We start from the raw sequence: 41,814 nt of genomic DNA, 5'->3' as shown, positions 1-41,814 counted from the left end.
CAGTGAATCAGGATTCCTTTTATTAAACAAAACAATTCAAATTTCTACATTTATTGATATGCGGAAGATGGGATGCAACATTCCTATGATTCTACAAAATGATTCAGATTTAACGGATACCAATTCGGCAAAAACAAGTGCTATATAGGCTTATTTAAAATCTGTGAAAAGCCCCTGGCAAGTCCGGTCCCGGGGCTTTTCATTTCTTAGTTAGTTTCATAATTAAATGTGCAAGCAGTCCCTAAAGCAACTGCTTATTTTTCAATTCAACTTACCGATTTACTAAAATATTATGAAAGCAAGCCTGCCGAACGGAGCACGTGTTTAAATTCCTCTTCACTGGATTTATCCGGAAAAGACCGTTTCGGAACAATGTATGCACCCACTGAGTTGAAAAACAAAAAATAGTAATGTTCGTTTTCTTCCACCCGGTCGATCCCGGACCAGTTTACTTTTCTTTCTTCTGCCTGGTTCTTCTCGATAAAGCCTTCCTCTGAGGCATGAAACTCGTGGGGGCCGAGCATATTGCTGTTATCCCCCTCATTCAATGCCCTGTTGACATTTCTCATCGTATACCAATAGAAAAATTTGGGATAAAACACAACCCACGCAGCGGAAAGAAGAAGGAATCCAAGAAACAGTTCAATCGGAAATTCTCCCGTTGTTATCCAAAGAGCGAAAGGCACGGCCAAAAAAATTACCGGCATCGGAAAACGCTGCATAAACAGCATTTTTCGGACCGTTGCAGAGTGTTTTATATAGTGAAGATTAAATGCGAGATAATCTTCCTTCGTCAATTCGTATTTAAGGTTCATCCCCTGTTCCCCTCTCATCCGCCAAACACGGCATAAACTGCCCTGATGTTATTCTATCCCATCAAGCGCCTGCTTCAAATCAGCCCAAATGTCTTCCCAGGCCTCCAAACCGACTGACAACCTGATCAGTGTATCTGAAATTCCCATCTTTTCCCGTTCTTCCTTCGGAATAACGGAATGGGTCATCGTTGCGGGATGCTGAATAAGCGTTTCTGTATCGCCCAGGCTTACAGCAAGCTTGATAAGCTGAACGCGGTTTAAAATCTCCTGTGCATCTTTTTTCGCACCTTTTACTTCAAAGCTGATCATGCCGCCTGGACGTCTCATCTGCTTTTTGGCCAATGCATGTTGTGGAAATTCTTCATCACCGGGATAAAACATTTTTCCGACTTTAGGGTGTGATTTTAATTTTTCGGCAATTTTTTCGGCATTGTCACAGTGGCGGTCCAATCTTACAGCCAGTGTTTTTAAACCGCGCAAGAGAAGCCACGCGTCAAATGGAGAAATAACCCCTCCGATATCTTTTCTGACAGACGCGGCCATTTCCGCCATCTCTGCCTTGTCAGCCCCGACAACCATTCCGGCGATGACATCCCCATGGCCGCCAATATATTTGGTGGCGCTGTGCACTACATAGTCACACCCCAGGGCCAGCGGTTGCTGCAAATACGGGGAGCAGAACGTATTGTCCACCACTACACGAATATCATGTTCCTTCGCTACTTTTGCAACCATCTCCAGATCAACCAGCTTCATGGTCGGATTAATCGGCGTTTCAACATAAATGACGGCCGTTTCATCACGAATGGCACTGCGCAGCGTTTCTTCATCATCCATATTGATTAAATCGTGGTCAATGCCATATTTTTGCTTTAAAAGCTGCAAAAGGCCGAACGTGCAGCCGTAAATACCGTCCGAGCATAATATGTGGTCATTGGATTTCGTTAAATGAAATAACACGGCGCTCACTGCAGCCATTCCTGAAGTAAAAGCGAGTGCGGCCCCCCCATTTTCCAACGCCGCCATTCTTTCTTCCAGTACCGTAATTGTCGGATTGCCAAGCCTTGAGTAAATATGGCCCTCCGATTCGCCGGCAAAACGGCTTTCCCCCTCTTCCGCCGACGGGAAAGAGAATGTCGACGTTTGGAATAAAGGCGGGGTCAGGCTGCCTGCATGATCTGACGGATGATACCCTGCGTGTATTACTTTTGTTTCAATACGGTTGTTTTTTTTCACTGTGAAAACCTCCTAACACTTCTCTATCTCATTTTATGATATAAACGCCTGTATGGAAAGAAGTTCATTTTGCCGTCTTGAAGGCAACGATAGGACGAAACCTTATGCAAATCCAAAACAAAGTTAGCTCCCCGGCATAGCCTTCCAACAAACTTCCCCGGATCATGAATGTAAGGCCGAAGTACTTTAAGTTCCATGCACTTTTGAAGGTTCAGATTTTTGCCTGTCAGGTTGAAGGTTTAGACATCGCCAAATCGTGTTAAACAGTAGGAAAGAAGAACAACGGTTATCATTTCGTTATGATAGGTCCTTCTTTCTTTTTTTCGGGAATTTTGCTCTGCGAAATATTTTATACTAACGATTTTTGACAAGCTCATTACAATAAAAAAGGGGATCCAACGCAAGTACTGCCTAATAGTAGGAAGTATCTATTAAACAACACTTCGCCACCGGTTTTCGTCCTGTTTGGTAATCCGTTTTTCCCATCATTTATTCAGAAAATACATATTCTCGTCTTCTTTCCAAATCAGGATAGTAAAAATGGTTTATCCACATTCATTTTTTACTGTAAAAAAATGGGTTCTGTATTAAATTCTTGTAACAAATAGTAGATTTTTCATGCATGATAGACTACTTATGATAAACTTGATGTTAATTAGTAGATCTTTAGGAGGGCTATTTAATGAGTAAAAAGTCTATTTTTACCTTATTTTGTAAAATTTCGACGGACTTTGGAGGGACTTTTGTATGAATAAAAGACTGGTAGGCGCTGCGACAGTAGCTATTATGGCGACTACTTTTGCCGGAAAAGCCTCTGCAGCAAGTTACGAGGTCAAAGCTGGGGACAGTCTTTGGAAAATAGCCAATCAATTTAAGGTGAGTGTACCCCGCCTGAAGGAAATGAATAATTTACATTCTGATATTATTTATCCAAAACAAGTATTAAATGTTGACGCATCCCCTAGCTCCGCCGCAGCAAAGAACGATACAAATACAGCTTCTTCAAACACGGGCCATTCAGCGCCAGGTTCAAACAGTACATATACAGTCAAGTCTGGAGATTACTTAATTAAAATAGCGAATATGTATAATATGTCCGTTGCACAATTGAAATCCTTAAACGGGCTCACTTCCGATCTGATCAGGGTCGGGCAGGTTTTAAAAGTTTCAGGAACAACGAATGGTTCATCTGGACAAGCTGCGCCGGCAACATCACCTGCACCCGCTTCCGGATCCGGCGGCAGCAACGGAAACAAAACGCCGGCAACATATAAAGTTGCAGCGGGAGATACACTAAGCAAGATCGCGGCACGTTATGGAACAACCGTGAATAACATCAAACAGTTGAACGGGCTCAGTTCTGACCTGATATTTGCGGGACAAACCCTGAAAGTAAGCGGTACCGCATCGGGAAACCGTTCGACAAACCAAGTCAGCCCGGTCTCATCCCAACCGGTCAAGTCTACCGGATCAAGCGTCATAAATACTGCAAAGAAATTAATCGGAACGAAATATGCCTGGGGCGGATCTTCACCTTCCGGTTTTGACTGCAGCGGATTCATATACTATGTATTTAAGCAAGCAGGCCATGGCATAATCCGGACAAGCGCAGAGGGGTATTATAATCGCTCTTATTATACAAACAAACCGCAGCCGGGAGATTTGGTCTTTTTCAAAAATACTTATAAAAAAGGAATATCCCATCTCGGCGTCTACCTTGGCGGCGGACAATTTATTCACGCTGGCAATAACGGTGTTGAAGTTTCCAGCTTGAGCAATTCTTATTGGAAGAGCAAGTTTGACAGCTATAAAAAATTATATTAATCATTTTCCGCAGCGCAAATTTGCGTTGCGGTTTTTGTTTTTGATTATTGCTGTTCCCTCCGCATAAAATGATGCACTGACCCGAATAATAAGACCTAAAACCCTATTGGGGAGTGAGCGGTAAATGGCAAAAAAAATACTTGCCCTCTTTCTGTTATTCGGGACACCTTTTTTGGCCCCTTGGAAAGGGGAAGAAAATCATTCCAACAGCCTGAAGAAAAATGTCATTTTTATGGTCATGGACGGTACAAACGCCGATGTGATCACATTGGCCAGGCATTACAAAGGAGCGCCGCTCGCACTTGATTCCATTTTAACAGGCGGCGTAAAGACATATTCCTCCCAATCTGCCATTACGGATTCGGCTGCAGCAGCGTCTGCGATGGCGACCGGCCATAAAACATTAAAGGATTACATCGGCATGGTGCCATATCAAGCTGCGGACGGAAAGAATAGAGGACGTCCAGTGGCTAACATAATGGAAGCGGCCAAGGCTAAAGGACTGGCAACCGGAATCGTGGCGACATCCCCTGTCCAGCACGCCACTCCCGCCGCTTTTTCATCCCACACGATGAGCCGCCATAACATGCATGAAATTGGCAAGCAGCAGGCACATCAAAATATTGACATCCTGCTGGGCGGCGGGAAACGGTATTCATCCGTCAATGAAGGCAGAGATGTCCAAATTGTCCGTACTAAATCCGAGTTGGATAAAGCAAAAGGAAAATCGCTCCATGGCTATTTCGCCGAAGAAGAAATGGCCTACGACATGGATCGGAAAAAATTGAAACCGGAACAACCATCCCTTGCAGATATGACAAAAAAGGCTTTAGGCATGCTATCCAGTCACCCAAAAGGCTTTTTTCTCTTTATCGAAGGCAGCAAAGTCGATTATGCCGGGCATAAAAACGATCCGGTCGGCATGATCAGCGAGGCGCTGGCTTTTGATGCAGCCGTAGAGGAGGCGCTGGCCTTTGCCAAAAAACATCCAAACACGCTTTTAATCGCCGTCGCCGACCATGGAAACAGCGGTTTGACGATGGGAAATAAGCAAACAGACCAAACATATGCTGAAACGCCTGCGGAAATGTTTGTAAACCCCCTCAAAAAAGCCTCATTAACGGTTACCGGGGCTGTTTCCCTGTTAAAAAAAGACCGATCCAATTTGGAAGAAGTTCTTCATCTTTACGGTTTGGATGGACTCGAACAAAGGAAAATCAGGAAAATCAGGGAAAGCAGGGATATTGAAAAAGAGCTTGTTAGCCTGATGGCGGAACGGGCCCACCTCGGATTCACTACCCGCGGTCACTCAGGGGAGGATGTATTTCTTTACTCGTTTGGTCCGAAGAAACCTGCAGGACTCATCAATAATACCGATCTTCCCACAAAAGTGGCGGCGCACCTGGAGCTTGACTCCCTTTCTGAATTAACGAACAAGCTCTTCATCCCTGCCAAAGATTATTACGAAAAAAGAGGATACGAAACGGAAAATAACATAAAAAGAGATAGCGACGCCGTATTTGTCGCCAAGAAAGGAAAAACCGTCATCGAATATCCTGCGAATGAAAATAAAAGAAAAGTAAATGGCCGTGAAGAAACATTGCCCGGTATCGTTGTTTTTAACGGGGACACGTTTTGGATTCCTAAATAAGAAAAGCGCAAGCTCCTGTTTATCGACGTACAGACTGGAGTGCCTCTGACGAGATAAAGGAAACACGGCGAGGAACGCAGGCGCAAGCGCGACGTTCCTGTCGCTTCGCCTGCACTAGCACGTCCTGTGCGGCGGCAGGCTCAGGCGGCGACGTCCTGTCGCTTCGCCTGCACTAGCACGTCCTGTGCGGCGAAGTTAGATACAGAAAAGTTTCTTTTGAAAAAAATTTTCTTAGCACGTTATGCTTTCTTGACTTGTAAAAAAAAAGACCAGCTCCATACTGGCCTGGCAAAATGGGGATATCCTGCGGGGAGTGATCTAGAAAGGATAAAATAATATTGTATTGTCATTCTTTCTTGAGGAAGATTTGTTGCTTGGAAAGAGAGGGGCGGCCGGGAAGATGTTCACCATGAAGAAGTTCAAGCTGGTATACCCGCTCGGTGAGAGAATGGATTTTTTCATTGGCTTTTCCCAGCATAAAAATGAGGTCACTAATGAGTTTTTCCAGCGATTGATATTTGGGGGTCTGTTTCAAGCATTCACCTCCCTGATCCCGAACGTTTCAGCAGGTGGCTTCGAGGGCTTCTCCTGTGGCGGCCTTCCGCCCATAAACTTGACGGAATCCGCAACTACTTCGGTAACATAAACTTTTTTTCCATCTTGGTTTTCATAATTTCTCGTTTGAATTTTACCGATTACACCGATGATGGACCCTTTACTGCAATATTTGGCGGTGTTTTCAGCAGTTTTGTTCCATAATGTGCAAAGGACAAAGTCTGCATCATATTCACCATTGGCATTTTTATAATGGCGGTTTAAAGCAAGCGTAATGTTGAGTACCGCCCTGCCCTCCATTGTATACCGCAGCTCGGGATCCTTGGTTAACCTGCCTACCAACGTTACCTGGTTTATCAATCCATCACTCCTTTCTGTATTTTCATACTTAGTATATAGGGACTAATGACCCATTGTAAAACGGGCAAAATTCACTTTTTTGCCAAAACGGCCCCCGAAAACTGAATGATCCTGAAATTACTGACGTTTTTCATAAAGCCTTGATTCCAAAAAATAAAAAGAGAACAAATTTGTTTTTTCATGAACAAAAAGGCCAAAATCGGCTCCAGCGATACAAAGACGCGACAAAATGTTATAATTTTATAAAAGAACGTATGGAGGAGACGCGGTTTGAAAACCTTTAAAATCGTTGCCCTGCAAATATTGGAAAAAAAGGAATCCAGGAATATTCCCCTTAAGGATGGTTTAATTGTCAATAAAGAAAACGACGATGGCAGCTGGGTCATTGAAGCGTTTGTCGATGCCCAATACAAACCGTATTTTGACTCATTGCGTGAAAATAACAGGCCGCTGGAGATACGGGTTATTATTACCCATGCAGCCAATGATCCGGCCCCTTTCACTGTAAAGATCCACAAAATTGTAGATATGAACGACCATATAAGCGTTTTGTTTACAGGGCGCCTGAGCAAAAGGCGAAACGAGTATTTGGAGCTGCTCCTCGACGATTTGATCAAGGAAGGCCTGGAGGGACAAGCACTGCTGGCCGAATTTAAAGCAAGAATGAGGATTGGCAAAAAGCCTTTGGGAACAACAAAATCAACATAAAAAAGCAGGGCATTGACCCCGCTTTTTTATTGATTGTCTTTATTGTTGTTCAGGTTCGGATCGTTATTCAGGTTATTATCTGCATCATTCATCCGGCCGTTGTCATCGAGGTTATTACCGTTGTTGTTCGTGCCGTTGTTACCGTTGTTGTTCGTGCCGTTATTGGTGTCATTCGTACCATTATTATCATCGACTACACCATTGTTGTTGTCGTTTGGAGGCGGCGGCTGCTGATCATTATTGTTTGCGCATCCGACCAGAAGCAAAGATGCCAAAGCAGCTCCTCCAATCAATTTTGTCACTTTCGGATTCATTTGGTAAGCTCCTTTTAGATTTATTAGTCCCGCTTTTTACGGGCAGATCGGCATTGCCGATTTTCCGTTTTCTGTTGGACCCTTTAGGCCTGACATTAGCTTTCCCAAATTCCCCAAAAATCTTCAAAAAAATTTACAAAAGGACTTTTTTGTAAAAGCATCCCTCCCACTCTCCATATAACCATTATTCTCCAAGAGCAAACATGATTTCCGTTTCACAAACGATTTCATTATTTACAGCAGCGACCCCTTTGCCTTTCCCGACCGTACCTTTGACGCGGATCATTTCCACTTCCAGCCTTAATTGGTCGCCCGGCTTTACTTGCCGTTTAAAGCGGCATTTGTCAATCCCGCCAAAAAAAGCAAGTTTTCCCCTGTTTTCCTCCTTTTTAAGCATCGCAACAGCACCCACCTGTGCCAGCGCTTCCACAATCAGTACTCCAGGCATAACAGGATAATGCGGGAAATGCCCATTAAAAAAGTCTTCATTTGCCGTTACATTTTTTATGCCAACAGCACGCTTCCCTTCTTCCACTTCAAGGATTTGGTCAACAAGCAAAAAAGGATAACGATGGGGAATAATTTCTTTAATTTGGTTGATATCAAGCATATTTTTGTTCCTCCTAAAAAATGTAATTGAAAAGGAAGGCTTCATGCCTTCCGTTAACGGTCTTTATTTACAAAATCAATAATATGGGTCCAAGTGGATTTTTTCAAGGCATCCTGGGGCTTACCATCACCAATGACGCTGTATCCGACGATAATGCCGGCAATTAAGCAGATAAAAAAGGAAAGGATGATGACGAGTGTCCGGAGCCAAATGGGAACAAGGCGGACCTTGATTTTTTTCGGGGAGCGTTCCTTTTCTTTTGCTTCATGCTGTTTTTCCTCTTTGCTGATCGTTTTGACTTCTTCTTCACTTACAAATTTGGCTGACATAGTAAAACCCCTTCTATCATCCGATAGCAAGTCACCGGATCCCATTTACAAGTCCTGTCATTTGATCGGCAATCGTCACAGATCTTGACTGAAATTGAATTGAGCGTTGGGCAGTCATTAAGTCGGTCATTTCTTTTCCAATATCAACATTGGATGACTCAAGGGCGGCCGGCTGGATTGAGATTTCATTGCTTCTTTCTCCATTTAATTCCGTATACAATGCTTCAGGATTTACATCCCCGGCCAATTCGTCCGGAATTCCAATCAGCGAACCGCCTTTTTGCTCCATAAACTGCGGGTTGGTTAACGAGATCACTCCCAACCGGAATCTCATTTGCTGTCCGTTTGCCAAACGGGCTTCAAACAAGCCCGGCTGGATCATGGACCATTGCTCAACTTTAGACGGAACAGTGATGGACTGATTGTTTTCCGTAAGAACGGGGTGCCCTTCTTTCGTAGTCAGGATGAATTCCCCGTTTTGAGCCAATTGAAAGCCAAGCTGGCCATTTCTTGTAAACTGGACGGAACCATTTTGGGCACGCACTTTTAAATATTGATTCTCTTTTGTAAAAGCCATATCAAACGGGCGCCCAGTTGTTTTTAGAGACCCCTGCGCAACAATCATCGCCGCTTGCGATAATCTGGCGCCGACTGATTGACGAATCCCGAAGGCAGATGTTCTTCCCGCTTCCTCTGCCGTGTTTGGCTGATTATTGATTTGCTGGGCGATTAGGTCGGCAAAAGACGCTTCTCTTTTTTTATAACCGTTCGTCTCTGAATTGGCGATGTTATGACTGATCAAATCAATTTGTTTTTGCAGTTGGTTTAATGTGTTTACTGCCGTGATCATTGTCCTGTTCACTGTTCGTTCACCCTCTTATTTATCCATTGAGCCTTCCGATTTCATTGACTGCCTTGTCCAGGCTCTTGTCATACGCTTGCAGCACTTTTTGGTTTGCTTCAAAAGCCCGATAGGAGGCAAGCATGTCTGTCATGGATCTTGCAAGGTCGACATTTGATCCTTCTATAAAGCCTTGTGAAATCTCATAGGTTCCGTTTTCTGCCATGGGCAGGAGCGCACCGTTTTCTGTCCTGTACAATCCGTCTCCCTCTTTAAGAAGAGTGTCCGGATTTTCTGAAACAGCAAGCCGCAGCCGGGCTCCCTGAACACCGTTTTCAATAATGCGGCCTTCACCGTCTACGTGAAATTGGCTGCTGTTGACGCGAATCCGGTTTGAGTTTTCATCCAGGACATAATAACCGCTTTCCGTCGTTAAAAAACCGGATGGGTCAACCGTAAAACGGCCATTTCTTGTATATTTCACCTGGCCATTTTGCTCGATTGAAAACAGCACAGCCCCATTCCCGCGGTCCGATACAGCCAAATCCGTTGGACGGTCTGTCTGCCGCAAATCCCCCTGTATAAACCGGGGAATGACTTCCTGAACATATACTCCCGTATGTAAAGAGCCTATCCGCCGGCTCTGAATCATTCCCGATGGATCCATCCGGTCCAACAGCATTTCCGGAAAAGCACGGGAGTACGCCTGATCTGCTTTATAGCCGGGTGTTTGCGCGTTTGCCATATTGTTTGACAACATTTCGGTCTTCCGCTGTGAAGCATACATGCCCGATACAGCAGTATAAAGGCCTCTTAACATAAATGCGCCTCCTTGTTAAACGAAATTTCTCCTGGCAATCCGGTCCATGTTTTCAAGCATGATTCCCGTACCTGTCGCAACAGCATCCATCGGCTGTTCTGCGATCAGAACCGGAACTCGAAGTTCTTCGGCAAGCAATTGGTCGATTCCGTGGAGAAGGGCACCGCCTCCAGTCAGGATGACGCCCCTGTCGATGATGTCTGCAGACAATTCGGGCGGCGTTTTTTCCAGCACATTTTTGGCTGCCTGAACAATGACATCCACCGACTCTTTTAATGCACATTCGATTTCGCCGGAACTTACCGTAATGGTCCTCGGCAGCCCGGTTACCATATCACGGCCGCGTATTTCCATTTTTTCATCCCTGGAACCCGAAAATACGGTTCCAATCTCCACTTTGATGTTTTCGGCGGTTCTTTCACCAATCAGGAGCTTGTACTCTTTTTTAATATAATTCAAAATATCGTTATCAAAATTGTCTCCGGCCATTTTGATCGAAGCGGATGTAACAATATCACCCATGGAAAGCACAGCCACATCCGTTGTTCCTCCGCCGATGTCAATGACCATATTGCCGCTTGGCTGGAAAATATCCATGCCGGCTCCGATCGCGGCCACCTTTGGTTCTTCTTCCAAATACACTTTTTTCCCGCCGCTTTTTTCAGCAGCTTCCCTGATGGCTTTTTGTTCGACACTTGTAATATTCGTCGGGCAGCAAATCAGAATACGCGGCTTGGATAAAAAGCCCTTGACGTTTAATTTATTGATAAAGTGCTTGAGCATGGTCTCCGTAACATCAAAATCGGCAATGACCCCATCCTTCAGGGGGCGGATCGCAACGATGTTTCCTGGAGTCCGGCCAACCATGCGCCTCGCTTCTTCCCCCACCGCGAGCACCCTGTTCGTATTGCGGTCTATGGCCACTACAGACGGTTCATTCAATACGATGCCTTGTCCTTTTACATGTATTAAAACGTTTGCCGTCCCCAAGTCAATGCCGATATCTTTTGCAAACATTCAAATCCCTACTTTCATTTAAATAAAAAATGATATATGTATTTCGTCCCATGTTAGATTTCCCTAATGCAATATTCTATCATACCTTTGCAATTAAAAGGAGATCGTTTATAAAAAAACTTGACAAAATTGCCGTTTTTTCCACATGAAATGACAAATGTAAAGAAGAAGGCCATTGCCTTCCTCGCCATTATTTTTGCAATTCAGCTTTTTTATATTTCTGCTTCGTCGCTTCTCCCCCTCGTAAATGCCTGATTGATTTATGATACTCCAATATACTTTTTACTTGACCGGCCAATTCCGGATTAATTTCCGGCAGCCGCTCGGTTAAATCTTTGTGGACAGTACTTTTGGATACGCCAAACTCCTTCGCAATCATGCGAACTGTTTTTCTCGTCTCCACGATATACCTTCCAATCTTGATTGTTCGCTCTTTGATGTAATCGTGCACACCACTCGCCCTCCCTGAATTGGATGTGAGGAGTGTGAAATGAGACTCGTTTTATAAAAGGTACTGGGTCTGCTTTTTCGAAAAACCGTCGTTTTCCAAAGCATACTGCTCGGCTGGAAAATTATTTTTTACAAGAAAATCACTTTTTACGGAGAATAAACAAATATTTAACTGAATGTGGGATCCATGTTAACGATTGCTCACCTCAAGCACTCTCTATTTTTTGTTGGTGTTTGTATCATCTTATTTGTCCTGTGAACGATATATGCCCGAAAAAGCCAATAAGGACAAGGGTAGGAATAAATCCATTGCAGAAACAAGCTGGCTGCAGGCACTCTTGGGCAAAATAAAAAAGACAAGCGAATCAGCTTGCCCAATATCTTGAGTTTATTATTCTTCAGTTTCTTTTTTTTCAGGTTGTAATTCTTTTCCGGTTTCCGTTTGTTCCTGTTCTGAATCGCCGGTGCCTTCTTCAACTTCATTATTTGTTTCACCGGACGTGTCAGCCGGTTTTTCGACTTTTTCAAAAGCGGTAAATGGCTGTCCAAAGAAATCAATCGGGTTCAGTGCTGTATTGTCTTTTCTAATTTCGAAGTGGACATGAGTTTTCGCCTCTTTGTTAAATTGGCTTGTTCCCGAAGTCGCGAGGACATCTCCTTGTTTAACATGTTCTCCCGTCTTCACTTTCATGTCTTTTACAGACTGGTAAATGGTTTTAATGCCATTTTCATGCTCAATTTCAATGACATTGCCAAGCAGGGGGTCTTGTCGCGCGGAGTCGACTTTCCCGCTGAGTGATGCAACTACTTCAAATTCCGACCCATCTTTCATGGCAATATCGACACCCATGTTGGGACGATATGTGCTTCCATCAACGATGAGGGCGGCTTCTTTCTCTTCCGTGGATGCTTTTGTATCGAAAAATTGCGTGACAATGTTGGCTTCATCTTCATTTTTGACAGGCATTGCGACATTTTCAAAAGCCTGATTCACCTCAACGACTGAATCCTCGCCTGACATCCCCGTTAAATTCTTGCTGTTTTTTGTCAAGTTTTGATCGTCCGCTGTATTTTTACCTGCGGATTGGTACCAAAACAGCATCGAAATGAGCAATGCAGCACTTGCAAGATAAATGGCCGGAAACACCCACCGCTTTTTAAAAAAGTTTTTTAGAGAAGATCGTTTCTTTTCTTCCTCTCTCATTTTCATCACCTCTGCCATCATTGTGAACAAAAAGGCAGAATTATATACTTAAAAACGAGAAATTAACATCTTATTTTTCCGAAACGCCAAAAATTTATTCATCCATTGAAGAAAGCTTTTTTTAAAGTTAGAAAAAAATGCCGGCCCCCTGATGAGGCCGGTTTTTTTTATTGGCTGCTTGCCATGATTTTATCATACTGCCGGACACTGGAAATCGAGATTCCCTGATAATAGTGCCGGACAATGTCCTCATAGTTTTTTCCTTCTTTTGCCATTCCATTGGCGCCGTATTGGCTCATCCCGACACCATGCCCATACCCTTTTGTTGATACAATAATGGTGTCCCCTTTCCTTTCCCAGCTGAAATCCGTTGATTGAAGACCGAGTTTTTCGCGAATTTCTCTGCCTGTGAAAGTTTTTCCGGCGATGGACACTTTCGCCACTTTTTTTCCCGAAGTACGTTTTGTAATTGTTCCAATGTCATTGCTGTTTTCAAGATTGATGTTCAGCTTTTGTTGAAACTCTTTAATACCAAATACTTTTCTGTCCTGAAATTTTGGGGAATGAGCGTCCCATGGACTTTCAACGCTTTTTAAATAAGGAACGGGACTGCTCCAATATTCTTCCGCATTTTCGGTGTAACCGTTGCTCGTTGAAAAAAAGGAGGCATTAATCGGTTTTCCGTTATACGTTAGTATTTCTCCTTTTGTCGCTTCAACTGCTTCTTTAATCTTTTTCATCTTCCAATCGTAATCCTTGCCCCAAAGCAGTTGCAGCTCTTGCTTGTTTTTAAATACCTGATGGTTTACGGTATCAGAAACATCGGCATCATGCGGTACATGATCATCTTTTGAATGTAGAAGATGATTGACAATGTATGTTCTTGCGGTCAAAGCTTGCGCTTTTAAGGCCTCTTCTTCAAACTCCGCCGGCATTTCCGATGCGACAACTCCTTCAACATACTCTTCGAGCTGGATTTTTTCCACTTTATTCGTTGCTGTGCGAAAAACGGCCACTTCGGCAGCCGGCTGGGCCTTATCGTGGCGCACCTCGGGGGAGCCTGCTTCTTCACCCAATTGGGCCCCCGCTCTTTCACTGGAAAAAGGCAAGACGAGTAAGGACGGAATAAGAAAAGAAACGGCAAATAAAAGAATGGAAATGGCTAAAACGGTTTTCAATGGTTTCATGCCTGATGCCTCCAATATGAAATTAGAGCGGTCCGGATTCCGACCGCCTTGATTCAATTTATTCAAGAGGACAAGCATTTATGCTCATTATGGCAAAAGGCAAACCATCGTCGAGGTTTGCCTTTTGCAAATTTATACCCACCCGGCTTCTGGCCCCTGACTTGGATTTGTCTAGGAGTTTAAGCTTATGTCTGTTTTGAAGCTTTGCTCTTCCAATCCAAACTCATCGGTTTCAACTTGTACCCGTTCAATATCCGCTCCAAGCATCTGGAGCTTTTTATGAAAATCCAAATAACCGCGGTCAAGATGTTTTAATTCTGTTACACGTGTATAGCCCTCGGCCCTGAGTCCGGCAATGATGAGTGCGGCAGCGGCCCGCAGGTCTGTTGCTGCCACTTCTGCCCCTTGCAGGTTGCTCGGCCCTTCAATGATGACCGAACGGCCTTCGATCTTAATGTTGCTGTTCATTCTCCGGAATTCTTCCACATGCATAAATCGGTTTTCAAAAACGGTTTCGGTAATGACACTTGTACCCTCTGCACAGAGTAAGAGTGCCATCATTTGGGATTGCATGTCTGTCGGAAAACCGGGATAAGGCATCGTTTTGACGTCAACGGCCTTTAGTTTTTCCGGGCCTATGACCCTCAGTCCGTCTTTTTCTTCAATAATTTCAACGTTCATTTCTTCGAGTTTTGAGACGAGCGAAGCAAGATGCTCGGGTACGGCACCGTGTACAAAGATATTGCCTCCGGTAATTGCCCCGGCCACCATGAAGGTCCCGGCCTCGATTCGATCCGGAATGATCGTATGGTCGGCTCCATAAAGCCTTTCGACCCCTTCGATTTTTATCGTGGCTGTACCTGCTCCTTTTACGACGCCTCCCATTTTGTTTAAGTAATTGGCGAGATCGACAATTTCAGGCTCCTTCGCACAATTTTCAATAATTGTTGTACCTTTGGCCAATACTGCAGCCATCATGATATTTTGTGTTGCGCCGACACTTGGAAAGTCCAAGTAAATCTTTGCGCCTTTTAGTTGCCTTGCCGATGCTTCAATGTAGCCATTTCCCACTTCAACAGAAGCCCCCATTGCTTCAAATCCTTTTAAATGGAGATTGATCGGGCGTGAACCAATTGCACAGCCGCCCGGAAGTGCAACCCGCGCTTTGCCTTGTCTTGCCAGGAGCGGACCCATAACAAGAACGGAAGCCCTCATTTTGCGAACATATTCAAAAGGCGCTTCATTTTTCAATTCATTCGAAGCATTAACATATACTGTTTTATTCTCAAAATATACGTTTGCATTTAAATGACGCAACACTTCACCAATTGTAAATACATCGGAGAGAGTTGGTACATTTCGTATAATGCTTTTTCCTTCGCTAGCCAATAGGGATGCAGCGATTACAGGCAATACAGCGTTTTTGGCACCTTCAACAACTACGGTGCCGCTGAGCCTTTTCCCGCCGCGGACGATGATTTTTTCCAAAAGTATTCCCCTCCGCGTCCATTTTCTTAATATTAATATTCATTTGTTAAGATGGGTGTGCCTATCACGAAGGATGTGCGTCCCGTCCTGTTCTTTCGCAATCCAAGCTGTAAATTCATTTTTTGTTCAGTTAAAGAAATCGATTGTGAAAAAAGAGAGGAGTAAGCAGAAATGGAGTAAAAGCCCTTTTCTTTAAGCGCCTCTTTTTCCTCCGCTTGGAAAAATCGCAATAAGTCATTTGTCAAATTTCCGTCATCTTCATTGAATACGCCTTTGATACAAGAGAAAACGAGCATATTGCCTTTAAACAATCGGTCTATTCTGGATTGGAGGATTTCCCCGCTTTTCCTGGATATGCGGGAATTCCACGTTTCCCCCGTCATTTCGTATGATAGATAAGCTGGACCTCCGTCTTTTTCCATGGTGACTACTTTGATCGTTTCAAGAAAGTGATCATGTTCCAAACGCGCCGTCACGTTGTCTTTATCGTTGCTTGAAGAAACAGTCCAAACCCATTCGGGAAACTGGCTTTTCAAGTTATGTATGAACTGATCCTTCTCTGAAAGATCAATCGTTTCTCTTGTATATAGAGACCATTCAATGATCGTCCCGGATTTATGGGAAATTCCGCGTACCAATTGATCCATGTCCGAGTCCCGGAGATTGGCCGCATTGGTGTTATTCCCAATTAAAGAGGCAATCAAACTGATCATAACCATTATTTGCAAAAAAATAAAGAGATGTTTTTTTCTCATCGTATTTTCCCCCTTGGTACAAGTGTTGCCGCCAAGAGAGATGTCATACTGAGAGAAAAACAACAAAATAAGACAAACGCAAATTCTATTATACCTTATTTCGACACCATTCTTCACCTGATTCAAATCATAACAACAAATTGTCAATAATAAATGGGTAATTAGAACTATATTTATAAAAGATATTGAAGTTGTCTGGACCAGTTGAGGTAATCAAGAAAAAAATTGCTCACGGAAGAACCGATGGCAATTGTTAATATAATATATAACAATCTTGCCTGAAAGACACGGTTTGCACTAAGCAATTTATCAAAATGGAGTGCTTGCAATGCCCAAAAAGTAATGCCAATAAATACAAGGTGAGAAATGATGCTTACGAGGGCCTGCTGTCCAATTTCCAGTCCGTCGATCATGAAACCCTCCTCCTTGTCATGTAACAGAATGTTCACCACAACACCTTCCGATCTCATGACCAGAAGGTGTTGGGGTGATGTAGTCTGTTTTTATCTATTCTGATACACTTCTATTCGATTCATGGCACGTCTAAGCGCAAGTTGTGCCCGCTTAAAGTCTATATCGTCCCGCTTTGCCTCTAAATATTGCTCCGCTCTGGCTTTGGCAGCCTGGGCACGTGCGATATCTATGTTTTCGGCTATTTCTGCGGATTGGGCAAGAATTGTCACTTTTTCCGGGCGAACTTCCAAAAAGCCGCCGCTGACTGCAACATATTCGGTTTTCCCTGCTTTTTTCAAACGGACTGCACCAATTTCAAGTGGTGCCACAAAAGGAATATGGCCTGGCAGAATTCCAAGCTCACCGGTTTCGGCTTTCGTACTGACCATTTCCACTTCGGATTCATAAACGGGGCCGTCCGGAGTGACAATGCTAACTTTTAAAACATTCATATGATCGCCTCCTCGTCCCTCGTTATACTTCGACGCCCATTTCCTCGGCTTTTTTCACCGCATCTTCGATCGGTCCGACGAGACGGAATGCATCTTCTGGAAGATGATCATATTTCCCTTCAAGGATTTCTTTAAAGCCCCGGACGGTTTCTTTTACAGGAACATAGGAGCCTGGCTGTCCTGTAAACTGTTCAGCCACATGGAAGTTTTGGGACAAGAAGAATTGAATCCGGCGGGCACGGCTAACGACCAATTTGTCCTCATCGGATAGTTCATCCATACCGAGGATCGCAATAATATCCTGTAATTCTCTATACCTTTGAAGTGTTTGCTGTACTTTACGCGCAACTTCGTAATGCTCCTCCCCTACAATTTCAGGAGATAGAGCCCTGGATGTAGATGCCAGCGGATCGACCGCAGGATAAATTCCCATCTCGGACAATTTACGCTCCAGGTTTGTCGTTGCATCCAAGTGGGCAAACGTTGTTGCCGGAGCAGGGTCAGTGTAGTCATCCGCAGGTACATAAATAGCCTGGATGGATGTTACGGATCCCACGTTTGTTGAAGTAATACGTTCTTGCAGCTGGCCCATTTCCGTGGCAAGTGTAGGCTGGTAGCCAACCGCTGAAGGCATCCGGCCAAGAAGGGCGGAAACTTCAGAACCTGCCTGTGTAAAGCGGAAAATATTGTCGATAAAGAACAGAACGTCCTGTCCTTGTTCATCACGGAAGTATTCAGCCATTGTAAGACCCGTCAGGGCAACGCGCATACGTGCTCCCGGAGGCTCATTCATTTGCCCGAATACCATTGCTGTTTTCTCGATAACGCCTGAATCTTTCATCTCAAAGTAAAGGTCGTTTCCTTCACGCGTACGCTCCCCAACGCCGGCGAAAACCGAGATCCCTCCGTGTTCTTGGGCGATGTTGTTAATCAATTCCTGGATCAAAACGGTTTTACCTACACCCGCTCCCCCAAAGAGGCCGATTTTTCCACCTTTAATATATGGGGCAAGCAAGTCGACAACTTTTATGCCCGTTTCCAAAATTTCTACCTCTGTGGAAAGCTGTTCGAATTTTGGAGCGCCGCGATGAATGGAATCGCGTCTTGCGCCGGGATCAATCTCTTCGTTCAGGTCAATGGGTTCACCCAAAACGTTGAAGACACGTCCGAGTGTAACGTCCCCTACGGGGACGGAAATGGGAGCACCTGTATCAATGACTTCCATGCCCCGTTGAACGCCGTCGGTAGATGCCATGGCGATTGTACGAACTGTATCGTCACCAAGATGAAGGGCGACTTCCAGCGTCAGGTCAATATTTACTTCTGTGTCTGATTTTGCATTGTATTTTACTTTTAACGCATTGTAAATTTCAGGGAGATGGCCGTCGGCAAATTTCACGTCGACAACCGGTCCCGTCACTTGCAGAACCTGTCCTTTGTTCATTACTTCCCCTCCTACCTGGGTTGTGATGTTATTTAAAAGCCGTTCCCATTATTCAAGTGCTGCCGCACCGCCGACAATTTCAGTAATTTCCTGGGTGATCGCAGCCTGGCGGGCACGGTTATAGGTTAAAGTAAGACTGTCTATCAATTCGGCCGCATTGTCCGTTGCACTCTTCATTGCAGTCATACGGGCTGCATGCTCACTTGCTTTTCCGTCAAGAAGTGCACCGTATATCAAACTTTCCGCATACTGTGGCAATAACACTTCCAATATCGCTTCTGCAGAAGGTTCATATTCATAGGACATTAACTTTGTTGCAGATCCCAAGTCCGTAAGAGGCAATACTTTTTTCTCGGTCACTTCGTGGTTCAGCGCACTGACAAAGTGATTGTAGTACATATATAATTCATCAAACGTACCGTCCGAGAACATGGCCACTGTACTTCTTGTAATCCCCATAATGTCCGCAAATGAAGGCTGATCAGGAAGCCCTGTAATTTCAGATACGACGTTCATTTTCCTTTTCAGGAAAAAGTCCCGCCCCATTCGGCCAACCGCGATGATGGCATATTCGTCATTGCTTTTATGTCTTTCCTGGATTTTGGAATGCACCGCCCGCAAAATGCTGCTGTTATAGGGACCGGCCAGGCCGCGGTCGGCTGTAATGACCAAATATCCGGTTTTTTTAACGGGCCGGGATTCGAGCATTGGGTGCCTGATGTCCTTGCTTCCGAGAGCGATACTGGCTGCGACCTCCTGGATTTTCTCCATGTAAGGAACAAACGATTTCGCATTGGTTTCGGCACGGTTCAACTTGGCCGCTGAGACCATTTCCATCGCCTTTGTTATTTGGCTCGTTTTTTTCGTTGAATTAATACGGGATTGGATATCACGTAATGATGCCACTTGTTTCACCACCCTGCCTGTTTAATTCTTGAAAGTGCGGACGCCGGCAGCTTTTAAGTATCCGGGAAGCCTGGCGTCCTTTTTCCGAAGATCAGAAAGCATAAATTGGCAGTTCGCCAATTTTACCAAGTCCGACCTCCCGCCTCTCACTGCTAAGAAAGAACGTGTTAGCGTTTTTTCTTACAGTGTTATATCCTTTATTCGCTTTTGGCGAATGTCTTTTTGAAAGTGTTTAATGCGTCAGCCATGTCTTCGTCGGCAGGAAGCTTCCCTGTGGAACGAATGGTTTCGAGCAATTCCGTACGATTCTGGTCAAGCCAAATATATAATTCTTCCTCGAATCTCCGGACATCCTGAACCGGAATATCGTCCAAAAATCCGCGGGTAAGGGCATATAAAATCATGACTTGTTTTTCCACTCTGATTGGTTTGTTTAAGTCTTGCTTAAGCACTTCAACTGTGCGCTGACCACGGGCAAGTTTCGCCTGAGTCGCTTTGTCCAAGTCTGAACCAAATTGGGCAAAAGATTCCAGCTCGCGGTATGCGGCAAGGTCCAGGCGAAGTGTGCCGGCCACTTTTTTCATGGCGCTGATTTGCGCTGATCCCCCGACGCGTGAAACGGAAAGACCCGCGTTGATCGCAGGACGAACCCCTGAGAAGAACAAGTCTGATTGCAGGAAGATTTGTCCATCCGTGATGGAAATCACGTTTGTCGGAATGTAAGCCGAAATATCTCCCGCCTGTGTTTCAACAAATGGAAGGGCAGTCAATGATCCGCTGCCTTTCGCATCGCTCAGCTTTGCAGCACGTTCCAAAAGGCGGGAGTGCAAGTAGAATACGTCCCCCGGGTACGCTTCACGGCCTGGAGGCCTGCGTAAAAGCAAGGAAAGTTCACGGTAAGCCGCGGCTTGTTTGGAAAGGTCATCGTATACAACAAGCACGTGCTTGCCGTTATACATGAATTCCTCACCCATTGTTACACCCGCATACGGAGCGAGGAACAAGAGCGGTGCAGGCTGTGATGCAGAAGCTGTTACAACGATCGTGTAATCCATTGCACCGTATCTGCGAAGTGTTTCAACCGCATTACGGACAGTGGATTCTTTTTGGCCGATCGCTACATATACACATATCATGTCTTCATCGCGCTGATTCAAAATGGTGTCTATGGCAACGGTCGTTTTACCCGTTTGGCGGTCACCGATAATCAATTCACGCTGTCCCCGTCCAATCGGCACAAGCGCATCGATCGCTTTGATCCCTGTTTGCAGCGGCTCATGGACAGATTTTCGGTCCATAACGCCAGGTGCCGGTCCTTCAATCGGACGGGTTTTTGTTGTGTTGATTGGACCCATGCCATCGACCGGCTGGCCGAGCGAATTCACCACACGGCCGATCAGTTCTTCTCCGACAGGGACTTCCATGATGCGTCCTGTACGGCGAACTTCATCACCTTCACGAATTTCTGTATAGGGCCCGAGAATCACGATACCGACGTTGCTTTCCTCAAGGTTTTGCGCCATTCCCATGACACCGTTTGAGAATTCCACAAGTTCCCCGGCCATTACATTGTCAAGTCCGTAGGCACGGGCTATACCGTCCCCGACTTGTATGACTGTACCTACATCATGAACTTCCAAGTCTGCTTCATAATTTTCAATTTGCTGTTTGATCAGCGCACTGATTTCTTCAGCATTGATGCTCATGGATTTCACCCCTCATTTTTCAAGTTGATATTAACTGATTAACGTGCGTTCAAGCCGGCTGAGTTTTCCTTTAAGACTTCCATCAAAGATTCTGTTTCCGATACGCACCTTAACGCCTCCAAGCAAATTGGAGTCGACAATATTTTCAATATTCAATGTAGTTTTGCCCACTTTTGGCGCAAAAGCTTCAGAAATGGCTTTTGTTTCATCCGCCGTCAGCGGACGTACGGAATAAACCACAGCTTCTGCAATTCCGCGCCCTTCATTCAGCAAATCGATAAAAGCTTCGGCCACTTCGGGAATAATGTCTTCCCTGTGCCGGTCGGTCAAAAGCATCAACGTGTTCATGACAGGCGCTGACGCATTTTGAAAAACGTTCTTGATAAGGTCTCTCTTTTCTCTTGCCGAAAGTTTCGGTGACTGCAAAAGTCGGATAAAGCCCGGATTTTGCGTAAGCACCTTTTTTATCGTGCGCAACTCTTCATCGAATTTGTCCGTGAGATTTTGTTCTTTGGCCAATTGAAAAAGAGCCAGTGCATACCGCTGTGCAACGACAGGATTGCTCATTGATCCTCGCCTGCTCTTTCGATATACTCATTGATCAGTTTTTCCTGGTCTTCAGCACTCAATTCTTTTTCAATAACTTTTGATGCAATCATGACAGACAATGAAGCAACCTGTTCACGAAGTGCAGCAACTGCATTTTCTTTTTGCTGTTCGATTTCCAATCGTGCAGTTTCCTTCAAACGGCCTGCTTCTTGGCGGGCTGCATCCATCATTTCCTGCCGCTGGATTTCAGCTTGCTTCTTTGCATTTTCGATCATGTTTTGCGCTTCTTGACGCGCTTCTTTCAATAATGCTTTCTGCTCTTCAAACAATTTATTTGCTTCTGCACGGCTCTTTTCAGCCGATTCAATTTCATTGGCAATATGTTCTTCCCTTTGCCTCATGATACCCATCAAAGGTCCCCAGGCAAATTTTTTCAAAAGCACCAATAAAATGATCATCATGAGAAGCTGAAAAATAATATCGCCGCCGTTAAAATGGACTCCCGCGATTTGTGCTCCCAGTACAAAGCTGCTCTCTAACAAGCCCGCTCCACTCCTTTCAAGCTCCTTTATTCTAATTCAAATCGGACTCGTGCCGATGAAAGGTCAATAGTAAAAAACATGTATCACCGAACGGCTGGCGGGGATTTGTTTCACTGCCCCTATATCTTCTTAAAAAATGGCGAAGTTGTTTTTCTTCGCCATTTCGAAAATTGCCAGTTTATACTCTTCCTTGAACCATAAATGCGATAACAACCGCGATGATTGGAATCGCCTCAACCAACGCAACCCCGATAAACATAGTGGTTTGGAGCATGCCGCGTGCTTCCGGCTGACGTGCAATCCCTTCAACTGTACGAGATACGATCAATCCGTTACCAATACCTGCTCCCAGAGCGGCCAAGCCAATTGCAATTGCTGCTGCTAACATTCCCATTATAAATTTCCTCCTTAAATATATAAAAAGTGGTTATTTCGGTTTGTCCATAAATTATGAACATAATATATTAATGGTCTTCGCTCACTTTGTGGGCAAGGTAGACCATCGTTAACATTGTAAAAATAAACGCTTGTATTGCCCCGATAAAGATGGAGAATCCCATCCATGCCAATGTCGGGATAGCTGCTGCAATCCAGCCGACAGCACCTTTTGCCGCAAGCACTCCCGCAAGAAGGCCCAACAAAATTTCACCAGCAAAAATATTACCGTAAAGACGAAGCCCCAACGTTAAGGTGTTGGCAAATTCTTCGATGATTTTAAGCGGAAGCAAGAACCACATTGGCTGTACAAAACCTTTTAGGTATCCGCCAAAGCCTTTTTGTTTGATGCCATAATAGTGGGACAACGCGACGACCATTGTTGCCAACGTTAATGTAATAATGGGATCGGCCGTCGGAGACTTCCACCACAATTCATCATTGACAACGACTGAAAAAGGCAAACCAAGCATGTTGGAAACAAATATATATAAAATCAGCGTAACGCCCAGCACATGAAAATGACCGCCGGTTTTCCAGTCCATGTTGCTTTTTACAATTCCTTTAACAAAGTCAAAGACCCATTCCATAAAGTTTTGCATGCCTGTCGGTTTCATGGCCAGTCTCCGCGTTCCGATTAGTGCAAGGAGAAATACGATAACCGAAGCCACGGTGATCATCAGGACATTTCCCATATTAAAATATAATCCAAATATTTCTCTAATTGGTGCTTCATGATTCATACGATTCACCTCTCTTCCCGCTGCTTGTCTTTTCTAAAAATGAAGGAGATTAAAGCATCTATCATAATGACAATGTAAGATGTCATTAATCCAATCACCACGCTGATCAAATGGAAGGTCGACGGATAATTCATCGCAATCAAAACTGCAAAAACAGCGGCAGCCATCCGCGATAATGTGCCCAAAGAGCGCACCTTTTTCCCCTCTGAAACAGCTTCTCCGAGCTTGTGTGTCCTGAGAACCATCGTCCATAGGTTAAAAAGGCTGATAACTGTACCGAGGATTAATCCCATAAAAATAGATTGGCGTTCAGTGAATCCCCAACCCAATACAAAAATTGCCAACAGGTACAGTATGTACTTTCGATGCCTATTAAATAACTGCTGGAGGTCATCCATGTATTAGTCCTCCGAAGAGAATTGTCGGATCGTGTATATAAGTGCCATAACACCGGCAGCCAGGCCGAAAAAGAGGCCAATCACCAAAAAGAGCGGCTCTTTGCCGGTTATTTTGTCAAGCCAATTCCCTGCAAAAATACCAATTAAAATCGACCCTGCCAATTGTGCCAGAATGGCAGAATAAAGTGCCATCCCATAAAGCGGATGACGATTTTTCCTATTCATAAAGCATCCCTGCCTGATTGTTTTGGCGCTCTTTCACCAATTGGCGACCGGTATTTCGCATGAAAAAGATATATCATAACTTCCCTTCATATCCTTTGTTAGCATACAATAGGCATATGTCAATGTCAACGAGTTTACTGTGAATTTCATAACAAACTATTTGGCCTTTCGGGCTTTGTCACAAAATCATCAAAATTCCTCTAATATATGGATTGAACGTACTTTTTTGGTAAAAAAATTGGCCAGAAACAGAATCAAACGCCATGCAAAAAGGGGACGTTCTGCCCCCCTGCTTTAAGATATCACAAATGGTTTTGGACGATCTTTTTTGATGTGAAAATGATAGGCAATGGCATCGGCAATCCTGCCGGAAGCCTTTCCGTCTCCATACGGGTTGTTCGCCTTGGCCATTTTTGAATACTTTTCCTTGTCTGTCAAAAGTTCTGTTGCAAGGCGGTAAATTGTTTCTTCATCCGTACCGGCCAGCTTTAACGTTCCGGCATCAATTCCTTCCGGCCTTTCGGTTGTGTTACGCAGAACAAGTACCGGGACGCCAAGCGACGGGGCTTCTTCCTGCACTCCTCCGGAGTCTGTCAGGATGATGTGTGCCCTGTTGGCAAAGTTATGGAAATCAATGACATCAAGCGGCTCTATCAGATGGATCCTTGGATCATTCCCCAGTATTTCGGAAGCAATTTCCCTTACAACGGGATTCATGTGAACAGGATAAACAACCTGAGTATCCGGATGCTCTCTGATAATTCTCCTAATGGCCAGAAACATGTTCCTCATCGGCTTTCCCACGTTTTCCCTGCGATGGGCTGTCAGCAAAATAAGCCGGTCATTACCCACAAGATCGAGCGTCCTATGGCGGTAGCCCGATTGAACCGTTGTTTTCAGCGCATCAATCACCGTATTTCCGGTTATAAAAATCGATTCTTCCCTTTTGCCTTCATTTAAGAGGTTGCGCGCCGCTTTTTCTGTCGGGGAAAAATGCAGGTCGGCAATGACACCCGTCAGTTGACGGTTCATTTCTTCCGGAAAGGGAGAATATTTGTTCCATGTTCTCAGTCCGGCCTCCACATGTCCGACTGATATTTGATTATAATAGGCTGCGAGACTTGCTGCAAAAGTTGTTGATGTATCTCCATGCACAAGCACAATATCCGGCCGGGTTGCTTTCATGACTTGGTCGAGTCCTTCAAGGGAGCGCGTTGTTACATCCGCCAATGTTTGCCGATCCCTCATGATATTCAAATCAAAATCGGGTTTTATCTTAAATATATCCAGCACTTGATCAAGCATTTGGCGGTGTTGGGCCGTAACCGCTGTATACGGCTCAAATTCTTCTTTCCTTTTATGAAGCTCTTGAACGAGCGGCGCCATTTTAATTGCTTCGGGCCTTGTTCCAAAGACGGATAATACTTTTATACGCCTGTCCATTAAAAGATCCCCTTATATCTACTTTGTGCCAAACAAGCGGTCTCCCGCATCTCCCAATCCGGGAACAATATATCCTTTTTCATTCAGTCTTTCGTCAAGCCCGGCAATATATATGTCCACGTCCGGATGGTCTTCTTCAATCGCTTTAATTCCTTCCGGTGCAGCAATAAGGCACATCAGCTTTATTTGCTTCGCTCCTCTTTTTTTCAGGGAACGGATTGCTTCGACAGCCGTTCCTCCCGTAGCGAGCATCGGATCAACGATAATAAAGAGCCTTTCTTTCACATCGCTCGGAAGCTTGATGTAGTACTCCACAGGCTTTAACGTTTCCGGATCCCGGTATAATCCCACGTGGCCTACTTTCGCAGCCGGAATCAGTTTTAAAATCCCATCCACCATGCCGATGCCGGCACGCAAAATCGGAACGATCCCTATTTTTTTCCCTGCCAAAACTTTGGATTTGGCTTTTCTGACGGGGGTCTCCACTTCTATTTCTTTCAGAGGCATATCCCTAGTAATTTCAAACGCCATCAAGGTGGCCACTTCATCGACAAGTTCCCGAAATTCTTTCGTTCCAGTGTTTTTATCCCGAATGTAGGTTAATTTGTGTTGAATGAGAGGATGGTCGATCACATGCACTCTGCCCATAAGATCTCTCCTTTGCTTTTTGTTGGAACAGAAAAGGGGAAAGCACGAACGATTTTCATGAGCATAAATCAGATCTGTTTTCCGCACTGGTCTGCATATCCCTGCTAATTTTACATAAAAGGGGTTCTTTCGGCAAGGGAAACAGAAGATCGTTCAGCCTGAAGATGGCTGACATGATAAAAAGCCTCCGGATCACTGCCGGAGGCTTTTTATGGGTTTATTCGTAAAGCGGGAAACGTGCCGTTAAAGTCTCTACCCGATTGCGCGCTTCATTCAATTTTGCTTCATCTTCATGGTTTTTAAGGACAAATGCAATGAGCGAAGCAATTTCTTCCATTTCATTTTTTCCGAAACCGCGTGAAGTCACAGCGGCTGTGCCAATTCGAATGCCGCTTGTTATGAATGGGCCTTCGGGATCATAAGGGATTGTATTTTTATTAACAGTAATCCCGACATCATCCAGAACCTTTTCCGCGATTTTGCCCGTTAAGCCGAGAGAGCGTACATCAAGGAGAAGCAAATGATTGTCCGTTCCGCCGGAAATCAGGTCAATGCCTTCTTTTTTTAAGCTTTTGCCCAATTGTTTGGCATTTTCGACAATCAGTTGGCAGTATGCCTTAAAATCGGCTGTCAAGGCTTCTCCGAAGGCAACTGCTTTCGCAGCAATGACATGCATCAGAGGGCCGCCTTGGATGCCCGGAAATACGGATTTATCAATGGCTTTGGCATATTTTTCTTTGCAAAGGATCAAGCCGCCGCGCGGTCCGCGCAATGTTTTATGCGTTGTCGATGTCACAAAGTCGGCATAGGGGACAGGATTGGGATGAAGTCCGGCCGCAACCAAACCGGCAATATGGGCCATGTCCACCATAAAGTATGCGCCGATTTCATCGGCAATTTCCCGGAACTTTTGGAAGTCAATGATCCGGGGATAGGCACTTGCTCCGGCAACAACCAGCTTCGGTTTGTGTTCCAGCGCTTTTTTCCGTACGTCTTCATAATCGATGCGGTGGCTTTTTTCATCAACTCCATATTCGATAAACTGATATTGGACACCGCTGAAATTGACGGGGCTCCCATGGGTTAAGTGGCCGCCGTGGGATAAATTCATGCCAAGAACCGTATCGCCATGTTCCAAAATGGTATAATAAACAGCCATATTTGCCTGTGCCCCGGAATGGGGCTGAACGTTCGCATGTTCCGCGCCAAAAATTTTCTTAATGCGGTCACGTGCCAAGTCCTCCACGATGTCCACATATTCACAACCGCCATAATAACGCCGGTTCGGATAGCCTTCTGCATACTTGTTTGTCAAAACAGATCCCTGGGCTTCCATGACAGCTTTACTCACAAAGTTTTCGGATGCTATCAGTTCGATTTTGGATTGCTGTCTTTTCAATTCTTTTTGAATGGCTTCGAATACAGCAGGGTCCTGCTTGGCAATAGCGCTTTCCACACTATTTTCACTTACTTTGCTCATTATGCTCCCCCTTGAATCACTAGTAAATTTTCCATAAGTTAGATCTTGTTTACATTTTACCATGAAGTATTGTCCCAGCCAAATGGATTTTTGACTTTTTCGGGACGAAAACGGAACATTTTAATTAGGAAGAGCATTGATCGTTCAGTTTTTCCCGATTATAAACAGCCCTCGCACCGCCAATCAGCTTCGGACGGGTTGCCGCAATGGTTACGTGAGCATTTCCGACTGATTTTTGCCCGATCCTGACCGGAACCGCCACATGTTTTAAATGCATGCCAATAAACGTGTCCCCTATATCAATGCCGGCATCTGCTTGAATGAACTCGACAACGACCGGATCCTGAAAACGGGAATAAGCGTAGGCTGCCATAGCACCGCCAGCTTCACGAACGGGAACAACTGTTACCTGATCCCAATGAAATTTTTCCGCTGTTTCCCTTTCGATGACAAGCGCGCGATTTAAATGCTCGCAACATTGGAATGCCAAATGGATGTTTTTTTCTTGGGCGAATGCCTGCAATTGCTCAAAAATCATGGCTGCCACTTCAAACGTCCCAGCAGTTCCGATCCTTTTTCCCGCCACTTCGGATGTAGAGCAGCCAACGACAAACACCTTTCCGGCACCAATCGGCAATTGCTCGGCGCATTGCTTGAGAATTAATTTCAGCTCGTTTTGCCATGCTTGCATTTCCATGCGTTTACCTCCTCTTACCTATTTTCGTAATCGGCAATCTTTTGAATGCGTCTTGTGTGGCGCCCGCCTTCAAACTCCGTTTCCAGCCAAACCTTCGCAATTTCTCGGGCAAGACCTGCTCCGATAACGCGTTCACCCATGGCGAGCACATTTGTATCGTTGTGAAGGCGTGTCATTTTTGCACTGAATACATCATGGACCAAAGCGCAGCGGACCCCTTTTACTTTGTTTGCGGAAATACTCATGCCGATGCCAGTACCGCAAATTAAAATTCCCCGGTCAAATTCACCGTTTGCCACTCTTTCCGCTACAGGAATGGCAAAGTCCGGATAGTCGACCGAACCTTCGTCTCCACAACCGAAATCAACATGTTCTATATCCAATTCATCCATCATTTTTGTGATTTCTTTTCGAATCAGTATTCCTCCGTGATCAGATGCTATAGCCACTTTCATGTAAAATTTCCCCTTTCATTTGCTCGATCCTTCGTTTTTTACCTTGGTGAAACATCTGGCGGCATAAAGTCAAGGATCAATGGACAGCCTGGCAATCAAATCGTGAAGTTCCTGAAACGTTGCACGGTATACTTCCAGGCCTCCCCCAAAGGGATCCATCACGTCAAGGTCGCCATCGCGTCCATCCACATACTCTTTTAAAGTAAAAATTTTATCCGCTGCGGCCGGATACATGTCCATCAGCATTTGCTTATGCCCCCGCGTCATTGCAAACACATAATTTGCCCAATGTATATCTTCCTCACGCAATTGTTTTGAACGGTGTTCCAGCTTCATATTGTTTTCCTTCAACACTTGCAGTGCATGGCCGGCAGCCTCGCTCCCTTCAGCCGCAAACAATCCTGCAGATCTGACATCTGCTTTTCCGTTCCATATATGGTTAAAAATGGCCTCCGCCATGGGGCTTCTGCATGTATTTCCAGTACAGACAAATAGAATGTTCATTTCTTCCCTACCTCTTTTACCCTATTATAACCATACATTTTTTTGCGTACAAATCCGAGTGAATCTTTTCATGAAGGATGTGGGCAGAAGTGTCCGACTGGGGAATGATCGAAGAAAAGATTTGGGGCGCTCTCCCTCATTTACACATAATCATGAAAAAAGCAGTTTGATTCCAAAGAGGATTAAAGTCAATCCGCCAAACATTTCTCCATACACGCCGAGTAAACTTTGCATTTTCCGTCCCATTATTAGTCCGCTCCATGTTAAAAACGCCGCAACGACACCGAAACAGATCATGGCAACCATCGCCCGGGCGCCGAACATCCCGAGGCTTAGTCCGGCGGAAAAGCTGTCCAGGCTGACGAGGAAACTGAAAATGAACAATCCCCATCCCAGAGGAACAACAGCCATGCGTTCCTCGCTTTTAAAGCTGGATAATACCATTTGTACGCCCAAAATTATTAATAAGCCCCCTCCCACGTAACCGGTAATTTTGCCAAATGTTTCAGAGAGCAAATGTCCGGCTAATATACCAAGCAGCGGCATAAACATGTGAAAAAGGCCTGTTGTCAATCCTATGTAAAAAATTTGACGCAATCTCAGTTCGAATATTCCCATGCCGAGCGAAACAGAAAAAGCGTCCATTCCCACAGCAAAAGCCATGATGACCAATGTAACGATTTCTGGAAGCATCATAAAAATTCCCCTTTCGCTTCGGACGTGCCTATAAAAGCTTATGCACGGAAGCAAAAGAGTAGACTTGTCTTTTAGCCCTGGTCTTTCATGGGCTGTTTGATGCACCGATGGGATGCCGCCTTCTCCAGCCGGTTCATAATCGCTGCCCCCACGCCGGCGCGCGGAAAGACTTCCGAATAAATGATATCCACTCCTTTATTTTCAAAAGATCTTAAGGCCTGATAAAGCGTTTGCGCCGAACGCTTCGGATCCGCTTTGCTGCCACACGGAACAACGACATCCGCCTTGTATAAAGAAGCGGTTTCCCCCGGGGCCAACATTCCGACTTTCAATCCGGCTTTCATTTGTTCATCAATTAAACGCTGGATCCACTGTTGTTCACCATCGACAAGATAGAGCGGTGCAGCCGGGGCATAATGACGGTACTTCATTCCCGGAGCTTTCGGTTTGGATTCAGCGTTTGCAATCGCAGGGTCCTCTGCCACGTGTCCAATAATTGCTTCTATATCTTCTTTGGAAATGCCCCCTGGACGCAAGATAACCGGGGGCTCTACGGTGCAGTCTACCACGGTCGATTCAACCCCCACTCCGGTCGGCCCTCCATCGACAATCCCCGACACAGCTCCATCCAGGTCATCCAGCACATGCTTTGCTGTTGTTGGACTTGGTTTTCCTGATTTATTTGCACTCGGCGCTGCAATCGGATGGCCTGATTCGCGAATAAGGGCCAGCGCTGCAGGATGGTCGGGCATCCGGACAGCGACAGTGTCCAGGCCGGCTGTTACCAAGTCTGACACGGCGCCCGGCTTTTTGTAAAAAATAAGCGTCAGCGGACCGGGCCAAAATGTGTGCATAAGTTTCATTGCCGGTTCAGAAATATCCACAGCAATTTGTTCCAACTGTTGAAAGGTTGCGATGTGGACGATAAGCGGGTTATCTGCCGGCCGTCCTTTTGCCGCAAAAATTTTTGCCACCGCTTCATCGGATGCAGCATTGGCGCCAAGGCCATACACTGTTTCCGTAGGGAAAGCCACCGCTTCATTTTTTTTGATCAACTGTGCGGCTTCCACTATTTGTGGATAATTTTTTTCGCTGTTCACATCGTTATCCACAGACCAATATTTTGTTTTCAACGAAGCCACCCCATTTTATGCTTTTGCCTATTTGATTGTTGTTATTTCGGTTAAAAGTCACATAAACTCAAATAATCAAATGGTTGATTAATAATTTATTAACAAACTGTGGATTAATCGTTCGGTTTTGTGGATAAATACTGTGTATAACTCTTAATCGTTAAGAAAGTATTAATTTGCTATTTCGCAAATTTATACCAATCCGGCTTCTGACTTCCACTTTTAAATAAAGAACGCGTCAGCGTTTTTTCTTTAAAAATAAGAAAGTATAAATTGGCATGTCGCCAATTTAATCAAATCCAACCTCCCACCTCTCACCTCTAAGAAAAGACGCCCTAGCGTTTTCTTATTTAAAGAGATCTTTCAAAAACCCGAGAACCGGTGAAAGCCACTCCTCGACCAATTCTGCCAGGAAAAACTTTACCTCTGTTTCTTCCTCTTGTTCGGCTATAAAAGCAGCATTTTGTTCGTTTTCCATATCCTGCTTCGGTTGATCCGCATATTCATCTGTTTTTGTATTAACGGCTGTCCCTGTGGAAAAATCGAGAAAGCAAAGCGGCGGGAACAGGACGCACCACCAATTTGCCCCTTTTCCTTCACCCAAAGTGATTAAAATCGCTTCATAAGTTCCGGCAGGATAAAGATATTGCCCATATAATTTAGTTGGAAATTGAATATTGCCAAAGTCCACTTCGGCAGAATAATCAAATGATTGTTTTTCGAGCTCCTGTTTTGCAATCCTTTCAATCTCGGGCAAGCGGGATTGAATTAATGAACGTGCCTCTTCTATCGATGTCAAATGCTTTACCCACGTCGTGATTTCTTCATTAACGGCATCCCTGATCGCACGTTTAACCTCTTGATCCCGATTGCTGTCGCTGTTAGCCAATATGCGCAGACGGATTGCCTCATTGGGGATCACCTGTATGCTTTCGGCTGCTGTACTTTCTTTTGCTGGAATTGGCAGAGAAAGATTGGCAACCGTTGCCAAAGACAAGATCAGGATATAGACCCATGCCATATTTTTTTGATAGATTTTTTGATTCATATATTTTATCATCTGTTCCACCCCATCCTTCACGAGACAGTATGGACAGATTTTTCGGTCTATAAACATTCCGGGCATTATTTTATAAAGAGGTTACGACGATCCGGTCCTTTCCGTTCATGTCATGCAGCACTTCCGTCAACCCTTCGGGAAATTGTACTTTCATCATTCCGCTTACTGCTTCTCCCTGCCCGGCGCCAATTTCAAATGCAACGATCGCACGGTCTTCAAGTACATCTGGAAGTTTCTCCATGAATCGCCGGTAAAAATCGAGACCGTCTTCCCCGCCAAATAAGGCGCTTGACGGTTCATGACCCTTTACAACATCCGATAACTGCTCTTTTTCGCCGCGTGGAATATACGGCGGATTGGAGACGACCACATGGAATTTATGCCCGGTTTCCAGCAAAGGCTGCAGCAAATCCCCTTGTAAAAACCGAACTGCCGCTCCAAGCCGGCCGGCATTTTTTTTTGCAATTTCAATGGCACCCGCGGAAATGTCCGTGCCGCAAACATGGAGACGAGGCCGTTCAAGCTTTAAAGTAACGGCGATTGCCCCGCTCCCGGTTCCGACATCGGCTGCCAGCAACTCCGGTTGGGAAGCGGCAAAATGCCGGTCCACTTTATTCAGAACCGCCATCACCAGTTCCTCGGTTTCAGGACGCGGAATGAGGACATTCGGATTGACGGAAAATTTTCTGCCAAAAAATTCTTCATATCCGGTTATATATTGCACAGGCTTTCCTGCGGCATGCTCCTGTACGTCCAGTCTGAATTGTTCCCAATCCTCCCCGGAAAGTTCCGTTCGAAGCTCTGCAAACAGGCGGGAACGATTGATCTTCAATTGGTTCATCAGCAGGATTTCTCCAGCATTTTTATCGCGGCCATGCTCCCTCAAAAAAGAAGAAGCCCATTGAAGGGCTTTGAAAATGGTTATTTTGTCAAGCATCTCTTATTCCACGCTCTCTAATTTCTTGGATTGATCCTCCACAATCAAAGCATCAATTATTTCATCCAGCTTCCCTTCCAGAATTTGATCAAGCTTTTGGATTGTAAGCCCAATCCGGTGATCGGTCACCCTGTTTTGCGGGAAGTTATAGGTTCTAATCCGTTCTGAGCGGTCACCCGTCCCGACTGCCGATTTTCGGTTGGCATCATATTCCTGCTGTGCTTCCTGCTGAAATTTATCATAAATACGGGCACGCAGCACTTTCATTGCTTTTTCTTTATTCTTAATTTGCGATTTTTCATCCTGGCAGGATACCACTATCCCCGTCGGGATATGAGTGAGGCGAACGGCAGACATCGTCGTATTGACGCTTTGTCCTCCAGGACCGCTAGATGCAAACGTATCGACACGGATATCCTTTTCATTGATGTCGACTTCTACTTCTTCAGCCTCCGGCAATACAGCAACTGTTGCGGTTGAAGTATGAATCCGTCCGCCGGATTCCGTTTCCGGAACGCGCTGGACACGATGTGCGCCATTTTCATATTTTAACCTGGAAAAGGCTCCGTTTCCGTTGATCATAAAAATAATTTCCTTAAATCCGCCCAAGCCGGTCGAATGCTCTTCAATCACTTCGGTTTTCCATCCTTTTGTTTCCGCATAGCGGCTATACATCCGATAAAGATCGCCAGCAAACAAAGCGGCTTCGTCTCCGCCGGCAGCCCCGCGGATTTCCATAATCACGTTCTTCTCATCGTTCGGATCTTTCGGAATCAGCAAGATTTTCAAGCGTTCTTCCAGCTCCACGATCCGCTCTTCCAGTTCATCAATTTCTTCCTTTACCATTTCCCGCATTTCAGGATCCAATTTGTCATCGAGCATCCCCTTGGCATCATCATACTCTTTTTTCGCTTCTTTATATTCCCGATATGTTTCTACCGTTTCCGCAATCGCCGATTGCTCTTTTGAGTATTCTCTAAGCTTTTCTGCATCACTGACAATATCCGGATCACTCAACAGCTCGTTGAGCTTTTCGTACCGTTCTTCCACGGATTGGAGTCTATCAAACACAAGCCTTCACCTCTGCGTTATTGCATATATTTTTTATACTACACCCCAGACTATATGCAAGCAACATTTTAGAAAAAACTCATCCTTACCATTGTAAAAACAAGTTTGCAATTAACTGAAATGCTCGCTTTTCGATCTTACCGGAACTTCGTGATGGTGCCGGCATCTTGCCTCATAGGAATCCGCCGCCCCTACCAAGATGACCGGATCATCGTAAAAAGCGGCTTTTCCGTTAATCAGGCGCTGTGTTCTTGTTGCCGGTTCGCCACAAACAACACATACTGCATGAAGTTTCGTTACCCGGTCGGCGAGTGCCATCAGTTTCGGAACCGGACCGAATGGATCACCCCGGAAATCCTGATCCAATCCGGCTGCAACCACCCTGTGCCCGGCATCTGCGAGGCGGTTTACTGTCTGAATCACATGTTCATCGAGAAACTGCACTTCATCAATGGCGATCACATCGATCCCGGCATGCACCCTATGTAAAATTTCAGAGGATGATTCAATGACTTGAGCCTGAATGGAAAGGCCATTATGTGAAACGATTTCATCGCTGCTAAAGCGGTTATCAATTTTCGGCTTGAATAGCATGACGCTTTTTTTCGCATATTGGACTTTTCTGATCCGGCGGATCAATTCTTCGGTTTTTCCCGAAAACATACAGCCGGAAATGACCTCAATGGAACCTTTTATTCCCGGATTCATCATATTCGCTCCTTTCTGCTGTCATCCTTTTTTTCAATAAAAAAACAGGCAAGCGCTCTTGCCCGTTTTTCATTTAACTTATTTGAGTCCGTATTTTTTATTAAAGCGGTCGACGCGTCCTGCAGCGGAAGCAAATTTTTGACGGCCCGTGTAAAATGGATGACATTCGGAGCATATTTCAACCCGAATATTTTCTTTTACAGACCCGCTTTCAAATTCATTGCCGCAAGCACATTTGACAATTGCTTTTTTGTATTCAGGATGGATTCCTGCTTTCATTTCCTTCATCTCCTTACGCCCTGAATCATTTGCTGAAACAGAGTTCTATATTCCAACCGAAGCTTGGCTTCGCAGTATTAAAAAAGCACAAACCTTATTATAGCAAGAAAACACAAAAATTGCAATTCAAGAATTTTATTTCGCCGTTAAAATTTCAAAGAATTCTTCATTCGTTTCAGTTTGTTTCAGCTTGCGCAAAAATTTTTCTGCAAAGTCCGGGGTGTCCGACATCGCTTTCCGTAACTTCCATATTTTGTCAAGCTGTTCTTTTGGCAAAAGCAGCTCTTCTTTCCTCGTACCTGAGCGGCGAATATCGATGGCCGGAAAGATCCTTCTTTCTGCAAGAGATCTGTCCAAGTGAAGCTCCAAATTTCCCGTTCCCTTAAATTCCTCATATATAACATCGTCCATGCGTGAACCCGTATCAACAAGGGCTGTTGCCAAAATCGTCAAGCTGCCGCCTTCCTCGATATTTCTCGCTGCCCCGAAAAATCTCTTTGGACGGTGAAATGCCGCCGGATCAATCCCTCCGGACAATGTTCGCCCACTCGGCGGGATGACAAGGTTATACGCTCTGGCAAGCCGCGTAATACTATCCATTAAAATGATGACATCCCGCTTGTGCTCAACAAGGCGCATCGCCCTTTCAAGGACAAGTTCCGCCACTTTGATGTGGTTTTCCGGCACTTCGTCAAACGTCGAACTGACAACCTCGGCATCGACCGAACGCTCGATGTCTGTAACCTCTTCAGGCCTTTCGTCAATGAGGAGCACGATCAATTCCGCTTCAGGATGATTCGTTGTAATGGCATTGGCGATCGATTTTAAAAGCATTGTTTTACCGGCTTTCGGAGGTGCAACGATCAAGCCGCGCTGCCCAAATCCGACCGGGGAAATCAAGTCCATGATCCTTGTGGATAAGTTGGAAGGAATGGTTTCCAGCTTCATTTGCCTATCTGGGTATAGAGGCGTCAATGCAGGGAAGTGAACACGTTCCTTGGCACTTTCCGGATCATCCCCGTTCACTGCCTCAACATGAAGCAATCCGTAATAGCGTTCATTTTCCTTCGGCGGACGTACTTTACCTGATACCTTATCACCATTTCGCAAATCGAAACGGCGAATTTGCGATGCTGAGATGTAAATGTCTTCAGAACTTGCCGTATAGTTGATCGGCCTTAAAAATCCAAAACCTTCGGATTGAATAATTTCCAAAACGCCTTCCATAAAAAAGAACCCTTCTTGCTCTGCCCGCGCTTTCAATATTGCAAATATTAATTCTTTCTTCGTCAGTTTGCTGTAATATGAAACTTTATATTCACGTGCCAGCTCATAAAGTTCTTTCAGTTTCATATCTTCCAGCAAAGAGATGGTTAATTCGGCCATTTCTACACCACGCTTTTTTTAAAATTTTTTCGTTTCCAGCTTCCATCATAATCTGTCAAATTTTCAGCGTCTCAAGGTACATACGACTTTACATGAAATCTTGGGTGCAAGTGATGTTACTAGAGAATAAATGGAAGGAATGGCTTTGGTATTTACAGAGGGTAAGAAGAATAAGATATAAGGCTATGAGTTTATAAAGTGAAACTTCAAAGAAAAAATGCTAAAAAACCAGCAAGGAGGGGAGAACCCTCCATTGTATTAATTGCCAATAACCATATCCGGTTTTTTGCGGAGGCTGTGGCGGCCTTCGACAAAGCGGACGGTTCCGGATTTTGCCCTCATGACGACAGAGTGGGTGGAACCGTATGATCCTTTAAATTGGACGCCTTTCAGAAGTTCTCCATCGGTGACTCCGGTCGCGGCAAATATCGCATCGTCACCGCGGACCAAGTCTTCCATTGTTAAAACTTGATTTACATCAATACCCATTTTGTTACAGCGTTCTATTTCGGCATCATTTTGGGGCATGAGCTTGCCTTGTATTTCACCGCCGAGACATTTCAATGCGACTGCGGCAATAACACCCTCAGGCGCACCGCCCATTCCAAATAAAATATCAACGCCGGTTGTGTCAAATGCCGTGTTAATTGCTCCAGCCACGTCACCGTCGCCAATCAGTTTGATTCTTGCCCCGGCTTCACGCAGCTCGGAAATGATGGCGTCATGCCGCGGCCTGTCCAGTACAGTCGCCACGATATCTTCTATATCTTTATTTTTAGCTTTTGCTACAGCTTTTAAATTGTCTGTCACAGATGCATTTATGTCAATTTGGCCAACCGCTTCGGGTCCGACGGCAATTTTTTGCATATACATGTCAGGCGCGTGAAGCAAATTTCCCCCATCGGCAATCGCGATGACAGATAAGGCATTCCATCCTCCGGAGGCTACGATATCCGTTCCCTCAAGCGGGTCGACTGCTACATCTACAAGCGGACCTTCTCCCGTACCGAGTTTTTCGCCAATATAGAGCATGGGCGCTTCGTCCATTTCGCCTTCTCCAATGACAACAGTGCCTCTCATCGGGATCGTATCAAAAACAGCCCGCATCGCTGTCGTTGCCGCATCATCTGCTTCATTCTTTCTGCCGCGCCCCATCCATCTTGCCGATTTAAGCGCAGCGGCCTCAGTCACTCTTACAAGTTCCATAGATAAACTTCTTTCCATCGACTTTCCTCCCGTCGTTATGGCTATAAAACAAACATAACCGTTTAATAGTATAGCACATTATGCAAAATGTAATAGCTCTTATGAAAAAAAAATTATAAGGATCGTCGATTGTCAAAAAAAATTCACGAACTCTTCAATTGTTCAATTTCCTGTTCTGTCATTTTTTCACGCCAAATAGTCGCTCCCAGCCCATTCAGCTTTTCAACAAGGCCGCTGTATCCCCTGTCGATGTGCTCAAGTCCCGTTACTTCCGTCAGTCCTTCGGCGATTAATCCGGCAATGACAAGTGCCGCTCCTGCCCGAAGATCTGAAGCTTTTACTTTTGCCCCTTGCAGCACTGTTGCACCGTTGATGATGGCAGAACTGCCTTCTACCTTAATGTCCGCATTCATTCTTCGCAGCTCATCGATATGTTTGAATCTTGCCGAATAGATCGTGTCGGTAACGATGGATGAACCTTCGGCCTTTGTTAATAAGACGGTGATGGGCTGCTGCAAATCTGTTGGAAATCCGGGATAGACAAGTGTTTTTACATCCACGGGCGTTAACCGCTCATATTTGCCGATGAATATTTGCTCGTCCCCTGTTTCGACAGGAACGCCCATTTCGCGAAGTTTGGCGGTCAATGACTCCATATGATGCGGAATCACATTGTCGATCAGAACCCCTTGGCCGATGGCCGCACCCAAAATCATGAATGTCCCCGCTTCAATCCGGTCAGGGATAATGGTGTGCTGGCAGCCGTGGAGCCTGTCCACACCTTCAATTCGAATAACGTCCGTTCCTGCTCCTTTTATTTTTGCTCCCATGTTTGTCAAGAGGGTCGCTACATCAATAATTTCAGGTTCTTTCGCCGCGTTTTCGATGATCGTCTGGCCTTTCGCTTTAACAGCAGCCAACATGATATTGATCGTTGCGCCGACACTGACAACGTCCAAATAGATTCTGGCTCCGGACAACTCATCCGCACGGAGATATAACGCGCCTTGCTCATTTGTGACTCTTGCCCCCAGCGCTTCAAAGCCCTTGATGTGCTGGTCGATTGGACGGGGTCCCAGGTGGCAGCCGCCGGGAAGTCCAACAACCGCTTTTTTAAATCTTCCAAGCATGGCTCCCATCAAATAATACGATGCACGCAGTTTTTTTACTTTCCCGTTTGGAAGCGGCATGGAAATCATATTACGCGGGTCAACATGCATGACATCATCCTGCAAAGTGACAATTCCGCCAATTTCCTCCAATAAAATTCTTAATGTGTCCACATCCGATATGTTGGGAAGGCCTTCAATTTTTACCGGTGACTCAGCAAGGATTGTGGCCGGTATGAGGGCGACCGCACTGTTTTTTGCCCCGCTCACTTTAATCGTTCCTTTTAAAGGATACCCGCCGGCAATCTTAAGCTTCTCCATTTTAGACTTCCTTTCGCATCTGGTTAGCAACTTTTTTTGAAAAAAAAGGCATCATACCCATTATTATAAACGATTTAGGGCGAAACATGCAGGGGATGTGCCAAAAAATGATTAATAATCGTCTTTCTTGAAAATGTAATTTGCCAAGAAAATTTTTTCTTCAAAAGAAGCTTTTCTGTGTCTGGCTCCGACGGACAGGATGTACTAGTGCAGGCGAAGCGACAGGACGTCGCTGCCTGAGCCTGCCGACGGACAGGATGTGCTAGTGCAGGCGAAGCGACAGGACGTCGCTGCCTGAGCCTGCCGGCGGACGGGTCGTCCCGGTGCCGTCAGCGCCACAGGACATGGCGACCTAAGGCCGCCAGCGCCTGGCCCCCTTGTCGTTATCAGCCAGACGGGGGCTCCTGCCTGGTTCGCCTTATTTTCCCGTGCTGATCAAGATGCTAGCGCTTTTCTTTACTGGCTTCCCAATCCCGCAAAAATGCTTCGATTCCCCCATCCGTTAAAGGATGTTTAAAGAGCTGGATCAAGATTTTATATGGCAGCGTGGCGATGTGTGCCCCATTTAAAGCGGCTTCGGTAATATGTTGGGGATGGCGGATGGAGGCTGCGATGATTTTCGTACCGAGGCCATGGATGGAGAAAATATCCGCAATTTCCCCGATGACACTACCGCCGCTATGGCCGATATCATCCAAGCGCCCAATAAACGGAGAAACATATGCGGCTCCTGCCCGGGCGGCAACGAGTGCCTGGTTGGCATTAAAAATTAAAGTGACATTCGTTTTAATATTCTCTTTAGATAAAATGCTGACGGCTTTCATGCCATCAGGCGTCATCGGTATTTTGACGGTAATGTTGGGAGCGATTGCCGCCAGTTCCCGTCCTTCTTTTACCATCCCTTCCGTATCCAGGGCAATTACTTCAGCGCTGACAGACCCGGGAATGACGGAGGTGATTTCTTTGAGCCTGTCATGAAAAGAGATATTTTCTTTGGCAACAAGGGAAGGGTTTGTTGTGACGCCGTCAATAATGCCGAATTCCGCGGCTTTTTTGATTTCATCGATGTTGGCTGTGTCAAGAAAAAACTTCAATTTACACAACTCCTTTACATTTATAAAAGAATAAAGGGAAACCGCCATGGACTCGTTGGCGGTTTCGTTTCGACCAAATTGCTGCAGTTTGCGATCAAGCCCTGCCGCTTGAGCCAAAATCACGCATTTTACCCTTAACGGTATCTTTAATCGCTTCCCGGGCCGGACCGAGATATTTTCTCGGATCATACATTTCCGGATTGTCTTTCAGTACTTCCCGAACGCGCTTTGCGGATGACATTTGGTTTTCTGTATTTACATTGATTTTTGCCGTTCCAAGGGAAATGGCTTTTTGAATATCTTTGAGCGGGATGCCGGTGCCACCATGGAGTACGAGCGGCACTCCCGTTAATTTCATCACTTCTTCCATACGGTCAAATCCAAGTTTTGGCTCTCCCTTATATGGGCCGTGAACTGAACCAAGAGCCGGCGCAAAGCAATCTACCCCGGTTTCACGAACGAGCCGGTCACACTCGGAAGGGATGGCATATGATGCTTCTGCATCGTCAACAGACAAATCGTCTTCCTGTCCGCCGATCCGTCCCAATTCGGCTTCCACTGAAACGCCAAACATGTGGGCAAGTTCAACAACTTTTTTTGTTACTGCAATATTTTCTTCAAGCGGCAAGTGTGAACCGTCGATCATGACAGATGTGAAGCCGGCATGGATCGCTTTGGCACATTTTTCAAAGCTTGAACCATGGTCAAGATGGATGGCGACAGGAACGGTCGTTCCATACTCTTCCATAAGCGCTTTTACCATTTCAACAACCAATTTAAAACCGCCCATATAACGGGCAGCTCCCTCGGATACTCCCAAAATGACAGGAGATTTTTCTTCTTCGGCAGCTTGAAGGATCGCTTGCGTAAACTCCAGATTATTCAGGTTGAATTGTCCGACTGCATATTTTTCTTTATTTGCTTTTTTCAGCATTTCTGTCATAGACACTAAAGGCACGATTTTTTCCTCCTTTTACATTGGAACTGCCAATACAACATATGATACTGCACCCATTTTCGCAGTTTCATCATAACAGATTATTGGGCCGAATACCAATGAAGAGCAAAGGCCAAAAGGAGAAAATGTTATGTAATTTTCCCGTAGTCAAGATACGTATTGTTTTACAGCATTCCGGATTTCCTCAATATCAAACGGCTTGGAAAAATGGGCCAGGGCCCCAAGCTGTTTTGTTTTTTCGATCATGTCCAACTCGCCGTACGCCGTCATGATGATTACACGGATGTCCTGGTTCATTTCCTTCATTTTTTTCAATATTTCAAGCCCGTCCATTCCGGGGATTTTTATATCAAGAAGAACTAGGTCGGGAGCATGCTGTTTCATCATATGCAACGCCTGATGACCATTGGCAGCCTGATATATTTGATAACCTTCTTTTTGCAATACTTCGTTCAGCAAAGTTCGTATCCCGAATTGATCATCGACAATGAGTACTTTTTGTTTCAATTTGTTCATCCCCCTACTGTTTATATTCATAGTCTCTCGGCATTCGCCGAGTTAGATGGGTCAAAGGATCTCTTGACCCAACTGTTTGATTCCCCTCCTACTTTG

At 45.1% G+C, this 41,814-nt stretch carries 48 protein-coding genes; 3 read left to right on the top strand and 45 right to left on the bottom strand.

From position 1 onward, the window contains the following. Window positions 1-290: 290 nt before the first annotated feature. Window positions 291-815 carry a YcxB family protein gene (locus AB1L08_RS11525; protein WP_413064802.1) on the bottom strand — a complete coding sequence of 175 codons (525 nt, stop codon included), beginning with the start codon at window positions 813-815 and terminating at the stop codon, window positions 291-293. Window positions 816-863: 48 nt separating this feature from the next. Beyond that, window positions 864-2,051 (bottom strand): methionine gamma-lyase, encoded by a 1,188-nt coding sequence (gene megL, locus AB1L08_RS11520; RefSeq protein WP_413064801.1) that lies wholly within the window; start codon window positions 2,049-2,051, stop codon window positions 864-866. 747 nt (window positions 2,052-2,798) lie between these two features. On the opposite strand from megL, the gene AB1L08_RS11515 reads away from it, so the two are divergent. Both AB1L08_RS11515 and AB1L08_RS11510 read left to right on the top strand, forming a co-directional pair. Then, window positions 2,799-3,875 (top strand): C40 family peptidase, encoded by a 1,077-nt coding sequence (locus tag AB1L08_RS11515; RefSeq protein WP_413064800.1) that lies wholly within the window; start codon window positions 2,799-2,801, stop codon window positions 3,873-3,875. Between the two features lie 124 nt (window positions 3,876-3,999). After that, window positions 4,000-5,526 (top strand): alkaline phosphatase, encoded by a 1,527-nt coding sequence (locus tag AB1L08_RS11510; RefSeq protein WP_413064799.1) that lies wholly within the window; start codon window positions 4,000-4,002, stop codon window positions 5,524-5,526. A gap of 346 nt (window positions 5,527-5,872) precedes the next feature. Here AB1L08_RS11510 and AB1L08_RS11505 read toward each other — a convergent pair whose 3' ends face one another. Both AB1L08_RS11505 and AB1L08_RS11500 read right to left on the bottom strand, forming a co-directional pair. Continuing rightward, window positions 5,873-6,061: a hypothetical protein gene (locus AB1L08_RS11505; RefSeq protein WP_413064798.1), complete on the bottom strand. Its 189-nt coding sequence runs from the start codon at window positions 6,059-6,061 to the stop codon at window positions 5,873-5,875. After that, entirely contained in the window at window positions 6,058-6,441 is a 384-nt protein-coding gene (locus AB1L08_RS11500; protein ID WP_413064797.1) for a single-stranded DNA-binding protein, read from the bottom strand. Before AB1L08_RS11500 ends, AB1L08_RS11505 begins: the two co-directional genes overlap by 4 nt. Window positions 6,442-6,711: 270 nt before the next feature. Here AB1L08_RS11500 and AB1L08_RS11495 point away from each other — a divergent pair, with 270 nt between their 5' ends. Next, window positions 6,712-7,149, top strand: coding sequence for a YwpF family protein (locus tag AB1L08_RS11495; protein WP_413064796.1), 438 nt, complete (start codon window positions 6,712-6,714; stop codon window positions 7,147-7,149). A gap of 26 nt (window positions 7,150-7,175) precedes the next feature. Here AB1L08_RS11495 and AB1L08_RS11490 read toward each other — a convergent pair whose 3' ends face one another. The 41 genes from AB1L08_RS11490 to AB1L08_RS11290 form a co-directional block, all read right to left on the bottom strand. Further along, window positions 7,176-7,463 carry a hypothetical protein gene (locus tag AB1L08_RS11490; protein ID WP_413064795.1) on the bottom strand — a complete coding sequence of 96 codons (288 nt, stop codon included), beginning with the start codon at window positions 7,461-7,463 and terminating at the stop codon, window positions 7,176-7,178. Between the two features lie 184 nt (window positions 7,464-7,647). Further along, a complete protein-coding gene (fabZ, locus tag AB1L08_RS11485; protein WP_413064794.1) occupies window positions 7,648-8,073 on the bottom strand; it encodes a 3-hydroxyacyl-ACP dehydratase FabZ in 426 nt (141 codons plus the stop codon). Window positions 8,074-8,126: 53 nt separating this feature from the next. After that, a complete protein-coding gene (locus tag AB1L08_RS11480) occupies window positions 8,127-8,402 on the bottom strand; it encodes a DNA-directed RNA polymerase subunit beta (protein WP_413064793.1) in 276 nt (91 codons plus the stop codon). A gap of 31 nt (window positions 8,403-8,433) precedes the next feature. Then, window positions 8,434-9,264 (bottom strand): flagellar hook-basal body protein, encoded by an 831-nt coding sequence (locus tag AB1L08_RS11475; protein WP_413064792.1) that lies wholly within the window; start codon window positions 9,262-9,264, stop codon window positions 8,434-8,436. A 19-nt stretch (window positions 9,265-9,283) separates the two neighbouring features. After that, a complete protein-coding gene (locus AB1L08_RS11470) occupies window positions 9,284-10,063 on the bottom strand; it encodes a flagellar hook-basal body protein (protein ID WP_413064791.1) in 780 nt (259 codons plus the stop codon). A gap of 15 nt (window positions 10,064-10,078) precedes the next feature. Continuing rightward, window positions 10,079-11,080, bottom strand: a complete 1,002-nt coding sequence (locus AB1L08_RS11465; protein ID WP_413064790.1) for a rod shape-determining protein — start codon at window positions 11,078-11,080, stop codon at window positions 10,079-10,081. A 190-nt stretch (window positions 11,081-11,270) separates the two neighbouring features. Next, the gene (gene spoIIID, locus AB1L08_RS11460) at window positions 11,271-11,531 is read right to left on the bottom strand and encodes a sporulation transcriptional regulator SpoIIID (RefSeq protein ID WP_413064789.1); all 261 of its coding nucleotides are present in this window, start codon (window positions 11,529-11,531) and stop codon (window positions 11,271-11,273) included. A gap of 390 nt (window positions 11,532-11,921) precedes the next feature. Then, on the bottom strand, window positions 11,922-12,734 hold the full coding sequence (gene spoIIQ, locus AB1L08_RS11455) for a stage II sporulation protein SpoIIQ (RefSeq protein ID WP_413064788.1): 813 nt from the start codon (window positions 12,732-12,734) through the stop codon (window positions 11,922-11,924). Between the two features lie 167 nt (window positions 12,735-12,901). Then, window positions 12,902-13,921, bottom strand: a complete 1,020-nt coding sequence (gene spoIID, locus AB1L08_RS11450; RefSeq protein WP_413064787.1) for a stage II sporulation protein D — start codon at window positions 13,919-13,921, stop codon at window positions 12,902-12,904. A gap of 171 nt (window positions 13,922-14,092) precedes the next feature. Further along, window positions 14,093-15,409: a UDP-N-acetylglucosamine 1-carboxyvinyltransferase gene (gene murA / locus AB1L08_RS11445; RefSeq protein ID WP_413064786.1), complete on the bottom strand. Its 1,317-nt coding sequence runs from the start codon at window positions 15,407-15,409 to the stop codon at window positions 14,093-14,095. 32 nt (window positions 15,410-15,441) lie between these two features. After that, the gene (locus tag AB1L08_RS11440) at window positions 15,442-16,164 is read right to left on the bottom strand and encodes a YwmB family TATA-box binding protein (RefSeq protein ID WP_413064785.1); all 723 of its coding nucleotides are present in this window, start codon (window positions 16,162-16,164) and stop codon (window positions 15,442-15,444) included. Window positions 16,165-16,337: 173 nt separating this feature from the next. Further along, the gene (locus tag AB1L08_RS11435; RefSeq protein WP_413064784.1) at window positions 16,338-16,577 is read right to left on the bottom strand and encodes a DUF1146 family protein; all 240 of its coding nucleotides are present in this window, start codon (window positions 16,575-16,577) and stop codon (window positions 16,338-16,340) included. 90 nt (window positions 16,578-16,667) lie between these two features. Further along, window positions 16,668-17,069, bottom strand: a complete 402-nt coding sequence (locus tag AB1L08_RS11430; protein WP_413064783.1) for a F0F1 ATP synthase subunit epsilon — start codon at window positions 17,067-17,069, stop codon at window positions 16,668-16,670. 22 nt (window positions 17,070-17,091) lie between these two features. Beyond that, window positions 17,092-18,513 carry a F0F1 ATP synthase subunit beta gene (atpD, locus tag AB1L08_RS11425; RefSeq protein ID WP_413064782.1) on the bottom strand — a complete coding sequence of 474 codons (1,422 nt, stop codon included), beginning with the start codon at window positions 18,511-18,513 and terminating at the stop codon, window positions 17,092-17,094. 48 nt (window positions 18,514-18,561) lie between these two features. Beyond that, window positions 18,562-19,419, bottom strand: a complete 858-nt coding sequence (atpG, locus tag AB1L08_RS11420) for an ATP synthase F1 subunit gamma (RefSeq protein WP_413064781.1) — start codon at window positions 19,417-19,419, stop codon at window positions 18,562-18,564. 197 nt (window positions 19,420-19,616) lie between these two features. Next, window positions 19,617-21,125: a F0F1 ATP synthase subunit alpha gene (atpA, locus tag AB1L08_RS11415; RefSeq protein ID WP_413064780.1), complete on the bottom strand. Its 1,509-nt coding sequence runs from the start codon at window positions 21,123-21,125 to the stop codon at window positions 19,617-19,619. A gap of 30 nt (window positions 21,126-21,155) precedes the next feature. Next, on the bottom strand, window positions 21,156-21,692 hold the full coding sequence (locus AB1L08_RS11410) for a F0F1 ATP synthase subunit delta (protein WP_413064779.1): 537 nt from the start codon (window positions 21,690-21,692) through the stop codon (window positions 21,156-21,158). Beyond that, complete coding sequence (gene atpF / locus AB1L08_RS11405) at window positions 21,689-22,216, bottom strand: F0F1 ATP synthase subunit B (protein ID WP_413064778.1); 528 nt, start codon at window positions 22,214-22,216, stop codon at window positions 21,689-21,691. The genes AB1L08_RS11410 and atpF overlap by 4 nt, the downstream gene beginning before the upstream one ends. Before the next feature lie 178 nt (window positions 22,217-22,394). Then, on the bottom strand, window positions 22,395-22,610 hold the full coding sequence (gene atpE / locus AB1L08_RS11400; protein WP_413064777.1) for a F0F1 ATP synthase subunit C: 216 nt from the start codon (window positions 22,608-22,610) through the stop codon (window positions 22,395-22,397). A gap of 70 nt (window positions 22,611-22,680) precedes the next feature. Next, the gene (atpB, locus tag AB1L08_RS11395) at window positions 22,681-23,394 is read right to left on the bottom strand and encodes a F0F1 ATP synthase subunit A (RefSeq protein ID WP_413064776.1); all 714 of its coding nucleotides are present in this window, start codon (window positions 23,392-23,394) and stop codon (window positions 22,681-22,683) included. A 5-nt stretch (window positions 23,395-23,399) separates the two neighbouring features. Beyond that, window positions 23,400-23,792, bottom strand: a complete 393-nt coding sequence (locus tag AB1L08_RS11390) for an ATP synthase subunit I (RefSeq protein ID WP_413064775.1) — start codon at window positions 23,790-23,792, stop codon at window positions 23,400-23,402. A gap of 3 nt (window positions 23,793-23,795) precedes the next feature. Beyond that, window positions 23,796-24,017, bottom strand: a complete 222-nt coding sequence (locus AB1L08_RS11385) for an AtpZ/AtpI family protein (RefSeq protein ID WP_413064774.1) — start codon at window positions 24,015-24,017, stop codon at window positions 23,796-23,798. Between the two features lie 294 nt (window positions 24,018-24,311). After that, complete coding sequence (gene wecB / locus AB1L08_RS11380; protein ID WP_413064773.1) at window positions 24,312-25,460, bottom strand: non-hydrolyzing UDP-N-acetylglucosamine 2-epimerase; 1,149 nt, start codon at window positions 25,458-25,460, stop codon at window positions 24,312-24,314. Window positions 25,461-25,478: 18 nt separating this feature from the next. Next, complete coding sequence (upp, locus tag AB1L08_RS11375) at window positions 25,479-26,108, bottom strand: uracil phosphoribosyltransferase (protein WP_413064772.1); 630 nt, start codon at window positions 26,106-26,108, stop codon at window positions 25,479-25,481. Between the two features lie 217 nt (window positions 26,109-26,325). Next, the gene (gene glyA, locus AB1L08_RS11370) at window positions 26,326-27,588 is read right to left on the bottom strand and encodes a serine hydroxymethyltransferase (protein ID WP_413064771.1); all 1,263 of its coding nucleotides are present in this window, start codon (window positions 27,586-27,588) and stop codon (window positions 26,326-26,328) included. A gap of 124 nt (window positions 27,589-27,712) precedes the next feature. After that, a complete protein-coding gene (locus AB1L08_RS11365; RefSeq protein ID WP_413064770.1) occupies window positions 27,713-28,285 on the bottom strand; it encodes a TIGR01440 family protein in 573 nt (190 codons plus the stop codon). 14 nt (window positions 28,286-28,299) lie between these two features. Beyond that, on the bottom strand, window positions 28,300-28,740 hold the full coding sequence (gene rpiB, locus AB1L08_RS11360; RefSeq protein WP_413064769.1) for a ribose 5-phosphate isomerase B: 441 nt from the start codon (window positions 28,738-28,740) through the stop codon (window positions 28,300-28,302). Between the two features lie 69 nt (window positions 28,741-28,809). Then, a complete protein-coding gene (locus AB1L08_RS11355) occupies window positions 28,810-29,244 on the bottom strand; it encodes a low molecular weight protein arginine phosphatase (protein ID WP_413064768.1) in 435 nt (144 codons plus the stop codon). A gap of 150 nt (window positions 29,245-29,394) precedes the next feature. Continuing rightward, entirely contained in the window at window positions 29,395-29,940 is a 546-nt protein-coding gene (locus tag AB1L08_RS11350; protein WP_413064767.1) for a manganese efflux pump MntP, read from the bottom strand. Window positions 29,941-30,011: 71 nt separating this feature from the next. After that, window positions 30,012-31,073, bottom strand: coding sequence for an L-threonylcarbamoyladenylate synthase (locus AB1L08_RS11345; protein WP_413064766.1), 1,062 nt, complete (start codon window positions 31,071-31,073; stop codon window positions 30,012-30,014). A gap of 346 nt (window positions 31,074-31,419) precedes the next feature. Beyond that, entirely contained in the window at window positions 31,420-32,133 is a 714-nt protein-coding gene (gene spoIIR, locus AB1L08_RS11340; RefSeq protein ID WP_413064765.1) for a stage II sporulation protein R, read from the bottom strand. Window positions 32,134-32,203: 70 nt separating this feature from the next. Next, entirely contained in the window at window positions 32,204-33,058 is an 855-nt protein-coding gene (gene prmC, locus AB1L08_RS11335) for a peptide chain release factor N(5)-glutamine methyltransferase (protein WP_413064804.1), read from the bottom strand. Window positions 33,059-33,073: 15 nt separating this feature from the next. After that, complete coding sequence (prfA, locus tag AB1L08_RS11330) at window positions 33,074-34,141, bottom strand: peptide chain release factor 1 (RefSeq protein WP_413064764.1); 1,068 nt, start codon at window positions 34,139-34,141, stop codon at window positions 33,074-33,076. Window positions 34,142-34,252: 111 nt separating this feature from the next. Beyond that, window positions 34,253-34,849 (bottom strand): thymidine kinase, encoded by a 597-nt coding sequence (locus AB1L08_RS11325; protein ID WP_413064763.1) that lies wholly within the window; start codon window positions 34,847-34,849, stop codon window positions 34,253-34,255. Window positions 34,850-34,927: 78 nt separating this feature from the next. Next, window positions 34,928-35,128, bottom strand: a complete 201-nt coding sequence (gene rpmE, locus AB1L08_RS11320; protein WP_413064762.1) for a 50S ribosomal protein L31 — start codon at window positions 35,126-35,128, stop codon at window positions 34,928-34,930. Between the two features lie 135 nt (window positions 35,129-35,263). Beyond that, window positions 35,264-36,514: a transcription termination factor Rho gene (gene rho, locus AB1L08_RS11315; RefSeq protein WP_413064761.1), complete on the bottom strand. Its 1,251-nt coding sequence runs from the start codon at window positions 36,512-36,514 to the stop codon at window positions 35,264-35,266. A gap of 258 nt (window positions 36,515-36,772) precedes the next feature. Further along, window positions 36,773-37,738 (bottom strand): class II fructose-bisphosphatase, encoded by a 966-nt coding sequence (gene glpX / locus AB1L08_RS11310; RefSeq protein ID WP_413064760.1) that lies wholly within the window; start codon window positions 37,736-37,738, stop codon window positions 36,773-36,775. Between the two features lie 125 nt (window positions 37,739-37,863). Further along, window positions 37,864-39,150, bottom strand: coding sequence for a UDP-N-acetylglucosamine 1-carboxyvinyltransferase (murA, locus tag AB1L08_RS11305; RefSeq protein WP_413064759.1), 1,287 nt, complete (start codon window positions 39,148-39,150; stop codon window positions 37,864-37,866). A gap of 443 nt (window positions 39,151-39,593) precedes the next feature. After that, entirely contained in the window at window positions 39,594-40,244 is a 651-nt protein-coding gene (fsa, locus tag AB1L08_RS11300; RefSeq protein ID WP_413064803.1) for a fructose-6-phosphate aldolase, read from the bottom strand. A 94-nt stretch (window positions 40,245-40,338) separates the two neighbouring features. Beyond that, window positions 40,339-41,202, bottom strand: coding sequence for a class II fructose-1,6-bisphosphate aldolase (fba, locus tag AB1L08_RS11295; RefSeq protein WP_413064758.1), 864 nt, complete (start codon window positions 41,200-41,202; stop codon window positions 40,339-40,341). A gap of 147 nt (window positions 41,203-41,349) precedes the next feature. After that, the gene (locus tag AB1L08_RS11290) at window positions 41,350-41,709 is read right to left on the bottom strand and encodes a response regulator (protein WP_413064757.1); all 360 of its coding nucleotides are present in this window, start codon (window positions 41,707-41,709) and stop codon (window positions 41,350-41,352) included. Window positions 41,710-41,814 lie beyond the last annotated feature (105 nt).

Origin of the sequence: Siminovitchia jepli (assembly GCF_047228825.1) — a bacterium.
In the GTDB taxonomy this organism is placed as follows: domain Bacteria; phylum Bacillota; class Bacilli; order Bacillales; family Bacillaceae_C; genus Siminovitchia.
This window is presented reverse-complemented; position numbering and strand designations above follow the sequence as displayed.

Excerpts from the sequence above, each read along its gene's own strand:
- AB1L08_RS11410 (WP_413064779.1), bottom strand. The coding sequence starts at position 21,692 with ATGAGCAATCCTGTCGTTGCACAGCGGTATGCACTGGCTCTTTTTCAA.
- AB1L08_RS11385 (WP_413064774.1), bottom strand. The coding sequence starts at position 24,017 with ATGAATAGGAAAAATCGTCATCCGCTTTATGGGATGGCACTTTATTCT.
- AB1L08_RS11325 (WP_413064763.1), bottom strand. The coding sequence starts at position 34,849 with ATGAATCCGGGAATAAAAGGTTCCATTGAGGTCATTTCCGGCTGTATG.
- spoIIQ (WP_413064788.1), bottom strand. The coding sequence starts at position 12,734 with ATGAGAGAGGAAGAAAAGAAACGATCTTCTCTAAAAAACTTTTTTAAA.
- AB1L08_RS11515 (WP_413064800.1), top strand. The coding sequence starts at position 2,799 with ATGAATAAAAGACTGGTAGGCGCTGCGACAGTAGCTATTATGGCGACT.
- AB1L08_RS11435 (WP_413064784.1), bottom strand. The coding sequence starts at position 16,577 with ATGATCGACGGACTGGAAATTGGACAGCAGGCCCTCGTAAGCATCATT.
- spoIID (WP_413064787.1), bottom strand. The coding sequence starts at position 13,921 with ATGAAACCATTGAAAACCGTTTTAGCCATTTCCATTCTTTTATTTGCC.
- atpB (WP_413064776.1), bottom strand. The coding sequence starts at position 23,394 with ATGAATCATGAAGCACCAATTAGAGAAATATTTGGATTATATTTTAAT.
- rpmE (WP_413064762.1), bottom strand. The coding sequence starts at position 35,128 with ATGAAAGCAGGAATCCATCCTGAATACAAAAAAGCAATTGTCAAATGT.
- AB1L08_RS11365 (WP_413064770.1), bottom strand. The coding sequence starts at position 28,285 with ATGGAAATGCAAGCATGGCAAAACGAGCTGAAATTAATTCTCAAGCAA.
- rho (WP_413064761.1), bottom strand. The coding sequence starts at position 36,514 with ATGGCCGAATTAACCATCTCTTTGCTGGAAGATATGAAACTGAAAGAA.
- AB1L08_RS11440 (WP_413064785.1), bottom strand. The coding sequence starts at position 16,164 with ATGAGAAAAAAACATCTCTTTATTTTTTTGCAAATAATGGTTATGATC.
- upp (WP_413064772.1), bottom strand. The coding sequence starts at position 26,108 with ATGGGCAGAGTGCATGTGATCGACCATCCTCTCATTCAACACAAATTA.
- atpA (WP_413064780.1), bottom strand. The coding sequence starts at position 21,125 with ATGAGCATCAATGCTGAAGAAATCAGTGCGCTGATCAAACAGCAAATT.
- glpX (WP_413064760.1), bottom strand. The coding sequence starts at position 37,738 with ATGGAAAGAAGTTTATCTATGGAACTTGTAAGAGTGACTGAGGCCGCT.
- AB1L08_RS11490 (WP_413064795.1), bottom strand. The coding sequence starts at position 7,463 with ATGAATCCGAAAGTGACAAAATTGATTGGAGGAGCTGCTTTGGCATCT.
- AB1L08_RS11355 (WP_413064768.1), bottom strand. The coding sequence starts at position 29,244 with ATGAACATTCTATTTGTCTGTACTGGAAATACATGCAGAAGCCCCATG.
- wecB (WP_413064773.1), bottom strand. The coding sequence starts at position 25,460 with ATGGACAGGCGTATAAAAGTATTATCCGTCTTTGGAACAAGGCCCGAA.
- murA (WP_413064759.1), bottom strand. The coding sequence starts at position 39,150 with ATGGAGAAGCTTAAGATTGCCGGCGGGTATCCTTTAAAAGGAACGATT.
- AB1L08_RS11430 (WP_413064783.1), bottom strand. The coding sequence starts at position 17,069 with ATGAATGTTTTAAAAGTTAGCATTGTCACTCCGGACGGCCCCGTTTAT.
- AB1L08_RS11525 (WP_413064802.1), bottom strand. The coding sequence starts at position 815 with ATGAACCTTAAATACGAATTGACGAAGGAAGATTATCTCGCATTTAAT.
- rpiB (WP_413064769.1), bottom strand. The coding sequence starts at position 28,740 with ATGAAAGTGGCTATAGCATCTGATCACGGAGGAATACTGATTCGAAAA.
- AB1L08_RS11470 (WP_413064791.1), bottom strand. The coding sequence starts at position 10,063 with ATGTTAAGAGGCCTTTATACTGCTGTATCGGGCATGTATGCTTCACAG.
- atpE (WP_413064777.1), bottom strand. The coding sequence starts at position 22,610 with ATGGGAATGTTAGCAGCAGCAATTGCAATTGGCTTGGCCGCTCTGGGA.
- AB1L08_RS11350 (WP_413064767.1), bottom strand. The coding sequence starts at position 29,940 with ATGATGCTTCCAGAAATCGTTACATTGGTCATCATGGCTTTTGCTGTG.
- fabZ (WP_413064794.1), bottom strand. The coding sequence starts at position 8,073 with ATGCTTGATATCAACCAAATTAAAGAAATTATTCCCCATCGTTATCCT.
- AB1L08_RS11390 (WP_413064775.1), bottom strand. The coding sequence starts at position 23,792 with ATGGATGACCTCCAGCAGTTATTTAATAGGCATCGAAAGTACATACTG.
- spoIIR (WP_413064765.1), bottom strand. The coding sequence starts at position 32,133 with ATGATAAAATATATGAATCAAAAAATCTATCAAAAAAATATGGCATGG.
- AB1L08_RS11465 (WP_413064790.1), bottom strand. The coding sequence starts at position 11,080 with ATGTTTGCAAAAGATATCGGCATTGACTTGGGGACGGCAAACGTTTTA.
- atpD (WP_413064782.1), bottom strand. The coding sequence starts at position 18,513 with ATGAACAAAGGACAGGTTCTGCAAGTGACGGGACCGGTTGTCGACGTG.
- AB1L08_RS11510 (WP_413064799.1), top strand. The coding sequence starts at position 4,000 with ATGGCAAAAAAAATACTTGCCCTCTTTCTGTTATTCGGGACACCTTTT.
- glyA (WP_413064771.1), bottom strand. The coding sequence starts at position 27,588 with ATGAGCAAAGTAAGTGAAAATAGTGTGGAAAGCGCTATTGCCAAGCAG.
- AB1L08_RS11480 (WP_413064793.1), bottom strand. The coding sequence starts at position 8,402 with ATGTCAGCCAAATTTGTAAGTGAAGAAGAAGTCAAAACGATCAGCAAA.